Origin of the sequence: Pseudomonas sp. GZD-209 (assembly GCF_049310485.1) — a bacterium.
GTDB classification, from domain to species: domain Bacteria; phylum Pseudomonadota; class Gammaproteobacteria; order Pseudomonadales; family Pseudomonadaceae; genus Aquipseudomonas; species Aquipseudomonas sichuanensis.
On record NZ_JBMOWQ010000197.1, the window covers coordinates 1 to 56192 of the forward strand.

Here is a 56192-nt window from a genome sequence, read left to right on the forward strand (position 1 = left end):
GCATCCTGGCGTGGGAGCGGGCTTGCCCCGCGATGTTTTTCAGGCACAAAAAAACCCGGCCGAGGCCGGGTTTTTCGTGCTCATCGCAAGAAGGATTACTTCTTGGAACGGCCCTTGAAGCTGTTGTCGCGAGTGTCGATGTCGATCCACTCGTCGATCTGGATGAAGTCGGCAACCGAGATCTCGGTACCGTTCTTCAGCTTGGCAGGCTTCATGACCTTGCCCGAGGTGTCGCCACGTGCGGCGTTCTCGGTGTAGACAACCTGACGGCTGATGGTGGTCGGCAGTTCTACCGATACCAGGCGGCCTTCGAAGAACACGGCTTCGCAGATGTCTTCCATGCCTTCTTCGATGTACGGCAGAACGGCGTCGATGTCTTCGGCGTTCAGTTCGTACATGGTGTAGTCGGAAGTGTCCATGAAGGTGTACGAGTCACCGCTGATGAACGACAGGGTCGCTTCTTTGCGATCCAGGATCACGTCGTCCAGCTTGTCGTCCGCACCGTATACGGTTTCGGTCTTGTAGCCGGTCAGCAGGTTCTTCAGCTTGGTCTTCATGATCGCGCTGTTACGGCCCGACTTGGTGAACTCAGCTTTCTGAACCAGCCACGGGTCGTTATCGATCCGCAGTACGGTACCGGGTTTCAGCTCTTTACCAGTTTTCATTACGAAGTATCCGAATCTGGATGGATTTATAAAAATCGAGGCCGCGTATCATAGCGAATTTCGGTAAAACTGTACCAGTCTCGTGGCGAGGTCCGGCTGAGCGGCCTGCTCGGCGCGCCACTGGCGGGCATGGCTGCACACTTCAGCCCAGTGCGGCTGCAGCCTTTGCCAGGCCTGCCCCATCGGCTGATCCATGTTCCAGGCACGCCACATCGCGGTCAGCGCCAGGCCAGCGGCATCCGACAGCCCGCGACGGTAGATGGCCAGGAAGGCTTCGAGTTTTTCCCAGTGGGCGTTCTCTTCCTGGATATAGATGTGCCACAGCATCGGCGCGCCGGCCCATTGCGCGCGCACGAACGAATCCTCGCCGCGCACGGCGTTGAAGTCGCAGCTCCACAGCAGCCTGTCGTAATCGTCCTGGCTGACGAACGGCAGCACCTGCACGGTCAAGGCGCCGCGCCGATGCAAGGCCCCCACGGGCAGCTCGGGCTCGCCCAGCCAGCGGCCCAGGTCACCCAGGATGCGCCCTTGCGGCACCAGCAGGTGAACCGGCTGCGCATCGGCCGCCAGCGCATCGAGCCAGTTGCACAACTGCGGGTTCTCGTAGGCGAACAGCGAAATCAGCCGCGCGCCGTCTGCGGGCACAACGCCTAACTCGGCGAGGAAGCTTGCGCGCTCGAACGCCTCGCGGCGCGGCAACAATGTGCGTTCGCGCAGCAGGCCACCGGTTTTTTCAGTGAAGCCCGGGAAGAAGAAGATCTTGCGCAGCCCGTTGGCCTGCGGCGAGGGCAGCCCATGGCAACCCTCGACCCAGTCCTCGGCACTGAGGTAGTCCAGGTTCAGCCACAAGGGCGGCTTGGGCTGCCGGGCCATGGCCTCGACGAACGCCGGCGGCAATTGGCAGGCAAAGGCCCCGATCACCACCTGTGCAGGCGCTGCGCCCTGCCATTCGGCGGCCCAGCGGCGCACCTCGACGCCCTCCTGCCATTGCTGGTCGGCATTGCAGTCCAGCGCCGGGCACAGGCGGGCGAAGGACTGCAGGTCATCCACCCACAGGCGCACGTCCAGCCCATGCTCGGCCACCAGTTGGCGGGCCAGGCGCCAGGTCACGCCGATGTCGCCATAGTTGTCGACGACCGTGCAGAAGATGTCCCAGGTGGTTTTCATCGCCACGTCCCGTTACCTGCAAAAAAGACCGCGGATTCTGCGCACAAATGCTCGCAGACAAAAGCGCCGCGCTAAAAAAACCTGCCACGCCATGCGACAATGCCGCCATCGATCCGCCCTGCCAGGAGGCCGCCATGCCCCGCTCCCGCGAACTGAAGATCACCCTCAAACCCGTGCAACTGATCCTGTGCGTCGCCTTCGGCCTGTGGCTGGGGGCCGTCGCCATCGCCCTGAGCCTGTGGCTGGCGCTGCGCCTGTGGCCGGAACAGGTGCAGCCGGTGGCCCAGGCGGTCGCCCCGGCCATCGTCCAGCCGGCGCCCGCCAGCGCGCCCGCGCAACCGGAAGATGCCCAGGCGCAGATGTTCGAACGCTACAAGGACATCCTGCACCAGCAGCAATTGCAACAGGCGGCCGAAACCGCCCAGGGCAGCCCGCGCAACCTGAACAACCCCAAGTGCCAGTTCTGGCTGCAACAGAACCGCACCGCGCCGACCGACAAGAGCCAGGCCAACGTGCTGGAGTTCTGCTACTGAGATGAACAAGACCAGCCTGCTGCCGCGCATCATCGCCACCCTCGAGCACGACATGGAAGTGCTGCGCCAGGCGGCCCAGACTGCCTACGAAACGGCCACCGCCGAAGAGAACATCGCCGAGAACAAGTACGACACCCTGGGGCTGGAGGCGTCCTATCTGGCCACTGGCCAGGCCCGGCGCACCGCCGAGATCCGCCAGGCGCTGCTGACCTACCAACAACTGGTGCTGCGCGACTATGACCCGGCGCGGGGCATCCAGATCGGCTGCCTGGTAACGCTGGAGGACGAAGACGGCCGCCAGCGCCTGCTGTTCCTCGGGCCGGAAGGGGCCGGGCTGAAGATTGGCGAAGGTGATGGCCTGGTGACGGTGATCACCCCGCGTGCGCCGCTGGGGCAGCAACTGCTGGGCAAGAGGCTGGATGACGAGGTGAGCCTGGTGGTGAATGGCGTCGTGCAGGTGCAATTCATTATCGCCGTTGCCTGATCCATCGCCATCGCGGGGCAAGCCCTGTTCGGCAAACTGCTCCACCACAAAATCGATGAACGCCCGGGTCTTGCCCGGCAACAGCTTGTGTTCGGCGTAATACAGGCTGATGTTGCCATCGTCCACGTACCAGTCCGGCAGCACGCGCTGCAGCTTGCCCTCGGTCAGGTACGGCAAGGCAAACGGCAAACTCACCAGGGCAATCCCCAGCCCCTGCCCGGCCACGGCGCAGGCGGCATCGGAGTCGCTCATGGTCATGCTCTGCGGCAATTGCAGCGGGCATTGCTCCTGCCAACGGCTGGTCAGCGGCCAGGCACGCACGCGGCCGGTCTGCGGCGAACGGATCAGGATGCCTTCATGCTGCGCCAACGCACTGGGATGCTCGATCGGCGGGCGCCGCTGCAGGTACGCCGGCGCCGCCACCAGCACCCGGTGCGCCGGGGTCAGCTTGCGCGCCACCACTCCCAGCGGCAACTCGAAACCACCACCGATGGCGGCATCGAAGCCCTGCCCGATCAGGTCGACCTGGCGGTTGTCGAAATGCCAGTCCGGGGTGATCGCCGGGTAACGCCGCAAGAACGCCCCCAGCAACGGCAGCACATACAGCCGCCCGAACACCGTGCCCATGCTCACCCGCAGCACACCCGCCGGCTGGCCCTCGGCACTGGCCAGGTTGGCCATGGCGTACTGGATGGTGCGCAAGCTGTCGCTGACTTCCCCCAGAAAGCGTTGCCCCGCCTCGGTCAGGGTCAGCTTGCGGGTACTACGCTGGAACAACCGCACGCCCAGGCGCGCTTCCAGCTGGGCGACGTTCTTGCCGACCGCCGCCGGGGTCAGCGACAGGCGCCGGGCGGCTTCGGCAAAGCTGCCCACTTCAGCGCTGCGAACAAAGCATTCAAGGTGACTGAACGATTCCATGGCTCGGATTCTAAACCAACGGTTTACTCAGATGATCGTGATTACCATCTTATCAGTGGGTAATCATCGGTCGATACTGCGCCCATCCAAGGCAACCTGCCTTGCTTGAATACTGGAGATCAGCATGTCCCAAGCACTTCCCCTGAGCGGCAAAGTGGCCCTGGTCCAGGGCGGTTCCCGTGGTATCGGCGCGGCCATCGTCCGCCGCCTGGCCCGCGACGGCGCCAAGGTAGCCTTCACCTATGTCAGCTCCGCCGCCACCGCCGAAGCCCTGGCCGGCGAGATCACTAACGCCGGCGGCCAGGCCCTGGCCCTGCGCGCCGACAGCGCCGAGGCAGCCGCCGTGCAGCAGGCCGTGGCCGACACGGTCAAGGCCTTCGGTGGGCTCGATATCCTGGTCAACAATGCCGGCGTGCTGGCGGTGGCGCCGGTGGCCGAGTTCGACCTGGCCGATTTCGACCGCATCCTGGCGGTAAACGTGCGCAGCGTGTTCGTCGCCACCCAGGCCGCCGCGAAACACATGGGCCAGGGTGGGCGGGTCATCAACATCGGCAGCACCAATGCCGAGCGCATGCCGTTTGCCGGCGGCGCGCCGTATGCCATGAGCAAGTCGGCGCTGGTCGGCCTGACCAAAGGCCTGGCCCGTGACCTGGGGCCCCAGGGCATCACCGTGAACAACGTGCAGCCAGGGCCGGTGGACACCGACATGAACCCGGCCAGCGGCGAGTTCGCCGACAGCCTGATCCCGCTGATGGCCATCGGGCGGTATGGGCATGTGGAGGAGATCGCCAGCTTCGTGGCCTATCTGGCCGGGCCGGAGGCGGGCTATATCACCGGCGCCAGCTTGACCGCCGATGGTGGGTTCTCGGCCTGAGGATACAAAGCAGGCTGAAGGGGCAGCGTAATTTGTGTGGGAGCGGGTTTACCCGCGAAGCAGGCGGCGCGGTGGATGGCACCGGCTCTGCCGGTGTTCGCGGGTAAACCCGCTCCCACAGGATACGCGCCGCGTTGACGCCCAGCGTTGTAACTGTGAGAGCGCATTCTGCGATGAGTTAAACGCAGGCAGTACAAGACAGTTGCTCCTACAGTGGACGTGCAAGCCCGTTTAGTCTGACCCCAGACTCTGCTCCATCACCTCAAGAAACGCCCGCGCCGCCGGCGTCGGGCTGGGCGACCACACTGCATACAAATGCCGTACCGGCGCATCCAGCAACGGCACCACCGCCACCCCGGCAAAACCCCGGGCGATCCGCTCCGGCACCAGCCCCACGGCCATGCCGCGCTGGACGAACTTTTCCACCAGGCGAATATGGCCGATCTCGAACTGCACCCGATGCACCAACCCCGCGGCCTGGAATGCTTCGTCGGTCTGCCGGCGCGCGCCAGTGCCTTCGGGGAAGTCCACCAGCACCTCGGCGGCCAGGTCCGCCAGGGCCAGCTGCGCCCTGCCCGCCAGGGCATGGGTGGGCGGCAGCACCGCCACCAGTTCCTCACGCGCCAGCAGGCGATGCTGCACGCCCTGCAACACTTCGCCCTGCCACAAACCAACAAACCCCACATCCAGGCGCCGCTCGCACACGTCGGCCATCAGCAGCTCGCTCTTGGCGGTCAGCCAGCGCACGTCCACGTCCGGGTGGCGGCGATGGAACACCGCCAGCAGGTCGACCAGGTCGAGCGCGGTGAGCGAACTGATTTCGCCGATCGACAGGCGCCCGCGCACCTGGCCACAGGCGGCGGCCACGTCATCGGCAATGCGCCTGGCGGCCTCCAGCGCCGGCCGCGCACTGAGCACGAAAGCTTCGCCGGCATGGGTCAGGCGTACCCGCCGCGAGCTGCGCTCGAACAGGCTGACCCCCAGCTGCGCCTCCAGCCGCGCCACCTGGTGGCTGAGCGCCGACTGCACCACATGGCAGCGCTCGGCAGCACGGGTGAAACTGCCGGTGTCGGCCACCGCCAGGGCGTATTCGAGCTGCTTGAGATTCATCGATCTATCTGCTTTTTAGATGGACACGCTGAAAACTATACATTGGCGTCATGCCAGACACTTCCTGATACTTGTCGCCATTCCACCTTGCCTGCCACGAGACAACCATGAACGCCCCCACTCTCAGCCGCGCCCTGATCCTGCTGATGGCCACCGCCACCGGGCTGGCCGTGGCCAGCAACTACTACGCCCAACCGCTGTTGCATAGCATCGCCGAGCAGTTCGGCCTGAGCACCGCCGGTGCCGGCACCATCGTCATCGCCGCCCAGCTCAGCTATGGCGCCGGCCTGTTGTTGCTGGCACCGCTGGGTGACCTGTTCGAACAGCGCCGGTTGATCGTGACCATGGTGCTGATCGCCACCGCCGGCCTGGTCATCAGCGCCTGCGCCCCCAGCCTGCCCTGGCTGATCCTCGGCACCGCGCTGACCGGGCTGTTCTCGGTGGTGGCGCAGATCCTCGTGCCGATGGCCGCCGCCCTCAGCGCCCCGGACCAGCGCGGCCGCGCCGTGGGCACGCTGATGAGCGGCCTGCTGCTGGGCATTCTGCTGGCGCGCACCGCCGCCGGCTTCATGGCCGAACTGGGCGGCTGGCGCAGCATCTACGTACTGGCCGCAGTGCTGATGGCGCTCACCGCCCTCGCCCTCTACCGCAGCCTGCCGCAACACCACAGCCATGCCGGGCTGAAGTACCCGGCGCTGATCGGCTCGGTGTTCCGCCTGTTCATCGAAGAGCCGGTACTGCGCCTGCGTTCGCTGCTGGGGCTGCTGGCGTTCAGCCTGTTCGCGCTGTTCTGGACGCCGCTGGCGTTCCTGCTGAGCAGCCCGCCGTACCACTATTCCGACGCAGTGATCGGCCTGTTCGGCCTGGCCGGTGCGGCCGGGGCGCTGGCAGCCAACTGGGCCGGGCGCCTGGCCGACCGCGGCAAGGGCTCGCTGGGCACCACGGTAGGCCTGGTGGCGCTGCTGCTGTCGTGGCTGCCGCTGGCCTTTGCGCAAAGCTCGCTGGCGGCGCTGCTGCTGGGCGTGCTGCTGCTGGACCTGGCGGTGCAGCTGGTGCACGTGAGCAACCAGAATGCGGTGATCGTGCTGCGCCCTGAAGCGCGTACACGGCTCAATGCCGGCTACATCACCTGCTATTTCATCGGTGGCGCGCTGGGCTCGCTGCTGGGGACGCAGTTGTTCCAGCTGCATGGCTGGAACGGGATTGTCGTCGCCGGGGTGGTGATCGGCGCCGTGGCGCTGGCGGTGTGGGGGTTGGCGGAGCGCAAACGGGTGAAGTTGCAGCCTGAGGTGGCCTGACTTCCAGGACCGGCAATGGCTTTCATCGCCGACTGACACGGGCACCGCAGTGTGTCTTTCGCGGGTAAATCGCAGCGGCGAACCCCAGCTCCCACAGGGGTCACAGCTTGCTGACGATGAACGCCTCATCCACCCGCGCCAGCTGCGTCTCGCTCAACACCCCCGCCTGGTAGTGCAGCTTGATCCAGGCCAGCAGGTAGTCATACCGCGCCTGGGCCAGGTCGCGGCGGGTGGTGGCCAGCTGCTGCTCGGCATTGAGCACATCCAGGTTGACCCGCTCACCGCCCTGCACGCTCTTGCGCGTCGACACCACCAACGCCTCGGCCGCCACCTGGGCACGCTCGTAGGCACGCAGGCGGCTGGCCCCGGACTGGCAGGCGTTGTACTGCCTGCGCAGCTCGATCAAGGCGCTGCGGGTAGTGCCGTCCATGGCGTACTCGGCCTGCTCCAGCTGCCGGCTGGCCTGGCGGGTCGAGGCCGTGACAGCGCCACCGGCGAAGATCGGCACGCTGACCTCGATGCCGACGGTGTTGGTGTCGTAGCGCTGGTTGTAGGTGTTACCGCTGTCCGACTCCTGGCGCCGCGAGGTGGCGTACGCAGTGACCCTGGGCAGGTGCCCGGCGCGGTTGCGTTCCACTTCCTGACGCGCCACTTCCACCGCCTGACGCGACGATGCCAGCTGTGGATTGTTGGCCACGGCCCGTTCCTGCCAGGCGTCATAGCCGCTGGGCTCGACCGGCGGCAGGACGAAGCCGGCGGAAAGCGGCGCCAAGTCCTCGACCCGCACCGCAGGCTCGCCGATCAACGCGCCCAGCTCGCGCAGCGCGGCATCCTGCTCGTTGCGCGCCTGGATCTCCTCGGCATCGGCCAACTCGAACCGGGCCTGGGCTTCGAGGATGTCGGTGCGGGTGCCTTCGCCGGCATCGAACAGCCGTTGGTTCTGCTGGAACTGCTGGCGGTAGGCCTGTTTGCTGGCCACGCTGATGGCGATCTGGTCCTGGGCGAACAGTGCCTTGGTGTAGCTGGTCATCACCCGCACCAGCAGTTGCTGGCTCTGATCGCGGAAGTTTTCGTCGGCGAACAGCGCCTGGGCCACGCCCTTGCGGTAGCTCGAATAGGCTTGGTAATCGAACAAGGGCTGCTGCAGGGTGAAGCTCGAGCCCATGCTGTTGTAGGTGCGGTCCTCGGTCTGGCGCCGCGAATCCCCCAGGTAGGACACCTCGGAATCGTTGCGCCCGCGGTTGTAGTTGTACGACAGGCTCGGCAGCAGCCCGGCGCGGCCGATGTCACGGTAGGCCTGGCCGGCCTCGTGTTCCTTGAAGGCGGCCAGGTAGGTCGGGTCGCGGCGCAGCGCCTGCTCGTAAACCTGGAACGGCCCCATGGCCGCCTGCGCGGCCGTCGGCAGCCAGGCGCAGGCCGCCAGCAGCCCGATCAATTGCAGCTTGTTCACACGCAGTCCTTATTGTTCGGTCAAGGCGCTGCCTGCACGGTCGAGCAGGGGCTTGAACAGGTAGTTGAGCAGTGAGCGTTCGCCGGTACGTACGAACAGTTCGGCGGGCATGCCCGGGCGGATCGACAGCCCTTGCAGGCGTGCCAGCGCCGCATCGCTGACGCTGCTGCGCAGTACGTAATACGGCTGGCCGGTGCGTTCGTCGATCAGCTGGTCGGCCGACACCAGCGCCACTTCGCCGGTCACCCTGGGCGTGCGGTTCTGGTTGAACGCGGTGAACAGGATGTCCACCGGCAGCTGTGGCGCCACCTTGTCCACCAGGTTGACCGGCAGGCGCCCTTCCACCTCCAGCGCGGTGCCCTGGGGGACGATTTCCAGCAAGGTGTCACCGGCGCGCACCACCGCGCCCTCGGTGTGCACGCCCAGGTTCACCGCGATGCCGTCGGCCGGAGCGAGGATCTCGCTGTGCTGCAGGTCGAAACGCGCGGAATTGAGCTGCTGTTCGAGCGTCGCCGCTTTCACCTGGGCCTCGGCCAGCTGGCTGCGCACTTCTTTCTGGTACTCCTCGCGGCGCTGCTGCAGGTTGAGCCGCGCCTCGACGATCACCTGTTCAAGCCGTGCGCTTTCGCCAGCGTTCTGCGCCAGGTCGCGCTGCACCTGCGACAGCTGGCGCTGGTACTCCAGCACCCGGTTGCGCGGAATGTAACCCTCGCCGGCCAGCGGGCGCAGGCTGTCCAGCTGCTCGCGCAACGAATCGGCCTGGGCCTGCAGGTCGCCGCGGGCGCGGCGCATGCCGGCCAGTTGGGCCTGAGAGCCATCGATGCTGGCAGCCAGTGCGCCCTGCTCGCGGGCCAGGGCCTGGCGCCGGCTGTCGAACAACTGGCGCTGGCCTTCGAGGATCAGCCCCAGCCTGGGGTCGGCATCGGTGCTGAGCTCGGCGGGAAACTGCAACTGGCCAAGGTTGTCGCGCTCGCTCTGCCAGCGCGCCAGGCTGGCGCGGCTCATGCGGTACTGGGCCTGCAGCGCGTCGACATCGGCCTGCACCTGGGTGCGGTCGAGGCGAAACAGCGGCTCGCCCTGGCGCACCTGCTGGCCCTCGCTGACCAGGATCCGGCTGACCACGCCGGCAGCCATGGACTGCACCGCCTTGCGCTTGCCCGACACCACCACCGTGCCTTGCACCGGCACGCCCTGATCGAGCGGCGCCAGACTTGCCCAGGCCATGAACCCGCCAAAGCCGACCAGGGTCAGCAGCCACCCCAGACGTACATGGAAACGCGCATCGCGCTCATGCCGGCTCATGCGCCACCTCCGGCCTGCAATGGGCGTTGCGCCGAGCCCTGGCCAAGGGCGTGGAGAATGTCGCGGGCCGGGCCGAAGCCCTGCATGCGCCCTTCGTTGAGCACCAGCAGTTTGTCGGCCTGGGCCAGTGCCGCGCTGCGGTGCGTCACCAGCACCACGGTGCGGCCCTGGGCCTTGAGCTGCATCAGGGCGCTGGCCAGGGCGGCTTCGCCGGGGCTGTCGAGGTTGGAGTTGGGCTCGTCGAGCACGATCAGGCAGGGGTTGCCGTACAGCGCGCGGGCCAGGGCAATGCGTTGCTTCTGCCCGCCGGACAGGTCGGCGCCCGCCTCGCCCAGGCGGGTGTCGTAGCCCTGGGGCAGGCGCAGGATCAGCTCATGCACCCCGGCCAGGCGCGCGGCTTCGACCACTTTCTGGCCATCCAGCTCGCCGAAGCGGGCGATGTTCTCGGCAATGCTGCCGCGCAGCAGCTCGATGTTCTGCGGCAGGTAGCCGAGGTGCGGGCCAAGGGCTTCACGGTCCCATTGTTTGAGCTCGGCGCCATCCAGGCGCACATGCCCGGCCAGGCTCGGCCACACGCCGACCAGCACCTTGGCCAGGGTCGACTTGCCCGAGCCCGAGGCCCCCAGCACGCCCAGCAGTTCACCCGGCGCCAGGCTGAAGCTCACCTGCGCCAGCGTGGCCAGGTTGCGCCCGGGCGGGCCGGCGCTGAGCTGCTCCACCGCCAGGGCACCGCTGGGTGCCGGCAACGGCATGGGCGCAGGCGGCTCGGGGTGATCGTGCAACAAGCTGCCCAGGCGCTGGTAGGCCAGCTGGGCGCCGCTCCACTGCTTCCACACCGCGATCAGCTGGTCTATCGGGCTGAGCACCCGGCCCATGAGGATGGAGCCGGCGATCATCATGCCGGGGGTCATCTGCCCCTCGATCACCAGCAGTGCGCCCAGGCCCAGTACCAGCGATTGCAGGCACAGGCGCAGGCCTTTGCTGCTGGCGGTGATCACCGCCGAGGTGTCGCTGGCGCGGTTCTGCAGGTCGAGGAAGCGCCCGTGCAGGGCGAACCAGCGCTGGCGCAGGGCGCCGAGCATGCCCATGGCCTGGATGCTTTCGGCGCTCTGCAGCTGGCTGGCGGCGAGCATGGTCGATTGCTGCTGGACGTTGCTGGCCTCGGCCAGGGTGGCATGGGTCAGCCGCTCGTTGAGCAAGGCCAGGCCGATCAACAGCAGAGCGCCGACCGTGGCCATCACCCCGAGCCACACATTGAACAGGAAGATCACCGCCAGGTAGAGGGGGAACCAGGGGGCATCGAAGAAGGCGAACAACGCAGGCCCGGTGACGAACTGGCGCAGTTGGGTGAGGTCGTTCAACGCTTGCCCGGCAGCGCCGTCACGCTGGCGCAAGTTACGCTCGAAGGCCGCGCGATACACACTCAGGTTGAAACTTTTCTCCAACTGGTTACCCACGCGAATAACAATGAAACTGCGCACCGCCTCGAGTGCGCCGATATATACGAAGAAACCAACGACCATCAAGGTCAGCATCCACAACGTTGTAGTGTTCTGCGAACTCAGTACACGGTCGTACACTTGCAACATATAAATGGAAGGTACCAGCATCAATACATTGATCAGTGCGGTAAAACAGCCAACGCTGATCAAGGTCGACTTGTAGTTGCCGAGCGCCGCCCACAAGGGTGCCCCGGGCTTTTGGCTCGGTTGTTTCATGTTTCGCCCTTATTGGCCCGGCACTGCAAAGTGCCGGGCGGGGGTTATGGGTGCTGGCGTTCTAGTATCAGCGGCGTGCCGTCTGGAGCAGTCCAGGCATAGCGCAGGGCGCCTTCGCGGCTGAAGTGCACCACGCTGCTGCCGTCCCCGCCCACCAGAGCCAGGGTGTCCGGGGTTACCAGCCAACTGCCGGGGCGCAGGCCGATCAGCTGCGCGACACAATCCAGGTCGCCTTCCAGCTTGCCTTCGCTGGCTTTAAGGCGCAGCTGACAGGCCTGCGCTTGCTGGCTTTCAGGGTAAAGCTGCCAACGCCCGGCCAGTTGCGCGGGGTTGGGGAGTAACAGGCTGCTGGCCATACTGACCTCGGTCATCACCATCAGGAGGATCGCCCACACGGCGATCATTGGTTTGCAAAAAGGCATGCGTCAACCTCAGCTCAAAAGGGGCGGCGCACACACGCCGCCCCCTCGTGCATCAGACCACGATGTCGCTGACAGCGGCCTGGCCAACGGTGGTCACCAGGAAATCGCCGAGGCCGTTTCCGATGAAATCGATGGTCAGGCTACCCAGGTTGGTGGCCTGGTCGTAGCTGAGGATCGCCTCGCCGGCATGGCCGGTGAAGGCGTTGACGAACTGCAGCGGCAGCTTGTCCACGGCGAAGGCGGCCATGCCCGACAGGTCGATCTTGTCCTGGCCGCTGGTGAAGTCCATGATCCGGTCCGGTGCCGCCTTGGCCGAATCACTGACCGCGCCGAACACGAAGGTGTCCGCGCCGGCGCCGCCCCACAGGGTATCGGCACCGCCACCGCCGTAGATGATGTCGTTGCCGGCCCCGCCCTTGAGCAGGTTGGCCACGGCATTGCCGATCAGCAGGTCGTTGCCCGAACCGCCGAAGGCATTCTCCACGGTGACGCCCTTGGCGATGGACACGTTGCCGACCATGCCGCCCACGTCGGAGAACGACGCCTCGTTGAGGTTGATCTTCTGGTTCTGGGTGAAACCGGAGAAGTCCAGGGTGTCGTTGCCGCCGCCGTCCCACACCGCGAACACCACCTTCGACGCCGCCGAGGTGGCCGAGTAGAAGTCGCGATCGGCGGTGGCGTTGAAGCCATACACCGTGTCGCCCGAGCGGGTCGCGTAGTTGGCGCCGTAGAGCTTCTGGATCGCCGCGATATCGTCCAGCAGTGGCGCCGAGGCGTAGTACTGCCCGCCGCCCTTGACGAAGTTCTGCGAGGTGTTGCTCTCGCTCCAGTAGCTCATGACGCTGTAGCCGCGGGTGTCCTGGGCGTAGCTGGCGTCGCGGTAGGTCGGGTTGCCATTGCCAGCGTTGTAGTCGCCGGGGTGGGACAGCCCGAGCACGTGGCCGATTTCGTGGGTGAGGGTCTGGCGCCCGTAGTTGCCGGTGCCCGGGGTGGTGTTGACCTGGTAGCCGCTGTTGATCAGGTACCAGGATTCACCCTTGTGCGAGCCCGGCTCGTCGAACGGCAGGTAGGCAAAGGCCGCGCCGCCGTCGTTGGCGCTGTAGTTGCCGAAGGTCATGTGACCGTCGCCGCCCGACGCCGCCTCGGTGAAGGTCACCTTGGCCACGTCCGCCCAGGACTGCATGGCGAGCTTGGCCTGGTCCTTCTGCAGGCTGCTGAACTGGCTGAAGCTGCCCAGTTCACGGCTGTAGAAGTCCGACGGTGCGCGGTTGAGGAAGGTGTAGGTGAGGCTGATGGTGCCGTCCTTGTTCAGGTCTTTCCAGGCCGCGCCATCGCGCAGGATGAAATCGGCCGCCTGGTCGACGGTGTAGGACGCTTTGCCGTTGATGTTGGCGCCGCCGCGATCGTACTGATGGGCGAAACGGTCGATCAAACCGGCGGAGGTACTCGGCCCGTGCGGTTGTAACGCAGAAGTGGCCGAAACACTGGCATTAACTTGGACTTTCGACATGCAGGTTACTTCCTTGTTTACGAACAAGCAGTTGATGTCAGACAGGAATCTCCCACTTGGCGAGTTCATCCTGTCACTCGCCCTTATGAGGCGCAAAAAAACTGACACAAAGTGAAACTTTCTGTCCAGCATTTTCTGACAGACTTTTTTCGTTTGTGAACACCGGCACTGCGATGTCGTTATTTGCGCAAACTGTTATTACCCCGGCAAACCTGGATAAAACCATGAGCCCAATTAATGACTCAGTGGTTTTTATTCATCCGCTCGAAGTTTACTTATGAAAATGCGACCACTTGATGTTCATTCGAAGCATCATTTCGTTTAGGCGCTTTACTGCGCGACAACCGGCCGCACGACCCTCCGTCGCCTGGCCGTTGACTTGCCCGCGCCCACGGCGCTCATTAGGCGTTGGTCAAAAGCCCTTTCCCGACAGGACGACACGATGACAAGACTCACGGTGCAATCCGGCGATTTCTTGCAAGGTGAAGGCGAGTATCGCAACGGAGCGCTCACACTCAAGACCCCGCGCAGCCCCTCGCCTGGCGAGCGCATTTCTCTCACACGCATCCAGGAGCTGAAACTGGCCAACCTGGAATCGACCCGCAGCCTCGGCGGCGCCCTGGGTTGGGGCATGGCCGGGGCACTGGTGGCTGGGCCGGTCGGCCTGCTCGCCGGCCTGCTGCTGGGTGGCAAGGAGGACGAAGTGACCTTCATCGCCACCTTCAAGGATGGGCGCAAGCTGCTGGCCATCACCGATGGCAAGACCTGGTCGAAGATCGACGACAACTGGCGCCGGCAGCAACGGCCAGTCGCCGCCTGAATTCACCCGGGGCCCATACGTTTTCTCCCTGAGTGCCTGCGTTTGCAGGCACTTGCCCGTGCGCGCCTGTTAACATGGCGCCCTTTTGCATCCGCCTGACCGGCGCAACGCCGGCGGGCTACCCCTGCCCGACACCTGCCCTGCCGACCGCCGCCGACCGATAACGGCGGCGTCGGTATTTTCAAGGAGCCCCGCATGACCCCGCTTCGCCCCCGCCTGCCCCTTGGCCTGCTCGGCCTTGGCCTTGCCCTGCACAGCGCCCATGCCCTGGCAGCAGACAGCGTGACCCTGGCGCCGGTAAAGGTCACCGAGGTGTACGGCAGTGATGGCTACCAGGCCCGCGAGGCGCAGGTCGGCGGGCTGCACAATGCGCCACTGCTCGATACCCCGGCGGCGGTCAGCGTGTTCAGCCGCCAGCTGCTCGACGACCGCCAGGTGCGCAAATTGAGCGAAGTGCTGCAGAGCGACGCCTCGGTGGGTGAAAGCTATGCGCCGGTCGGTTACTACGAGAACTTCAACGTGCGCGGTTTCGAGCTCAATGCCGCCAGCAGTTACCGGATCAACGGCCAGACCATCGCCGGTGAGCAGAACGTGGCACTGGAAAACAAGCAGCAGGTCGAGCTGCTCAAGGGGCTGTCGGGGTTGCAAAGCGGCGTATCGGAGCCTGGCGGGCTGGTCAACTACGTGACCAAGCGCACCGAAGACGTGCGCACCCTCAGCGTTTCCAGCAACGAACAGGGCGAACGCTACCTGGCCACCGACCTGGGCGGCTGGTTCGGCGCCGAGCGCCAGTTCGGCCTGCGCGTCAACCTGGCCCATGAGGACATCCGCAGCTATGTCGACCATGCCGACGGCAAACGCGACTTCGCCTCGCTGGCCGCCGACTGGCAGATCAACCCCGACGCCGTGCTGGAACTGGACGCTGAATACCAGCACCGCGAGCAGTACTCGGTGCCGGGCTACCAACTGCTGGGCGGCAGCCAACTGCCACACAATATCGACCCCAAGGACCACCTGGCCTGGCAGCAGTGGGCCAAGCCGGTGCAGAACGACTCGCTGAACCTGGGCGGGCGCTTCAAGTACCGCTTCAACGATGACTGGAACGGTACCTTGAGCGCGTCGCGCAGCAAGGTGGTGATCGATGACTACAGCGCGTTTGCCTGGGGCTCCAGTGAAGGCGCGTTCTTTGCCAGCAACGGCGACTACGACATCTATGACTTCCGCAGCCCCGACGACACCCGGCGCACCGACGAGGCCCAGGCCATGCTCGATGGCCGCTTCGAGGCGTTCGGCGTAGGCCACGAACTGACGGTTGGTGCCAGCGCCCAGCGTCGCACCCTCGACCAGCGCTCGTACTACAACGAGTGGCTGGGCACGGGCAACATCTACACCGGTGCACCGGCGCTGGCGCCGTCCGACAAGCCCATCGGCAACAGCGAACGCCGCCTGGACAGCCGCCAGTACGGCCTGTTCGTCAGTGACCGCATCACCTTCAACGAAAACTGGCAGACCGTCATCGGCGCTCGCGAAGTGCGCCTGGACGAGAAGACCTGGGATGAAAACGGTATCGCTGGCCGGCATACCCGGCAGTACCAGTTGCTGCCCAATGCCGCGCTGATCTACAAGCCGCAGGCGGATACCACGCTGTACGCCAGCTACTCCAAAGGCCTTTCCAGTGGCGGCACCGCGCCCTGGTTCGCCAGCAACGCCGCCGAGATCCTCGCCCCCACCCTGTCGCGCCAGCTGGAAGTGGGTATCAAGCGCGACTGGCAGGGCATGAGCTTCAGTGCCGCGCTGTTCCAGATCCGCCAGGCCTACCAGTACGCGCAGCCGCAGGACGACGGCAGCTTCGCCTATGTGCAGCAGGGCCAGCAAAAGAACACCGGCCTGGAACTGGGCGCCAGCGGCTGGGTGACCTCGAAACTGCAGCTTCAGGCCAGTGCCGCGGCGATCCGCGCCCGGGTGCAGGACAGCGGCACCGACGCCTACGAAGGCCACCAGGCGATCAACGTGCCACGCCTGCGCGCCGCGCTGCACGCCGACTACGCCCTGCCCGTGCCGGGCCTGGCGCTGCTCGGCGGCGCGCGCTACAGCGCCAGCAAATACGCCAGCCAAGCCGGCAACGTCGAAGTCGGCGGCTACACCGTGTTTGACCTCGGCAGCCGTTACAGCACCCGCATCGGCGGCTACGACACGGTGCTGCGCCTGACCGTGGACAACGTGTTCGACAAGCGCTACTGGCGCGACGTGGGCGACTACCTGGGGGACAACTACCTGTTCCAGGGCGCACCGCGCACTGCGCGACTGTCGGCGTCGGTGAGCTTCTGACTCGAAGCGCCTCCTGTGCAAGCGGCGGTTCGCCGCTGCGATCAACCCGCGAAGCATGGCACCGGCGCTGCCGGTTTTCGCGGGTGAACCCGCTCCCACATGGACCGCGCTAACCTCGGGGCAAGCATCGTACCTGTGGGAGCTGGCTTGCCAGCGATGAGACCAGCACTGACAACATAAGACAGTTGCTCCCACAGGGTTTCATGGGGCTGACGGATCAGCCAAAACAAAAAGCCCCCGAACCTTTCGATTCGGGGGCTTCTCGTAGAATGTGGCGGTGAAGAAGGGATTTGAACCCTTGATACGATTTCTCGTATACACACTTTCCAGGCGTGCTCCTTCGACCACTCGGACACTTCACCGTTTCTCTTCAAGCTGTTTAGCCTGTCGAGGCGCGCTAATTTAGTAGAAGAGTCTTTCTTTGGCAAGCATTTTTTTCAGAATTTTCATGCGCTTAAGCCAATTGGCCGAATTCTCTCGGTTATCAAGGCAAAGCTGCCATTGTGGCCTGCGCTTTTACCTGCAGCAGATGCGCCGGCCCGATGGCGCGAGGGGTAGCGGCCTGGCGCTGACCAACCGGTCAGCCTTGGTGCTTTACCTGGCAGGCGACGCTGGGTAACGTCGTCGCCACGCCCCCCTAAGGACTCTGCCATGAGCGAGCTGATTACCTACCACGCCGAAGACGGCATCGCCACCCTGACCCTGAACAACGGCAAGGTCAACGCGATCTCGCCGGAGGTCATCAAGGCGTTCAACGCCGCGCTCGACCGCGCCGTCGAGGAACGTGCAATCGTGATCATCACCGGCCAGCCGGGCATTCTCTCCGGCGGTTACGACCTCAAGGTAATGACCGCCGGCCCTAAAGAAGCCGTCGGGCTGGTCACCGCTGGCTCCACCCTGGCCCGCCGCCTGCTCTCGCACCCCTTCCCGGTGATCGTCGCCTGCCCTGGCAACGCCGTGGCCAAGGGCGCCTTCCTGCTGCTGTCGGGCGACTACCGCATCGGTGTCGAAGGCCCCTACAAGATCTGCCTGAACGAAGTGCAGATCGGCATGACCATGCACCATGCCGGTATCGAACTGGCCCGTGACCGCCTGAGCCGTGCAGCCTTCCAGCGTTCGGTGAACAATGCCGAGGTGTTCGACCCGCAGGGCGCGGTGGACGCTGGCTTCCTCGACAAGGTGGTGCCGGCCGAGCAACTGCTGGAAACCGCCACCGCGGTCGCCCGCGAAATGAAGAAGCTGAACATGCTGGCGCACAAGAACACCAAGCTGAAGGTGCGCAAAGGCCTGCTGGAGCTGCTGGACGAGGCCATCCTGGCGGACCAGAACCACCTGGGCTGATTGGCTGCCCAGAACGCCTGTGGGATCGGCCTTGTCGGGCCGTTCCTACAGACAAGACATCAAGCCTCCCACAGCATTTGCCGCCAACAGTGCACGTCCGTACACTGCGCCGCGATCGTTCTGTGTGAGTCGTACCATGCTTTATCTGCTTCGCATGCTCCTGCTGGGGCTGCATTTCCTGCTGGTGGGAGTGCTTGGCCTGGTCATCGGCCTGCTGCGCCCGTTCAACCCCGACAACAGCCGCCTGTTCGCCCGCCTCTACAGCGTGCCCGCCGCCTGGTTCATGGGCATCAAGGTCAAGGCCGAGGTCGGCCCGTTGTGGGACCAGCCCCCGGGCTGCGTAATCATTGCCAACCATCAGTCCAACTACGACCTGTTCATCATTGGCCAGGTGGTGCCGCGGCGCACCGTGGCCATCGGCAAGAAAAGCCTGGGCTGGGTACCGCTGTTCGGCCAGCTGTTCTGGCTGGGCGGCAACGTGCTGATAGACCGTAAAAACAGCTTTCAGGCACGCCAGGCCCTGCAGGCGACTACCCGCACCTTGCACCACGACACCTCGATCTGGGTCTTCCCCGAGGGCACGCGCAACCCGGGCGAACAGCTGTTGCCGTTCAAGAAAGGCGCGTTCCACATGGCCCTCGAAGCCGGCGTGCCGATCGTGCCGGTGTGCGTCAGCCGTTACACGCGGCGCATGGGCCTGAACAGCTGGCGCCGGCGCACGGTGATCATTCGCTCGCTGGCGCCGATCGCCACCGCAGGCCTGACCCAGCAGGACCTGCCCGACTTGATCAAGCAGTGCCAGGCGCAGATGCAGCATTGCATCGACCATATGGAAAACGAGCTGCCAGGCAACTGAGCCTGGCTCTCGGGCCCATCGCCGGCAAGCCGGCTCCCACCTCGACCGCGTGCGCCACCATATAGGAGCTGCGGCTTGTCGGCGTTAAGGCCTGCGCAAATCTTCATGTCTACGGGTTGCCCCAAGCGCCCACACAGCCCAAGCTGTTCGTCGTGTTCAACCGAATAAGCGGACAACCATGGGTCGAGTCGTCGCGTCTGCGGTGTACAGCGCGGGCAGGAAAGTCACCAACATCAGCCTCGATGAAGGCGCCGAGTGGGCACGCAAGCCCGGGCATTTCGTCTGGATCGGCCTTGAAGAGCCCAATGCCGAGGAGCTGGCCAACCTGCAGCGTCAGTTCGGCCTGCATGAGCTGGCGATCGAAGACGCCCTGGAAAAACACAGCCGGCCGAAACTCGAAACCTTCGGCGACGCGCTGTTTATCGTCACCTACTCCCCGGTACGCCACGAGGGTCGGCTGGAGTTCATCGAGACCCACATCTTTGCCGGCAACGGCTACATCATCACCTGCCGCAACGGCCATTCGAAATCCTATGCCCTGGTGCGCCAGCGTTGCGAGGCGCGCCCGCTGCTGCTCGAACACGGTGAAGATTTCGTGCTGTACGCCTTGCTCGACTTCGTCACCGAGAACTACCAGCCCGTCAGCGAAGCCATCCACGGCGAGATCGAAGAGCTGGAACAGAGCGTGCTGAGCAACTCGCTCAAGGAAGAGGATATCCAGCGCCTGCACAGCCTGCGCCGCGACATCCTGCGCCTGCGCCGCTACGTGGCGCCGATGGTCGAGGTGAGCGAGGAGCTGCAGCGCCTGAACTTTCCGTTCATCGACAAGAACATGCGCCCGTACTTTCGCGACGTGCAGATCCACGTCACGCGGCAGATGGAGGATTTGGCCGGCATCCGCGACATCGCCAGCCAGACCATCGAGATCGGTATGCTGCTGGAGTCATCGCGCCAGAGCATCACCCAGCGCAAGTTCGCGGCCTGGGCGGCAATCCTGGCGTTCCCCACGGCGATTGCCGGGATCTACGGGATGAACTTCCAGAACATGCCGGAGCTGGGCTGGCATTACGGCTATTTTGCCGTGCTCAGTGTGATCGGGCTGGGGTGTGCGGGGTTGTTCTACAGTTTCAAGCGTTCGGGCTGGCTGTAGAACGCATCGCGGGGCAAGCCCGCTCCCACGCCCATGGGAGTGGGCTTGCCCCGCGATCGATCACGCAGCGTCAGGCTTGGACTTGGCCGGCTGCTGGATGAAGCGCAGCATCCACTCGCCCACCAGGTCACCCTGGTGCTCGGTGGCCAGGCTGGCCACGGCTTTCTGATAGACCTCTTCACCCAGGTAGTCCTGGCGCGCATCGAGCAATGCGCGGGAATAGTCGTGGACAAACTCCGGGTGGCCCTGGAAGCACAGCACCTGATCGCGAATGTGATAGGCGGCGTTCGGGCAGAAATCGCTGGAGGCGATCACCGTTGCATCCTTGGGCAGCTGGGTGACCTGGTCCTGGTGGCTGATCAGCAGGGTCAGCTCGGACACTTGCGGGTCCATCCACGGGGCATGGGCCGCCAGGCTGTAGCGATGAATACCCACACCCCAGCCCTTGTCGGCGCGCTCGGCCTTGCCGCCGAGGGTCAAGGCCAGCAGTTGATGGCCGAAGCACACGCCCAGCAGCTTTTCGCCGCGCTCATACAGTTTGAGCAGGTAGGCCTTGAGGGTCTGGATCCACGGGTCGTCGCCGAACGAGTCGGCTTTGCTGCCTGTGACCAGGTAAGCATCGAAGGCTACGCCGTCCGGGGGGTAGTCGCCGTTCATGACGTTGTAAACGTCAAACTCGGCAGCAATCGGCTGACGCGAAAACAGCTGCTCGAACATCCTTCCGTAGCCCTGGTACTGCGTGAGCAGCTCCGGTCGCAAGACATCGGTTTCAAGGATGCAGATGCGTAACGACATAGCGGTAGTCCTGAACGACATGTGGGTGGGATTTGCTGTAAAGACTGACGCGAAATATCAGCACAAGCAAGTAGGATGTCCGGACGAACGGTAGGCCCTGTAACCCTCGGTAACCCCCTGCGCGCACTCGTCTAGCCAGAGCGTGCCAGCGAGGTGGCCAGTGGCCTTAAAACGCTCGGATATCAATGGCAAGCCCAATAGAACAAAGGGTTCTGAAACATCCCTGACGCGCGCCCTACTGTTGGTTGTATATCGACAAAACACGAGGCAAGCAGCGACGGCGTCTTACCACGCCACTGCGATCGACCCGACGCGTGACAGGGAAGCCAAGGGTTATTCAGGAATAACAACAAGAAGGCGGTCCGCCATGTTCAGACAATCGAAAGTACGCCAAGCCGGGCTCATTCTGTTCGCTACCACACTGCTGCTCATTCTGCCGAACCTCACCCGGCTGTTTGGCTGACGGTGGCTGTGGCCTTTGCGGGCAGTGCACGGGTAATCTGCCGACCTTGATGGTTGGAGACCCCCATGCGCCTGTACCTCGCCCTGCTCTGCCTGTTGCTCACACCGCTGCTTTCGGCGGCGCAGTTGAACCTGGAGCTGGGTGAAAAGCACCAGCAATGGCAGAGCGAGCAACTGCTCCACCACCCACAAGCCCGCGACATCACCATTGAACAGGATGTGGCCTACAAACGCGCAGTGCATTACCGCGCAGTGCCCCTTGCGGCGCTGCTCGAAGGGGTGAGCGCGGCCGATCACCTGCAAGCCGTGGCCCTGGATGGTTTCGCCGCCGAAATGCCGGCTGCTGCGCTGCTGCAAAGCGGCCCGGCCCAGGCCTGGCTGGCCATCGAAGACCCCGCCCATGGCTGGCCGCCGCTCGCCGCCGGCAAGCCGAGCGCCGGGCCGTTCTACCTGGTTTGGACCAACCCGCAGGCCAGCGGTATCCGCCCCGAACAATGGCCGTTCCAGATCGCCACGATCCGCCGCCTGGCTGCGGTGGAGGTGCGCTTCCCTGCCCTGCTGCCCGCCCCCGCGTTGCCTGAGCACGACCCGGTGCGCCAGGGCTTCGCGCTGTTCCAGCAGAACTGCCTGGCCTGCCACCGCCTCAATGGCGCAGGCGACGCGCAATTCGGCCCGGACCTGAACCTGCCGCACAACCCCACCGAGTATTTCCAGCCGGCGTTCCTGCGCCAGTACATCCGCGACCCGCAGAGCCTGCGGCGGTGGCCGCAGGCAAGGATGCCGGGGTTTTCCACGCAGGTGCTGAACGAGCAGGAGCTCGATGCGTTGCTGGCGTATCTGAAACATATGGCGGGACGTAAACAGTGAAGCCTATCTTGCGCTGACTGCAGGAGCGGCCTTGTGCCGCTCCTGCAGGCCTCAGGCGATCGGCCGCTCCTGCTTGACGCCCCAGCCTTCGACCTCGCCGCCATAGGGCGAAACTACGCGTTCGAACGATGCCTCGAAAGCGCCAATCCCCCCGTAGGTGGCATACATGACCTTGCTCAGTTCCAGATGCCAGGCGCCATCGTCACGCTCGCTCACCTGGGCACTGAGCGACTCCCCACGGAACTGCCCCGCCGCCCGGCGCGCGCAGGCCTCGTCGGGGAAAACGGCATAGAACTCGATGGGGTGGATGCGGGTGAAGTCAAAACCGCCAGCTTTCATCTGGCTAAGGACACTGCTGCTGATATCGTCGTTCAGGCTGCTCATGAAACGTCCTCCTGCAATGCAATGGATAGACTTTCCGTGCACAACGCACTTGCCTGGCACTTGAGACTTGCCTGGCGTTTAGAGCTGATGCAAAACGAGAATGAAGACGACGCGGGTCCGCAGATTAGGCCCACGCCTTCATGCAGCGTAGTGCCTGAGCCGGCACCTCGCCAGAAACCCGTTGTTCAGGGGGCTTCCTGAATAGCAGTGATGGTGACGCCGCTCTGCTCCTTGAGCCAACGTGCAGTCGGGGAAAAGCTGCGGTCTTGAAAATCGTTGAGGTCCAGTTCATCCATCAGCGGAAACAAACGGGAGCGAATAGCCCGTGCGGCATCTTCCTCACTGGGGCGCTGCTCGGCGGTGAGCAACAGCGATTGCGGTTCGCCCTTCTGGTCAGCAAAGCGCACTTCCCACTCTTTCATCGATCAGCCCTCGCTACCACTACGGTGAGTGAAACTGCGTACTAACTTGACCGTGACAAGGGGGCAATTGTTCAGCCCCAAGCATGAAACCTGATAAAAAAAGCCCGCCGGGTCAGGGCGGGCTTTTTCGATGCAGCGACTTACTTACTTCGGCGTGCCATGGACCACACCAGCGGTGTTGTCCAGCAGGCTCTTGGTCGCGGTCTGGATGTACGCTTCCAGTTTTTTCTGCAACTGCGACTCGTCCGGGCTTTCGATCAGGTCGGCCTTGAACTCACGGCCCAGCTGGTAACGGTACATGCGCGGGCTCATGTCCTTGGACTCGATGAGGATGCGGTCACCCTGCACCAGGCCGACGATCTGTTCGCTGCCCGACGGCTTGATGATGCCCACGCCCTGGTCGCCTTCCGGCAGGTTGAGCAGGTCACGGCCCCAGCACTGGTGGCGGGTCTGCCCACCGAGGCGGCCCATGATGGTCGGCACGATGTCGACCTGGGTGCCCACGGTGTGGTTGACCGCGCCGAACTTGTCCTGGATACCCGGGGCAATCAGCAGCAGCGGCACGTTGAAGCGGCCCAGGTCCAGCTCGGTGACCTGCTGGTGGTTGCCGAAACCGTGGTCACCCACGATGACGAACAGGGTCTCCTTGAAGTACGGCTCCTTGCGCGCCTTCTCGAAGAACTGGCCCAGCGCCCAGTCGGAGTAGCGCATGGCGGTCAGGTGCTCGTCCAGGCGGCCTTGACCGGTGACCTTCTCGACCGGCAGGTCCTTGGGCAGCGCGTACGGGGTGTGGTTGGACAGCGTCTGCAGCAGGGCATAGATCGGCTTCTTGCCGTCATGCTTGGCCAGCTCTTCGTTGCCGCGGTCGAACATGTCCTGGTCGGAAACGCCCCAGGTCGGGTCGGAGAACACCGGATTGACGAAGTCGTTGCGGCCGATGAAGGTGGTCATGCCCTGGTTGCCGAAGAACCCGGACTGGTTGTCCCAGGCGAAGTCGCCGTTATAGACATAGACGTCGTCGTAGTCGCGGGCGCTGAGCAGCGCTGGCAGGCCGGACAGCTTGTGGCCGCCTTCCGGGGTCTGCATCAGGTATTCGAAGCCCGGCAGGTTGGGGAAGCAGGCCATGGTGGCGAACATACCCTGGTGGGTATGGGTGCCGTTGGAGAAGAAGCGATCGAACAGCAGCCCTTCTTTGGCCAGCTTGTCGAAATACGGGGTGATGTTGGTCTCGCTGCCCAGGGCGCCCACCGAATGCCCGGCGAAGCTCTCCATCAGGATGACCACCACGTTCTTGATCGGCAGGGTGCGCTCCTGGGGCGGCACGAAGTCGCGACGGATCGCCGCTTCGTCGGCATCGACCAGGGTGTCATGCGGGGTCAGCAGCTGGTCGCGCACGCTCTGGGTGGCCAGGTTCTGGTCCAAGGTCGCTTTCCAGATGTTGGCGCGGTCTTCACCGAAGCGGCTCTTGGCGGCATCGATCAGGGTCAGGGTGCCGTTCAGGCCAAGCTGGTTGACGAAGTTCGAGTCAGTGGTGAATGCATCGCCCCAACGCATGGGCGGGCCCTGGCGCAGGGTGCCACGGGCGGCAACCACGGCGATCAGCAGGATCACCACGAACACCACCAGGCGACCATACCAGGGCGCCACGGTGCGCGTGCCAGCGCCTTGCAGGCTGGCGCTACCGCCACGGGTCAGGCGGTCGATGCCCTTGAACAGCAGGCTCAAGAGCCAGGTGCCGACCAGCCAGGCCAGGATGTAGCGCACCACCGGGAAACCGTACCAGAGCATGCTCATGACGGTCTTGGGGTCTTCCTTGATGTACTGGAACACCAGGCCGTTCAGACGCTGGTGGAATTCGCGGTAGAAATCCATCTCCATCAGGCCGAGGAACATCACCACGCTCGACGCGATGGTCAGCCACAGGCGGAACAGGCCACGCCGGGCCATCAGCCAGGGGCTGAGCAGGGCCAGCAGCAGCGGAATGCTGATGTACACCACCACCCGCAGGTCGAAGCGCAGGCCGTTGAGGAAACCTTCGGCCACGGTCGAGTAAGGGGTGTCGCCGATCATGTCGCTGTTGTAGACCAGCAGCGCCAGACGCACGAGGCTGAGCATCAGCATGATCACCAGGCCGCTGAGCAGCGTATAGGCCAGGTGGGATTTCAGGGTCGGCGAGAACGAGCCTCGCGCGCCCCCTTGCTTCAGGGCGTCCGTGATAGCCATGAATGGAGAGGTCCTAGGATTGCGGGTTTGCGAAAAGGGCGAAATCGCCGACAGCCAGGCCTTGCCATCGATCATGGCGCCGGACCAGGGCGGTATTGTGCGGCGCGGATTCTCGAAAATCGAGTGTGAAAATTTTGTCGATAGCGCCTGTTACAGGCTATGGCAGGATAGGCCTTGTAGTCAGCAAATTGTAACTGCTGATGCCAGCTTTTCGCGGGAGCAGGCGATCAGATCCGCAGGTTGCCCCGCGGGCCGGCAATGGCCCAGATGATCAGCCCCAGCACCGGCAGCAGCACGATCAGCAGGATCCACAGCACCTTGATGCCGACTTCGGCGCTGCTTTTGAGTACGTTCAGCACCGCCCAGATGTCCAGGGCGAGGATGATCAGGCCGACCAGCCCGTTGAAAGTAGAGCCCATGCTGCCGCTCCCGTAAGGTGAATGTGAGCCAGAGCATAGCTGGCTATGGCCTCGATAGAGGGGAATCCTTGGTCCCACGGGCCAGTCAGTGGATAGACTGGCAGCATTCATCGCTTCGAGGTCCGCATGCCCCCAGCCCAAACCCACAACGCCGCCCCCTTCTCGCCACTCGGCGCCTGGCGGCAACAGGTCCGCACCACGCCCTGGCTCAGCGCCGGCCTGGGCTTGAGCCTGCTGGCCATCGTCGCCCTGCTGCTGGCGAGCATCTGGAATGCGCTCAATGGCGATCATGCCGACCACCTCCCCCTGGCCACCCTCGGCGGCCTGTCCGGCTTTGCGGCCACCGCGCTGGGCGCGGTGCTGGCGGTGGTGCTGCGCGACGTCAGCGCGCGCAGCCAGGACGTAATGCTCGGCTTTGCCGCCGGCATGATGCTCGCCGCCAGTTCCTTCTCACTGATTCTTCCCGGCCTCGACGCTGCCCGCGAGATCACCGGCAACGGCCCGGCCGCAGCCTTCACCGTGGTGCTGGGCATGGGCCTGGGCGTGCTGCTGATGCTCGGCCTCGACCGTTTCACCCCGCACGAGCACGAAAGCACGGGCCCCTGTGGCCCGCAAGCCGAGCGGGTGAGCCGGGTGTGGCTGTTCGTGCTGGCCATCACCCTGCACAACCTGCCTGAAGGCATGGCCATCGGTGTGAGTTTCGCCAACGGCGACATGAGCATCGGCCTGCCACTGACCAGCGCCATCGCCATCCAGGACATTCCGGAAGGTCTGGCTGTCGCCCTGGCCCTGCGCGCCACGGGGCTGTCCAACTTCAAGGCGGCGCTGGTGGCGATCGGTTCCGGCCTGATGGAGCCGTTGGGTGCGGTGATCGGCCTGGGCATCTCCACCGGCTTCGCCCTGGCCTACCCGATCAGCATGGGCCTGGCGGCGGGGGCGATGATCTTCGTGGTATCCCACGAGGTCATTCCGGAGACCCACCGCAACGGCCACCAGACCGCGGCGACACTGGGGTTGATGGGCGGGTTTGCGGTGATGATGTTTCTCGATACCGCGTTGGGTTGAGGCCGTCGACAAACTGCACCGACCTCTTCGCGGGTAAACCCGCTCCCACAGGTTTTGTACAGGGCCTGAGGCCAGCTCAGTACCTGTGGGAGCGGGTTTACCCGCGAAAAGAGCGGCGCAGATTTCAGACGTGCACAGCCACCTTCAATGCTTCCAGCGCCGGCTCGACCTTGATCCCCACCGCAGCGCCCAGCTCCAGCACCCGCGCCAGGTCGTTCTGCCCCACCATCACCACCTGCAGCTCGTCGTCGAGCAACTGGCTGAAGTTCAGCAGCACATAACCGCCAGCTTCCTTGTTCAGCGCCCCCATCTGCACCTGGATCCGGTTGAGCGCGGTCAACGGCTCGGTACGCGCCAGTTGCTTGGGCTTGAGGGTGAACGGCACGCTCTTGTCGAACGAATCGCTGATCTGCTGGAACAGGTCCTGGTAGCTGTCGGCCTGGAACAGCACGGTGTCGGGCAGGCTGCCGACCACCACCCATTCGCCCAGTGGGAACGGGAAGGTATCGTCGTAATTGATGTCCGGGTTGGCGGCAAGGAAGGCGGCGGGGTCGGCGTAGGCCTGGGCGGCCTCGTCGGCGATGCGCTCGATATCTTCATCGCGCATGCAGCCGGCAGCGATGAGGCGGATGAGTTCGAGCAACTGGTCTTTCATGGGGGGGCCCTGCGGGTTGGCGTGAAAAGGCGCCAAGGATAGCCGCAAACGCCCCCGGGCCGTTAGCCGGCGAGTGCTTCGAGGCGTGCTTGGGCGTGCGTCGCGCCCATGGTGCGCGCCGCCATCAGTGCGGTGGCGCCCCCGGCATCGCGGCGCGTCGGGTCGGCGCCCTGGGCCAGCAGGTAGTCGATGATCTCCAGGCGATTGAACATCGCCGCCAGCATCAGTGCGGTGCGGCCGTCCGCTGCGGCGGCGTCCACGGGCACGCCCTGCTCCAGCAACAGGCGAATCATCGCCAGGTCGCCCTTGAATGCCGCGCCGGCGATGGGCAACTGACCGTTGTCGTTGGCGATCAGTGGGTCGGCACCGTGGCCGAGCAACACCTGCACCGCTTCATGGTGGCCGTGGTAGCTGGCCAGCATCAGCAGGGTATCGCCCTTGTGGTTGCGTAGATCGACCGGCAAGCCGCTGTCGAGCAGGCGCCCGAGCATCGGCGCATCGCCGCGGCGGGCACGCTCGAAGACTTCTTCGGCGAATGCGGCGGTTTCTTCGGCGGTCATGGGCGCGGGCTGTTGGTCGGACATCTGGAACCTCCTGGCAATTGAATGAGCCCAAGTGTTGGTCAGGCACCGCCAGCGGGTCAAAGGTTCAGATTCTATGGGGGGCAAAGACAGAAGCTATGACCGTGCAAATTGCACTGTGCAAATTGCACGACCTTGCAGAATGCAATGCCAGGCACTCTGCAATCACATCTATGTCATTGTTTTTAAATGATTTTTTACAGCAAAAAGAGTGGCACGATCACTGCAAAACCCAACTCATGTCTGCCCACACATCAGTCAGGAGTTGATATGGACCTCATCCAGCAAAAGTTCGTCTCTGTGTTTTCCGCTTATCAGGTGGACACCAAGGCCCGCCCGGACGGCGGTGTACTGCTGACCCTGCGCGCCGCCGACGGCGTGGTCACCCGCCGAGTGCTGAGCTACGCGCAACTGCACAGTGCCGAACAGCTGTCGTGGGCGATCAGTGCGCTGCGCCGTGACCTCGCCGAACAGGCCAGTGAACTGCCAGTGATCTCCAGGCTGCAGAGCCAGCAGCGCTTCGCGCTGCCAACCTACCGCTAAGCGGCTTTTTCAGAGCTCGCCAAACCCCGGGAACTGCCGGGCACCGGCATCACCGGTGAACCGCGGCTGCACGCCCTGCTCGCTGGCGTGTAGCCGCAACGCCAGGCAGAACGGCGTGTCCCCCAGGTCAAGCCAGCGCCGGGTGCCAGCCGGAACCACCAGCACATCATCTTTTTCACACAGCACGGCATAGACGAAATCACCCAGGCGCAGGCTCAGCTGTGCACGCCCGCTGATCAGCGCGAACACTTGCTCGTCGTCATGCACATGCTCGTCGCGCAAGTCCACCTCGGCGGGGTCGACGCCATCGCGGCTGAGCAGGCTGAAGGTTGCACTGCCATGCTCGCTCATCAGACGGTCGAGCGGTGCGCGGCACGCGTCCAGCACCTCCGCCAGGCTGCTGCCCGGACGCAGGCGCGCGCCGGACGCCCAGCGCGCCAGGCGTACACCCTGCTCGGCCAGGGTGGCGACGATATCGTCGTGGTGGGTCAGTACCTTGTTCGCAAGCTCGGGGCTGCTGCGGTGGAAAACGCTGAGGATGCTCATCAGGGGTCGTTCCTGCTGTCTTTCAAACGGAGGGCAATGATAACGGCTGCCGCCAGTGCCGCGACGCTGGCCATACCAAAGGTGAAGTGCGGGCCCAGCAGTTTCCAGCTGTAACCCGAATACAGCGCGCCCAGCGCACCGCCGGTGCCGGACAGGGCAGCGTACAACGCCTGGCCCTGGCCCTGCTGGCGGGCACCGAAGCTGGACTGCACGAAGGCGATGCTAGCGGCGTGGAAGCAACCGAAGGTGGCGGCGTGCAACACCTGGGCAAGCACCAGCACTGCCGGGATATCCGCCAGGTTGCCCAGCAGCAGCCAGCGCACGGCGGCCAGCAGGAAGCTCGCCAGCAGCACCCGGCGTACCGAAAAACGCGCAAAGATGCGGCTCATGGCCATGAACACCAGCACCTCGGCCACCACCCCCAGCGCCCACAGCAGGCCGATCGCACCGCGGCTGTAGCCCAGCGACTCCAGGTGCAGGGTGAGGAAGGTGTAGTACGGGCCGTGGCTGAGTTGCATCAACCCCACGCACAGGTAGAACGCCAGCACGCCCGGGGCCAGCACCTGCTTGAGAAAGCCCCCTGCCCCGCGCCGCTCGGCATGCTCCGGCGGCTGGGCGTTGGGCACCCACAGGCTGGCGGCGACGATGCCGGCCATGATGGTCACCAGGGCGACCGGGTAGATGTCCAGGCTCAACTGTTCGAACAGGCGCCCCAGGCCGACCACGGTGAGGATGAAGCCGATCGAGCCCCACAGCCGCACCTGGCTGTAGCGCGCGGTCTGGCCGTGCAGATGAGCCAGGGTGATCACCTCGAACTGCGGCAGTACCGCGTGCCAGAAGAACGCGTGCAGGGCCATCACCAACGCCAGCCAGGCGTAGCTCTTGCCGAAGAAGATCAGCGAGAAGGTCGCCAGGGTCGACAAAGCCCCCAATCGCACGATCAACAGGCGCTGGCCGCTGCGGTCACCCAGCCAGCCCCACAGATTGGGGGCGATGCACCGCATCAGCATGGGGATGGCCACCAGCTCGCCGATGCGTGCCGGGGAAAAGCCCAGGTGATCGAAGTACAGGGCCAGGAACGGCGCCGTGGAGCCGAGCAAGGCGAAGTAGAAAAGGTAGAAGCTGGACAGGCGCCAGTAGGGGATGGGGGGCATGGGAAGTCCGTTCAGAGGCTACCGGCCCTATCGCGGGGCAAGCCCGCTCCCACGGGGATTGGTGGGAGCGGGCTTGCCCCGCGATCTGCGCGCAACGCGGCAGCAAAACCTGGATTCGCGGCGTCTTTGACACTATTTGATATCGGGTATAGGAGCGCTTCGCACTCCATCGCGGGGCAAGCCCGCTCCCACAAAACTTTTCGTACAGAGCCTAGGGCGTCGAGCCATGCAGATGGGCAGGTAAGTGGGGAGTGATCAGGCCGTTGGCAATGGCACTGGCTTCAAGCTTCGCATGCTCCGCGCTCAGCAGGACATAAGCAGCTTGCAGCGTGGTGATCTTCGCTTGAATTTCAGCCATCTTGCTGGCAACCAAGGCTGCGCCTTGCGCGCAATCGATCTTGTTGCCTCGCTGGGCTGCAAGAATTTCTCCAATTTCAGCCAGGGAAAAACCGCCACTCTGGGCGCTCTGAATAAAGGCCAGGTCAACAACCGTCTGATCGCTGTAGCTGCGGTAATTGTTGGCTTGTCGTTGTGCCACGATAAGCCCGAGCTGTTCGTAATAGCGCAATGCATGCCGGCCGACGCCACTGCGGCGCTCCAACTCTCCAACGTTCACACTAAAAACTCCTTGACTGTAGAGCGTGCTCTACACCTTAGCCTGCACCCATTATCCAAACAAGGGATCAGGCATGAGCGTGGAATGCTTCGTCACAGGCGGCAGTGGGTTTGTGGGGCAACATTTACTGGCCCGTCTTACTGCGAAAGGGTACAAGACCCGGGTGCTTATGCGCACCCCAGGGAACATTGAGCGTCTCAGAAAACAGGTCAGTCAACTTGGCGGTAATCCTGCGTATATCCATGCCGTTGAGGGCGATATCAGCAGAGAAGGGCTTGGGCTCAGTGAGGCGGACAAGCAGTGCGTGTCTTCGGTCTCTGTGATCTTCCACCTCGCGGCGGAGTTTTCCTGGGGGCTGTCCATGGAGCGCGCCCGAGCAGTCAATGTGCAAGGGGCGCTGAGGGTCGCCAAGCTTGCGGCGGGTCAGCGCATTCGATTGCTGATGGTGGGCGGCTTCATGCTGCAAAACCTTAATCACCTGGCCAGTATCGGTGTTGATCATGAGTGCCCTGAAAACACAAACTGGCCCGCAGTCTACCGCCGTGTAGGTGGCTACGAAGGCAGCAAGATCGAGTCCCATTTTGCCGTCATCCGTTATATGCAGGATGCGGGCGCGGACTACACGATCGTTCACCCTGCTACGGTGTGTGGCCACAGCGAGAGTGGGCACATCCTGGAAGGGCAGCCTCTGGCCGAACTCATTCGAAATCTGGCTCAAGGTCGGTTCAAAGCGGTCCCCGGTTCCTCCAGGCACTGGTTGCCATTAGTCAGCGTCGACTACCTGGTGGCGATGATGACCTGTGTGGCGTTCGATCCTTCAATGGCCAACCGGCAGGCCCTGGCGCTCTATGAGCACACATCGAGCCTGCAGGGCATGCTTGAGCAGATCGCAAAACCGCTGGAGGTCAAGGCGCCCCGCCAGCATGTACCGATAGGGTTGCTCAGGTGGCTTTTGATGATTCCCGGGCTGGCAGCGCGATTTGCGATCAGCGCCGAGTCATTGGATTTCATCCAGACGCAGCGCTTCGATATGAGTAATAGCGAGCAATTAGAGCTGAAGTATCAGTTAACTCATCCCGATATGGCGCGCGCTTTGGAAAAGACGGTGCGCTACGTCAAGGATCACTTTCTCCACTAAGGCAGGCCGGTCGTGATGGCTCAAGGCATGCGTGTGACAGCGAGCGCTTGCGACCCATAGCTGCCATTGCGATGGTGCTGCTCTTGCTCATTTTCCGAGGCTGGCGCGCCCCCTGTGGGAGCGGGTTTACCCGCGAAGCAGGCAACTCGGAGGGTGGCACGGGCTTCGCCCGTGTTCGCGGCGGTTCGACGCCTCGATAAACCCGCTCCCACAGAGATCACCTCTGGCATGACTGGCCGCTTTGGGTCGATTGCGGCCATCCAAACTCCGCACATACCCGAACCTTCAGATAGAACACTCATCGCCGCCTCGGGTAAGGTGTGCGTTTATGAAATGGATTTCGCCATGAACGACACACGAGCGTCGGTAACTGATTTTCCCCAGATCGCAGCACGGCTGAACAACCGTCGATTCTCGGTAGCCAGCAACACCCAAGGGTTATCGGGGGCTGGCACGGTCTTCCACTATTCAATCGACGATGGTGCCATCAACAGCACCTACCAAGGCGGACGGATCCGTACTGGTAACCAGGTAGGCCGCGTGACAGGCCCCGATACCATCGAGCTGCTGTTCCAGTGCTTGACCACCGAGGGCGAGCTTCTTGCCGGCTGGTCCCGGGGTACGGTGGGCGTTGATCAAGCAGGCCGCACGACCCTGCACTTTGTCTGGGGTTGGTTATCTGGCGCCACTGGAGGGGGTGAGTCCAATTACGTCGAGCTGGTCGAGTAGTTCAGACCGAGCATTTTCACTTGTCCCAGGTCAGCGCAATTTCACTGCCGCAGAAATTCCATCACAGTCTCAGCAAACACCACCGGCTGATCCAGCATGACGAAGTGAAAGCTCCCGTCAATACGCCTGAAGCTGGCAGTCGGCGCCGAGGCGTAGGCGGTATCGAACAGCGCATCAACGTTGGAAGCAGGCACGCCGTAAAGGGGGTCATAGGCATAGACGACCTGCACCGGCGCCTGGATGCGCCCAAGCTCAGGTCGCAAATCGGTGGTCATCAGCTCGTACATGGCATCGGCCACCATCGAGCGATCCGAGCGGATCCCCGCCGCGATCAATGCGGGCCTGGCCGCTTCGGTTTTGACCAGGCGGGCGACGGCGGCGCTTTGCATGGCTTCGGCCTGCTCCGCCGGCGCCGCCAACATCGCGTCACGCAGCGCGGCGGCATGTGGCCTGGCCGTATCAATGGTCGCGCTGGGGTCGATCAGCAAGGTGTAGAAGGGCAGTGCATCGACAATCATCAACCGCGCGACATGAGCAGGGTGCCGTGCGCCGAGCATCAGCGCGACTTCGCCACCCAGCGAATGGCCGATGATGGCCGGCGCCTCGATGCGTTCGCTGCGGATGTAGTCGGCGACTGCATCGGCTATGGGGGCGACCACCTGGCCGTCCACGCTGGGCACGGCGGGTGAACCGGCGAAGCCTGCAACTTGCACAAGATGCAGGCGATAGTGCTGGCGCAATTTGGCGGCAAGGTCTGCCCAGACTTCGCGGGACGAAGCCAGGCCTGGAATCAATAGGACGTCCGGCCCTGCGCCTTCGACGGTCACCGAGATGCGCTGCTGGGCTCCGGGCGCTGGTGGCGTGAAGGCTGGCGGCATGGGGGATGCCGATGCAGCCGACAGTGATAGCGTTGTGCCGATGGCCGCGAGGAGGGTTCGTGCGCGCATGTCATTTCCCTATGCTGTGGCCAGAGCTCGCGCAGGATCATCCATGCTGCGGCGGTGGCTTGTGGCAGGGAGTGAACAATATACGCAGGTACGCTGCAACACCGAACTTGGCGGTATCGACGCTGGGTGTCGTTGACCAGAAGTTGCAGCAAAAGCCATTTTCTGTAGTACACGTTTGAAAGGCAGCCTATCGACGTTCCATTGGCAACTCGCGGTTCCCCCTCACAGCCAAGCGGCCACGCAGTGAGTGTGCTTGGCCAGTTCTACTGGTTAAACATCCGCACGAACGTCTGCGCAGGCCACTCCTTGCGGTCAGATACTTGCCCATCTCCCAACTCGACCACCCGCAGCACACCGTCTTCCCGGCGTGCAACGTCAATCGAGAAAAAGGGACTGTCGATCGACTGTGCGCATTCGCTCACCAGCTCTGGTACTTCGCCGTCAGCACCATAGGCTTGTCCGTGGAACACGAAGTAGCGCCGTTCGGTGCCTTGCAGATAGTTTTCGCGCTGCCTGACGCATACACCGCCTTCTATGCTGCCGCGGTACTGGAGCATCAATGCCAGCAGAGGCTCGATATCCTCGGGACGGTCCACCAGGCTGCCACGCCCCGTATTCAATGACTTCACGTAGTCCTTGATGAAGTAGCCTGACCAGTGCAGACCGGCGAGGGCCTGTTTGAAGTCCGTATCCGCAGCCAGCACCAGCGTTTCGCTTGTCTTGCCAACCAATAACGGATACCACTGCGGCAAGTGATGGCAGAGTCGGTACTGCGCGGGGCTGGTCACGGCGGTGGCGCCCCGGTCGTGCAAATGGTTGACCCAGTCGGCATAGGTTTTCGGTGTCAGCATCCAGCCGCGGTACAAGACGAGGTCGCCGGGGGTAAAGGGTAGTGAGGCCCTGAGTGCACCTGATTCAAAGTCTTCGAACGAAAATATCAGGGGCTGCAGCCCAGCCGCCGTCGCGGCTTCGTATTCTTCGACGAACTGTTCGTCAGGGCGATTCTTGTTGAAAGGTTCGCTGGGGTAGAGAAGGCGCATTGCATGTTCTGCCATGAGCTGGGGGAGGGCTCTATGCTATCCGCGGCGTATTCCCTCACGCAGTAGGACGCGGCTGAACCACGGTTCACTCAGATGAGTGGCCGTCATAGGACCTGGGACGCAAGCCTACTGAAGCAGGCTCATGGCAACTATGACGACGGCCAGGATGACGACTAAAACGACCAGGGTGGCAATAACGACCTTGACCAGACTATGGCTTTTCTCCCTGACGGAAAGTGCCCCGAAAGCAATGGCCGCAACCATCGCCACCATGGCGCCAATGTAGAGGAACATCCAGATGGTTTGCCAGCGTTCCACTGTCGCAGTGGGCATGCCCCCACCGAGACGGTGAAAAATCTGCAGGCACAGTGCGATAAGTACAAGGGTGAGCACAAAGCACGCTATCGCGCGCTTACGCAGTGCAGGGATAGGCGTGTCACCGCAGGTCAGGCATATGAGGACAATGGTGACCGTGCCGATCGCCAGCGCCAGGCCTTGTGCCTCTTCCCGCCACGCGGGCAGCACCAGCAGGGTGTCCGAAAACAATCCAAGCCATTGACTCACCAACGCCAGCGCTGGCGCAGGCACCACGCTGGCGATGGACTTCCAGGCGCTGTTCATTGGCGCTTCGCAGCCAAGGAAGCAGAGGATGAAACGTAAACCGGCAATTCAACCGCGCCAATCAGTTCATTCTGCTGGCTGAAGATTTCATAGCGCGCATAGGTCAGTGCGGGTTGTTTGATGCCGCTTACCTCAAAGGTGATGGTGCCCTTTTGTTGAAGCCTGATCGGCTCTGGATTGTGTTTCATGAAGGCTGAGTAAAGGCTGTCGTCGACCCCCTTGAAGAAGGGCCTGATCGAGATGCTTTCAAGCGTGCCGGGTTTACTGTCCTTGTAAGGGCGCACTTCATAGTTGAAGACGCTGCGGTAGTGGTTTTCCTTGTCAGCGTCGATGCCTACTTCGCCATCAAGCTGAATCAGGGTAGCGCCCGGTGATTTGACGTCTGAGGGGAAAAATATCTGGATCCTGAAACGGAATTTCTCCATGACCCCTTTGCTGGGGGCTGAATGGGTGGCGATCGCTGCTCTGCACCCTTGCTCGCCTTCCGATTCAACGATGGATTTGCTGAAACCGTCACCGAAGGAAAATGCATGCGTGGTGTCGCCTCGATTGCCGTATTCCAGGCACCCCTCGAGTTGTCGCGCATCATTGCTGACCTGGAGAATGGGGGCAGACTCGACTTTCTTTCCGGCGGGTACCCAGCTGGTGATGTGCGCCACCGGCCAGTTCACACGAACTGGATATACCTGATCGTGATTGCCGACACAGGAGACAATTGCAAACTTGTATTGGCTGACACTGGCATGTTCCTCAAGGCGTGAATTTGTTTCGAAATCGAAATTCCCGACCTTGTGGGGCTGCGCCATCTCTCCTGAGCAAAGTGGATTGGTTTCGGCGAGGGCGGGTGCGTCTAGCCAGAGGTTCACCAGCGTCAAGCTCGCCAACAGAACGATAGGTGCGGCAGGAACCGTCAAGCGCATGAGCGACCTCCGGCTGAGGTTCTTTCCTATTGGCGGGAACGGCATATGGATCAAAGTAGTTCATGTTGGGCCAGGCAACACGCTTGGCGCTTGTGCGCAGATTCATCTGCCCGCGTGGACGGCGGTCTTCACCTCCCGCATCCACCGCCGATACTGCCGCGTGCGCAGCGCATTGGCCAATTGCTGCAACACCAGCGCCCGCAACGGCGACACCTGCGGATCCGGCGCTCGCCCAAGGCTCAGCCGACGCAGCTGGAACTTGACCGCCGCCATGTTGGCCAGCGAGGCCAGCGCCTTGTTCTTCCAGGTGATCGGCCGCAGTTGCGGCGCCGGGTCGACGCCACGCTGCCAGTCGTTGGGCAGGCTTGGGGCGATGGCCAGGGCCGAGCCGATGCCGACCATTTCCACGCCACTGGCCACTACCTGTTCGGCGACCGGCAGGCGGCGTATGCCGCCGGTGACCATCAGCGGCATCTGCGCGACCTGGCGGATGTCGCGGGCGAAGTCGAGGAAGTAGGCCTCGCGGGCGAGGGTGCGGCCGTCGCGGGCGTCGCCTTGCATGGCCGGGGCTTCGTAGCTGCCGCCGGACAGTTCGATCAGGTCGACGCCCTGGCCGTTGAGCAGCGCTACCACCTGGCGGGCATCGTCGGCGCTGAAGCCGCCGCGCTGGAAGTCGGCGGAGTTGAGCTTGACCGCTACCGCAAAGCCGGGCGAAACCACCTTGCGCACTGCTTTCACCACCTCCAGCAACAGGCGAGCGCGGTTTTCCAGCGGGCCGCCCCATTCATCGGTGCGGGTGTTGCTCAGCGGGGAGAGGAACTGGCTGAGCAGATAGCCGTGGGCGGCGTGGATTTCGACGCCGGTGAAACCGGCCTGTTCTGCCAGTTGGGCGGTCCGGGCGAAGCGGGCGATCACCTCGTCGATGATAGGGGCGGTCATCGCCCGTGGGGTGCCGAAGTGCTTGGACATGCTGCCCAGCTCCAACGGCACGGCCGAGGGGGCCCAGGTTTGCTGGCCGAGGTTGGCCTGCATCTGGCGGCCGGGGTGGTTGATCTGCATCCAGAACTGCGCGCCCCGCGAGCGGCCGATCCGCGCCCAGCGTTTGAACGGCTCCAGTTGCGCATCGTGCTCCAGCACTACACCGCCGGGGCCGGTCATGGCGCGACCGTCGATCATCACGTTGCCGGTGATCAGCAGGCCGGCGCCACCGTTGGCCCAGGCCTGGTACAGGCGCATCAGGCGCTCGGAGGGGGCCTGGTCGGTCTGCGCCATGTTCTCTTCCATGGCGGCCTTGGCGATACGGTTTGGCACAAGCGAACCATTGGGCAGGGTGAGCGCAGCGAACACATTCATGGCAAGGGCCTCGAGGGGGAGAGGCTCGACCTTAAGCTTAAAGGCAACTTTAAGGTCAACAGTTTTTGTGGGATAACGCGTCTTGGGCGATGCCATCGTCCGGTGAACGCATTCAGCGAGGTGAGTGATGAAAATCGGTGAACTGGCCAAGCGCAGCGGCCTGGCGGCGTCGCGTATCCGCTTCTACGAGGCCAGCGGGCTGATCAAGGCGGTCGAGCGCCGGGCCAATGGCTACCGCGACTATGGGCCAGAGGCGGTGTGGATCCTGGAGATCATCACCGGTGCCCAGCGCGCGGGCTTTTCACTGGACGAGATTCGCCACCTGCTGCCGGTGGGGCCCAATGCCTGGCGCAAGGACGGCCTGCTCGACGGCCTCAAGCGCAAGGTGGCCGAGATCGAAGCCATGCAGCAGCGCCTGGCGCAGAGCAGGGCGCAGCTGCTGATTGCCATTGACAGCATCGAGAACCGGCCCGAGGGCATGCCCTGCGACGACAACACCCAGCGGGTGCTGGAGCGCCTGCGCGAGGAGAGCGCTGGGGCGGCCCGTTGAGCCAGTTGCTCGACGGGCTGGGGGCATCGATGCAGGTGCGGTTGGATGTGGTCAAGGAGGCGCAGGTGGTGTTGCACCTGCCCGCGCCTTTGGATGGGCTGGGGCAGGCCGGTCAGCGGCGATAGTAGCGACGGTCATCGTAGTAGCGATCCTGCCGGGCGCGGTCGTGATAACGCTCCCAGTTGTGCCGCCGTTCCATTTCGCGGCGGTATTGCTCACGGCGCCACTGCTCTTTGCGCCATTGCTCGCGGCGCCAGTCTTCGCGGCGGTCATGCCAGCGGTCATCACGGTAGTAGCGGTCGTCATGGGCCAGCAGCGTTGCCGGCTGCTCGGCGACCGTGCTGGCCAGGCTCGGCCAGGGGTTGGCGGGAGCCGGGGCCTGGAGCGCCGCCGGTTCGGCAGCGTGCACGGGGCTTGGCGTCTTCATCGGCGAAGCGCTCGCCGAGCCCACTGCCACAAGGGCGAACAGGCCAAGCAGCAGCATGCGTGGGGTAGGTAGTTTCATGGGTGAAGACAGCCTCTGAAAGACAGTTGAAGGTGTGGCCAGCCGCCCGCGTCAGCGTTTCGCTTCGGGCTTGTGCAGATAGACCGGCAAAAAGGAAAAAGTTCTGGGGCCGGCCGCTTTTATAGCCATGGCAGGAAACCCTTGGCACACTGGACCGCACTCTGCAGCCAATAGAATTCCTGCCACCATGCCAGCCGCATTCCCCTCGTTGCCTTCACTCAACGCCCTGCGCATGTTCGAGGTGGTCGCCCGCCACCTGAACTTCCGCCTCGCCGCCGAGGAACTGGGTGTCACCCAGGCGGCAGTAGCCCAGCAGATTCGTGGCCTGGAGGCCAGCCTGAACATCCGCCTGTTCGAGCGCCTGCCCCGGGGCCTGGGCCTGACCGACGCCGGGCGCGGCTACAGCACCAGTGTGCGCGGCGCATTGGCGATGATCGACGAGGCGACCCGGCTGCTGCGCCCTCAGCCCTCGCAGCTCACGGTCAGCGTGACACCGAGTTTTGCGGCGAAATGGCTGATCCCCAGGCTCGGCGATTTCGCCGAAAGCAATCCGGACATCGACCTGCGCCTGCTCGCCGGCGACCGGCTGTCGCACTTCCAGACTGATGGCGTCGACCTGGCCGTGCGCTATGGCCAGCCACCGTTCGGCGCGGGGCTCAATGCCGAGCTGTTGATGGAGCAGAGGCTGGTGGCGGTGGCCAGCCCGCAGTTGCTGGCGGAAAAAGGCGTACCGGCAACCTTTGCGGCGCTGCAGGGGTTTGTCGCGCTGCACGACGCCCATGACTTCTGGCCCGCGTTCACGGCGGCGCTGTTCCCCGGGCAGGGGCCGGGGACCGCGCGCAACCTGCGCTTCAACCAGACCTCACTGGCGATCGACGCGGCCGCGGGCGGGCAGGGCATCGCGCTGGCCAGCCACGCCTTCGTCAAGGACGATATTGCCGCCGGCAGGCTGGCCCAGGTGTTCCCCCAGCAGCTGCAGCTGGACAAGGCGTTCTACCTGGTGTGGCCGCGCAAGGCGCAGCAGCCTGCTGCTCTGGCAGTGGTCAAGGCTTGGCTGAAAGAACAGGCAGGCGATAGCTGAACTACTGGCTTGTGAAAGCCTGGCTGTCTCCCTTGACGGCGCTATGGCTGCTAGGGTGAGTGAACCTGCAAGGCAGGGTTCATCTTCCCCAGGAGGCAGCATGTCAGTACAGAAAGTGGCAATCATCACCGCCGGCGGCAGCGGCATGGGCGCAGCCGCGGCCCGGCGCCTGGCCGCCGACGGCTTCAAGGTCGGCATCCTGTCGTCGTCGGGCAAGGGCGAGGCGCTGGCCAATGAGCTGGGCGGTATCGGCGTGACCGGCAGCAACCAGTCCGTCGAACACCTGCAACGCCTGGTCGACGCGGTCATGGCCAAGTGGGGCCGGGTGGATGTGCTGGTCAACAGCGCCGGCCACGGCCCGCGCGCGCCGATCCTGGAAATCAGCGACGAAGACTGGCACAAGGGCATGGAAGTGTACCTGCTCAACGTGATCCGCCCGGCGCGGCTGGTAACGCCGATCATGCAGCGCCAGCAGGGCGGGGTGATCATCAATATCTCCACCGCCTGGGCCTTCGAGCCCAGCGACATGTTCCCCACCTCGGCGGTGTTCCGCTCGGGGCTGGCGGCGTTCAGCAAGGTCTTCGCCGACACCTACGCAGCCGACAACGTGCGCATCAACAACGTGCTGCCTGGCTGGATCGACAGCCTGCCGAAAACCGAGCAGCGCCGCGACATGGTGCCGATGAAGCGCTATGGCACCAGCGAGGAAATCGCCGCCACCATCGCTTTCCTGGCCAGTGACGGCGCGGCTTACATCACCGGGCAGAACATCAAGGTCGATGGTGGTTTGACCCGCAGCGTGTGAAACACGCGTCTGGATGCAAATGAATGATAAGTATTACCATGTGCGACTTTCATTCATTTGCTGCCGGAGATCCGCGCCATGAACCCAGCCAACCGCCATGTCGTCGGCGATCTCTACCTGCGGCACCACAGCTGGGTAGTGAGCATGCTGCGCAACCGGTTGGGTAACCGCGAGCAGGCGCTGGACCTGGCCCAGGACACCTTCGTCAGGTTGTTGCGCAGCGAGCTGCCGACGCAGTTGCGTGAGCCACGCGCCTACCTGGCAACCATCGCCGGGCGCCTGTGCCTGCAGCACTTTCGCCGCCAGGCGCTGGAGCGCGCCTACCTGGACAGCCTGGCGCTGCTGGAACCGCAGCATCAGCCCTCGGAAGAAACCCGCCTGCTGGTGCTCGAAGCGCTGGATGCGGTGGGGCAGGTGCTCGATGGCCTGGGCAGCCGGGTGCGCGAGGTGTTCCTGCTGTCGCAACTCGACGGCCTGACCTACGCGCAGATCGCCGAGCGCCAAGGGTTGACAGTCAATGTGGTGCAGAAAGCCATGCTCAAGGCCTATCGGCACTGCTACGCGTCGGTCTACGGCGAATGAGGCCGCAACAGGCAGATGCGCAACGGCTGGATCCGGCCGTGGTCGAGCAGGCCATGCTGTGGATGGTGCGCCTGCAGTCGGGGGCCAGCAGCGAGGCCGAGCGGCTGGCCTGCCAGCGCTGGCGCCAGGCGAGCGCGGCCCACGAACTGGCCTGGCAGCGCCTGGATGGCCTGGGCCAGGGCCTGCGTAACGGTACTCATGGCGTGCCGGCGGCACGCAGCCTGCTGCAGGCGCGCACCCGGGTGTCGCGGCGGGCCTTGCTCGGCGGGCTGGCTGGGGCCGGGGTGCTGCTTGCCAGCGGCTATGGCGTGCAGCAGCGCAGCGTGCTGCCAACCCTGCTCAGCGACTACGGCACCGCCACCGGCGAGCGGCGCAGCTGGCGCCTGGCCGCGGGGCTGACGGTACAGCTTGATACGGGTAGTGCACTGGATGGCGATCAGGTGGCCGGCCAGCAGGTGCTGACGCTCAACCGTGGGCGGGTGCTGGTGGAAACAGGGCAGGGTGCCGGCATCAGTGTGCGTGCGGGGCAGGCGCGGATCCTGCCGGGCGTGGGGGCACGGCTGGTGGTTCAGCAGCAGGTGGCCGCCACCCTGGTGCAGGTGCTCGACGGCAGGGTGCTGGTGGAAGACGGGCAGGGTCTGCGTGTTGGGCTGGAGAGCGGCTGGCAGCAGCTGTTCGCGGCAACGGGCGCTGGCAGCGTGACGCCATTGCCGGTGGGCGCAGCGGCCTGGACCCAGGGGCAACTGGTGGCCGAGCGCATGGCGCTGGGCAGTGTGTTGGCCGACCTGGACCGCTATCGCAAAGGGGTATTGCGCTGCGATCCGCGGGTGGCCGGGTTGCAAGTCAGCGGCACCTTCTCGCTGGACCAGCCGGAGGCCAGCCTGGACCTGCTGGCCGAGGTGTTGCCGGTGCGGGTGCAGCGGGTGCTGGGCTATTGGGCCACGGTAGTGCCGGCCTGAATTGCACCGCGCAAAAAATCTCGCCCATACCCGGCAGGTTTTCATTTCTCGCGCATCAGTACAGGCAAACGCGCTGAATCTGCAGCGCCTCGCCCACGCCTGTCTGCCAAGGATTGTCTCGATGCTGTGTCGCCTTACCCCTCTCGCAAGCCCGCTGTTGCTCGGCCTGGCCGTGGCCGCATGGCACCTTCCCGCCCAGGCCGATGTGCGCCGTTTCGATATCGCCCCTGGCACCCTCGACAGTGTGCTCGGGCAGTTCGGCCAGCAGGCCGGGGTGATGGTCGCCGTCGATTCCCAGGCCTCCCGGGGCGTGCACAGCCCCGGCCTGCGCGGTCAGTTCGCGGTCGAGCAGGGCCTGGCTATGCTGCTGGTCGGCACCGGGCTGCAGCCGGTGCAGGTCAGCAGCGACCGTTACCGGCTGATCCCCCAGGCAGCCGACAACGGCGTCATGGAACTGGGCGCCACCAGCGTCAACGCCACCGGGCTCGGCGCGACCACCGAGGGCACCGGTTCCTACACCACCGGGGTGACCAGCACCGCCACCAAGATGAACCTGTCGATCCGCGAGACCCCGCAGAGCATCAGCGTGATCACCCGCCAGTTCATGGACGACCAGCAGCTCACCAGCATGTCCGACGTGCTCAAGCAGACCCCGGGCATCACCATGTCCCAGGATGGCGGCGAGCGCTTCAACATCTATTCGCGCGGCAGTGGCCTGAACACCTACCAGTTCGACGGCATCACCACCTACCAGGAAAACCAGACCCGCACCATGCCCAGTACCCTGCTGGACATGGCGATCTACGACCGGGTCGAGGTGGTGCGCGGCGCCACTGGCCTAATGACCGGCGCCGGCGACCCCAGCGGTGTGGTCAACGTGGTGCGCAAGCGCCCGACCCGGGACTTCCAGGCCTATGTGCAGGGTGGCCTGGGCTCGTGGAACTATCGACGCCTGGAGGCCGATGTGTCCGGCCCGCTGACCCCTGAAGGCAACCTGCGCGGGCGCCTGGTAGCGGCCAAGCAGACCAACCACACCTTCATGGACTGGTATAAGCAGGACAAGGACATCGCCTACGGCGCGCTGGAAGCCGACCTCACCGACACCACCCTGCTGCGGGTCAGCATCGACCACCAACGCTATCGGCCCACCGGCGGCCAGGGTGTGCCGCTGATCTACAACAACGGCACGCCGACCGACTTCTCCCGCTCCACCAGCTCCGGGGCGCGGTGGAACCTGGACCGCTTCGAGACCACCAACTACACCATCGGCCTCGAGCAGCAACTGGCCGGCGATTGGCAGCTGAAAGTCGGCACCACCTACATGGATGTCGACCGCTACGCGTTGTCGGGTGCCTATTACAGCTCATCGAACAACTCCAACATCAGCCCTGACGGCAGCGCCAAGATCGACCAGAGCGACGCCACCGCCACCCAGCGCCAGCGCGCGATCGATGCCACCTTGCAAGGGCCGTTCGAACTGTTCGGGCAGACCCACGAACTGATCTTCGGCGCCAACTACTTCGACTACGTCAATCGCCATCACTCCGAGGGCACCGATGACGCGATCGTCAACTTCGACACCTGGGGCAACGAACTGCCCAAGCCGAACGCCGACACGTTCACGCCGGTGCTGGACTACGATGTCGACACCCGCCAGAGCGGCTACTTCACTGCCGCGCGTTTCAACCTGAGCGACAGCCTGCACCTGATCCTCGGCGCCCGGGCCAGCAACTACCGCTATCACTACTACCTGCGCAGCCTGCCCGACGGCACCCCGAGTGCCTACGGCATGACCGAGCGCGGCGTGGTCACGCCCTACGCCGGGTTGGTCTACGACCTCACCCCCGAGCAGTCGGTGTACGTCAGCTACACCGACATCTTCAAGCCGCAGTCGGCCCGTGACCGCGACGGCAAGTACCTGGACCCGATAGTGGGGAAAAACTACGAGACAGGTTGGAAGGGCGAGTTCTACGATGGGCGCCTGAACAGCAGCGTGTCGCTTTACCTGGTCGAGCGCGACAACGTCGCCGAGCTCGATGGCGGCGCCAAGGTGCCGGGCACTCGCGACCAGGAAGACGCCTACCGCGCCGTCAGCGGCGCCAAGACCAAGGGCATCGACATGGAGCTGGCCGGCGAATTGGCCACGGGCTGGAACGTGCAGGCCGGCTACAGCCATTCGCGCACCGAGGATGCCGATGGTCAGCGGCTGACCGCCCAGTTGCCGATGGACACCTTCCGGCTGTGGAACACCTACCAGCTACAGGGCGACTGGCAGCGCCTGACCGTGGGCGGCGGGGTCAACTGGAACTCCAGCAACTCGGTGTATTTCTCCCGTTACCGCACCCGCATCACCCAGGACGACTACGCCGTGGTCAACCTGATGGCTCGCTACCGCTTCAACGAGCACCTGAGCAGCACTCTGAACCTCAACAACCTGTTCGACGAGAAGTACTACACCGGCTTCTCCGGCAGCTGGGGGCACTACGGTGCGCCGCGCAACGTGATGATGAACCTGCGCTACGACTTCTGACCCTCAACCCGCCGCGCGACGCCGCCGTTTCTGCAGGTACATGTCGTCGTCGGCGCGGCTGAGCAGGGTGTCGGCGTCCTCACCGTCATCGGGGTAGCAGGCTACGCCGATGCTGCAGCTGGGCATGCCGATATCGCCGAACTCAGGGCCCAGTGGCTCGGCCATGACGGCGAGGATCTGGGCGATCTGCTCGGCAACTGCAGCAGGTGACGAGCTATCCGGCAGCAATACGGTGAACTCGTCACCGCCCATGCGCGCCACCGTGTCGGTGGCCGCCACGCAGGCTTCCAGGCGCCGGGCAATGGTGCACAGCACGCGGTCGCCCGCCGCATGCCCATGCACATCGTTGATGCCCTTGAAGTCGTTGATATCCAGGAACAGCAACGCCAGTGGACGCTGCTGGTGCCGTGCGCTGTGCAGCGCCGCAACCAGGCGGTCGTTGAACAGCGAGCGGTTGCACAGTCGGGTCAGCGGGTCGTGATGGGCGAGGAAGCGCAACTCCTGCTCGGCCTGGGTCAGGGCGGTCACGTTGCGCGCCACGCCGATCCGCGCACCCACCTCGTCGGACCAGAACGCCGCCCACAAGATGTGCACCACCGCACCATCCTTGCGGATGTAACGGTTACGGAAATCGAAATGGGCTTGGCCGTTCATGATGCGGATGATCGAGGCGCGGGTTGCCTCCAGGTCGTCCGGGTGCATGTAGCGGGTGATCGGGGTGCCGGTGAGTTCGTCGGCGCGGTAGCCCAGCAAGGCTTCGCAGGCATTGCTGACGAACACGATGGTGTTGTCCCGGTCGACCACGAACACGGTGTCCAGCATCAGGTGGATCAGCTTGGGGTACAGCGCTTGCAGGTCAACGGGCATGGGGCTGGGAGTCCGCTACGGTGGGCTCGATCGTGGCCTGATCGCGAAGGGCGGCGGCGAGTGGCCCGGTCGGCAGCGGGGCAGGGCCAGGCAACGGTTCGCGGCGCCGGCCAGCATACACAGTGGCGGGCGGCTGTCACCAGTGGTGGCGGACGAAATGGACGGGCGCGCAGCGGCACCTGTCGTTCATGGGCAGGCCAGGGCGCCGAGCGGTGCCCTGGCCGGGATCATCAGGCCGGTACGCCGAGGATGATGTGCGAGGCCTTGATGACGGCGGTCGCATTGACGCCTGGGGCCAGGCCCAGCTCCTGCACGGCATCGCGGGTGACGATGGCGTGGACCTGGGTGCCGCCAGCGAGTTGGAGGGTCACTTCGGCGTTGACCGAACCGTCGGTGACCTTCACCACCTTGCCATTCAGGCAGTTGCGGGCGGACAGGCGAATGTCGCTGGCCTCGGTCATCAGCATCACCCAGGGTGCCTTGATCAGGGCGATGGCTTCGGCGCCTGGCTTGAGCCCCAGGCTGTTGACGCTCTCGACGGTGACCACCGCCACCAGGGTTTCACCGCCGGCCAGCTCGAGGGTGACCTCGCTGTTGACGGCGCCGGGGCGCACGTCACGGACCTTTCCTTTGAACACGTTGCGGGCACTGACTTTCATGACATTCTCCTTGAAGATGAAAAATCTGACTTCAGTGTCAGGATTTCGTTATGTAGTTTCCAGCATAGCGGCGGCAGCGAGAGCTTTTTGTATACAGAAACCGTCAGTTCTGCTTACATTGGCCGGCGCCTACGACAGCGGCAATCGCCGCTGCGTATTGCGACGGTTACCCATCATGCAACACCCAACGCTGCTCGAACCCTACGAGCCTCTTGCGCGAATCCCGTTCAACGCTGATGCATGCTTCAGCGCTCCCACGAGCGACGGACTCGCTGCCATACCCTTCACGCCTGAAACCCGTCCATGCCTGTCAGGGCCCTTGGCTCATGCCTTGGCACGTGCGGACTCAGTCGCGGCACGGTATCGCCTGCCGTTCATCTCGACACTGCCTGCGCAGTTGCACTGAACGCTCCATACGGGTCGCCCGACGGCGGCCTGTGCAAACATCCTGTTGAATGCGACCCCTTGCGGGAGAGGAACCCCCATGCCCAAGACAATGCTGGTCAAGAACGCCGAACTGCTGGTGACGATGGACGGCGAACGCCGGGAAATCAAGCGCGGCGGCCTGTATATCGAAGACAACATCATCAAGCAGGTCGGCCCTAGCGACAGCCTGCCGCAAACCGCCGATGTGGTGCTGGACATGGCCGGCAAGGTGGTCATCCCCGGCCTGGTCAACACCCACCACCACATGTACCAGAGCCTCACCCGCGTGGTGCCGGCCGCCCAGGACGGCGAGCTGTTCAACTGGCTGACCAACCTGTACCCGATCTGGGCGCGGCTGACACCGGAAATGATCGCGGTGTCGACCCAGACCGCCATGGCCGAGCTGATCCTGTCGGGCTGCACCACCTCCAGCGATCACCTCTACATCTACCCCAACGGCTGCAAGCTCGACGACAGCATCCACGCCGCCGAGGAAATCGGCATGCGCTTCCACGCCGCGCGCGGCAGCATGAGCGTTGGCCGCAGCCAGGGCGGCCTGCCGCCGGATTCGGTGGTGGAGAAGGAGAGCGACATCCTCAAGGAGTCCCAGCGCCTGATCGAGGACTACCACGACGCCAGCCACGGTGCCATGCGCCGGGTGGTGGTGGCGCCGTGCTCGCCGTTCTCGGTGAGCCGCGACCTGATGCGCGAAGCCGCGGTGCTGGCGCGTGAGTACGGTGTGTCGCTGCACACCCACCTGGCGGAAAACGTAAACGACATCGCCTACAGCCGCGAGAAGTTCGGCATGACCCCTGCCGAGTACGCCGAAGACCTCGGCTGGGTCGGCCACGATGTCTGGCACGCCCACTGTGTACAGCTCGACCAGCACGGCATCGAACTGTTCGCCCGCACCGGCACCGGTGTGGCCCACTGCCCTTGCTCGAACATGCGCCTGGCCTCGGGCATCGCGCCGATCCGCAAGATGCGCGACCACGGCGTGCCGGTGGGCCTGGGGGTGGACGGCTCGGCCTCCAACGATGGCGCGAGCATGATCGGCGAAGTGCGCCAGGCGCTGCTGCTGCAGCGGGTCGGTTTCGGCCCCGATGCCATGACCGCGCGCGAGGCCCTGGAAATCGCCACCCTGGGCGGCGCCAAGGTGCTCAATCGTAATGACATCGGCGCCCTGGCCCCCGGCATGGTCGCCGACTTCGTCGCCTTCAGCCTGGGCCACGTGGCCTACGCAGGCGCCTTGCACGACCCGCTGGCAGCCCTGGTGTTCTGCACCCCGACCCACGTCGATACCAGCGTGATCAATGGCCGGGTGGTGGTGAAGGACGGGCATATCACCACTGTTGATCTGCCTCAGGTACTGGAGCGTCATAACCAGCTGGCGTGGCAATTGGTCAGCGGTGAGTGACCTGAGGGGCCGTTGCGCTCCACTGGGGTGCGACGGCCCAGGAGTCATCCGCTAACAGGTGGTTCAGCTGTCGGTTGCACTCGAAGCGGGACCGCCCGGGCACCTGGCGCTCATTGAAACCCATGCGCCGCAACGACAGGGCTGAAACACCAACTCAACAGAGATGCTGGGCAAGCCCGCATGCGTTGCGGCCAGAGGGAAGCAGGGGCATCACTCGGGGTTCAGCAGTCCGTTACGCTGGATATGTGAGAGCCAACGTTTAGGGTGGTAACCATCAAGCAGAGCGGTTGTCTTTTCACCCTTGGCAAGATCAATTGCACCGACCGCTGCACCCGCTGCAGCGCCCAGGGGGCCTGCCAGACACATACCGATCGCGGTACTGACACCTGTCGCGGCGCCGAATCTCATCCATTGGGTCCATTTCTTCTTCGAGGGGAGAAGCTTCTCAGATGCGGAGTAACTCGCTCGTACGTCCAGGTCGGGGGCGAGGTGTTTTGAGAGCCACATCCTCAAATCCTGTGCCTCGTCACTCACAAGGGTAGTGATGATCTTGTTGATGTCTTCGCGGTCACGAAAGACCAGCGGAAATCCTGTTTTCTCGAAGCTTGGAAGATTTTCAATTTTATGCAGGTCATTAATTATCTTTCTGGCGTGAAAGACTTCGGCGCCAGGCGTGGCGCCTTCTGCCCTTCGAATCGGGAAACAGAGCTCAAGCAATTGTGGCAACTCGTGGTCCATCTCCATCTCTGACACGCCGGCGGCCAGAAGATCATTCATGCGGGCGATGCCCATGACGGCGCCAGTTTGATAGTAGTAACGTTCAGAGGGAAACAGGAACTCGTAACCTGGGCGTCCTGCGTAATAGCCAAACGCGTCATCAACCTCGCCTTTGGCGGGTAACCAGGCTGTGTAGTCAGGTGCGATGAGGTCGATGAACGTCTCTTCTATTTCAGCGAACAGTGCGTTGCGATCACTCGCATGCTGATGCATGTCTTGTTTACGAACACGTTCAATGAATCGATCACGCGCGTAGGCTTCCGGCGTGGTGCTGTTTGCGTGCTCCAAGGAATAGGCGGGGCAGAAGCGGATTCTTTTTTCTCGCAAGAGAAGCCGGAGTTGCTTTGTTTCAAATGCAGCCTCCAGTCGGTTCAGAACGGTTGCTTCCAGTGGAATCACAACCTCTTCGTGTACCAGCAAGCAGTCCGCCAGGTAGCCAACGTTGTCAGGCGTGGAAAAACAAAGGTCTGCGGCGATGCCTAGGCGTGCGGGCAATTTGGGCGTATCGGTAGGAGTGGCCATGCTTCCAAGTCCTATGTTCACATTGAGCGCTAATGGATTTTTGTATTGCAGTGTCCTGGTTCAGCTGTGCGTTGGCTGACAAGGCATCTGCTATTCAGCGTTTGCTTGGTCAAGATACTCGGACAGCAAGTCAATCATGTCCTGCTGATGTTGCCTCGCCTGTGCGTCGCCCCATCGCTTGTGCGCATAGATCAGTTTCATCTTCAGCGAGTCGATGCGTTCCCTGTTGCGGTTCTCGAAATGCTTGCGCTTCTCGTTGAACGGCTTGTTGCCGTACTCCGAGTTGATGCCTCGCGATACCAGTGCCAGGTTGCCGAAAGTATCCAGCACCTCGCTTGAAACGGTATCAAGGTCGACGTCCTGCGCCGTCTGCGGCGAAATATGCTCGATCGAGTTCTTTGCGGTCATCCGGAACTGGGCACGTTGTTGGGCATTCAACCGAGCGGCGTTGGTGCTCCAGAGCACGTACTCCAGCTTGTAGAACCAGTAATGCGCGAAACTCAGGCCTGAAGCCTTGCTCAACGCCTCGGCGGGGTTTATCAACGGCAATACGGCCGAGGCATCTTTCAGGAACACATGGCTGCGTTCGATCAGGGGCCTGGGGTCGTTGTTGCACAGCAGGTGGTTATCGAAATGTTTGAGCTGTCGAAGGTAGCTGGCCCGGTCGGTTCGATTGGCGCGGATGTACGCCAGCAATGGAGTAAGCCAGTACTGGGTGGTGATCTGCTGTGAGTGGTAAAGCATGCTCTGCAGCAGTGCGAATGCGTGATCGCTGGCTTCTTCGCGGACCAGGGTTGTGTACGTCCTGCCGGAGGCAGCCTCGCTTGGACGCTTTCGCAGGTCGTGGATGAGGTGGTGTTCCTCGCCATCGACTTCCACCCACTTGATGACATGCTTGTCGAAGCAGTAGCGCACTTCCCACAGCAAGGCGATGAACTTTTTCGCCTTGGCGCCACCGCAAGGCGCTTTCAGGAAATGCGTGTCGAACAGCGACAGCAGGTCCTTGTCGTTGATCCTGGGAATGTCCGGCTCACCTTGTTCATTCAACCAGATGCGCAATGCATGCTGCAGCAGCATCGAAAAGGTGATGATGCTGCGTACCTTGCGCGTGCCCTGGAATACTTCCGGCGGTTCGCTGCCCTGCTCGGGGAGTGCTCTCGTCCTGCCAGCGAGGATATCGCCCAGGGACAGCGAGCTTGAATTGCGGTTGGCCGAATATTTGTCACTCAGCGCTTCCAGAACACAGTCTGACCAGGCCAGTTGCTCGTTATCGCGCAGCGCCGCTGGATTCGAGAACAGCGGATGTACATCGAACCTGGCGATGCTGCGCAGATTGCGTTCAACATAGTCGTCCATATAGGCGCAGGACTCCCACAGCGCGGCATAGCGCTCTCGCTCGGCGCTATTGTTGATGTGCTGGAGCAGCCTGGCCTTGAGAATTTCGTGCTGCTGAAGCTGCACGCCCCGGTTATTGATCACCTCGAAGATCTTGTTGAGGTCCATGGTTGCCGGGAAGTGGGTCATGACCACGGTTACTTTGTTCAGCACGTACTCGGTGAAAGCGGTCAGCCTGGCTTCCTCGCGCTCGTGCTTGAAGCGCTGGATGATCCCAAGCGCGGTGTCGATCTTGTCATGCTCGATGGACGGCGCCTTGCCGGAGGCACAGCTGGCCTTGAACGCTTTTTCTATATCCGGCCGGATGGGGAAGCCCAGGCGCGGACGAAGCCCATCGTCGTGTTCGCCGGCGAGGAATGGCTTGAGTTCCTGCCCCAGGGACAGTGCCAGCAGCCACAAGGTGGTGAAGCGCTGTTGGCCATCGATCAAGTCGTACTCGACCGTCGAGCGATCCTGATGCCGGGTCACCACCAGGATGCCGCCCAGGTAGGCGATGGAGCGTTGGTCTTCGAATGCGGCCCACAAGTCGTCCAGCAGGGTGCGCACCTGCTCATCGCTCCACACATACAGGCGCTGATAGACCGGAATCCGGAAGAACATGCCTTGTTTGACGATCTGCTGCAGGGTGATGTCGTACGATTGAATGGTCATGCGCATTGCTCCTCGATCCAGGCTTCACGCCCGTCCAGCGTGCCTTCCTTGCCATAGAACGCCAGCACTGCGGCTTTGTAGCGCCCTCGCACGGTCGAGTCGGGCTCGATGTCTTCCGCTGCATAGATGGCCGCAGAGCGTGAATCGGACAACAGGAACGCCATCACTTCGTCCGGGGTGTAGGCCTGAGCTATGACATCCAGCAGGTTCAGCGATGCGTCGCGCAGGTAGACAGTGATAGCGGCGGCAAAGATGTAGCTCTTTTCAATGCGGATCGCGCCGATGACGTAATCCAGGCTGAGCGCAAAGCGCAGCAGGTCGCGGGTGCCGAAACGGTCGACGAACATCAGCACCGCCAGGCAGAACAACTCGCGCAGGTAAGGTGAGAGGCGCAGGGTCACCTCGGTGTAGAACTGCCGGAAGGCCCGCTCCTGCGTCTTTGCACCGAACAGCTGATTGACCAGCGCTGCGTACTTTTCGACATACAGGAAAAAGCCCAGCCCGCGCTGGATGGGTTGGCGTAGCGAGAAGGGCAGGGTTGCGATGTCGTCCGGCTCGGGCAAGGCCCCGCGGCTCAACTTGACGTTGCCTATCTGGGAAACCAGCAATTGTGCCGAGGCATAGGCGACCGGCGCAGGTGATATGCCCAGTCGGTGCCCCTGCTCGGGGCGCAGGGTGCGTGCCTGGAATTCGTCGATGATGCCGTCCCGGCACTCCTCGCCAAGCGTCTTCTGGCCACGCCAGCGCCGCCCGCGCCAGAGCAGTTTGCCGAACAGCAGCGCGTCGAAGTCACCTGCGATGCCTTGGCATTGGTTATGTTCCTGCCAATTTTCCCAGCGCTCGGCAAACCGGGCACGCAGCTTGTCCCGGTGCCCGCCCTCGATGGCGCGCAGGTGGAAGGCCTTGAGCAGGTCGGCGGCACCCAGCGGCACGCCGCGGCTGTTCTGGTTATCGAAGAAGGTGAACGCCAAGTCTTCGTTGGGCACCGTGATCACGGTGAAAACGATGTGCTGGAACAGGGCTTTGAAGTCATCCGGCAAGCCTTCGGCTTCGATGATCCGCTGGGCCTGCTGGATGTTGTTGACCGACACTGGTGATCGGTAGGCAAAGTCGGCTCCGCTGGGCAGCGTGCCATGGAGCACATGGTACAGAATGCACAGCGTGGTCAGCCGCTGCTGGCCGTCAATGACGAATTGCCTGCGTTGTGCGCTGTCTTTGTGGATCAGCAGCGCGCCCATGTAGTAGTCGAGCCCGGCGTGCCGCTCCAACTGGAACTCGCGAAGGTCCTTGAGCAACTGCTGAACCTTGTCTTTGTCCCAGACATAGGGACGCTGGTAGGTATCCAGGGCCAGTGGCATCCGTTGCGAGGCAAGCAATGCCTCGAAAGGGATGACCCTGACCGCTACGGCGTTGTTCTTGCTCATCGCTGGCGAATCCTTACGCTGGGCGGCTGTTCAAAGGCGGCCAATCCTACAGCGATTGGTAAATGATGGCCATGGACCGCCTTTTGCAGGTGCTTGCCCTTCAGAAACAGCGTCTGGCGTTACCCAGCCGGCCGGCCGGGCGAGCGCCTGCGGCGCAGCAAGGTGTTCGAACTGGATCAGCGTGGGGTGCCGACGACGTTGTGAAGAATTGCTCGGAGCGCCGACCCTTCAGTGATCACAGAGTGTTTATGCCCGCCATGGGCGTGTAGCCGTTTTTCCACGCCCGAACAGGAATGCTCCTTCCTGCGTGCGAGACACCTTCCGACTTCTTCCTGAATACCGCCTCGGTATGGTTTCCCTCCTGCATTTTCAGGTCGCCCGACCGAGGCCATTGCACTGCACCGCCCACCTCGTGGGAGCGGGCTTGCCCCGCGATGCGTAGCCACCAGGCGACCTCCTTTCCAGCAAGGAGCGCCAAACCAAATGGCAACCAACCCCGGCAAGGCCAGCCCTTCAGGCAAGGGCATTTTACAAGTAGCGATCACACCACTCGCCGAAATCCAGGCCGAGGACGTCGGCCGCGGCGCCGCAGTGTTCGACGCCTGGCTACGTGAAGTCAGTGCCGGCCATGCCACCCTCGAGCGCCTCAAAGCCGTCGCCGGCAATGTGCCGGTGGCGGGCAACAGCATCGCCCTGATCGAAGTACTGGGCGCTATCGCTACCCTGGCCCGCAGCAAGCTGCCCGATCCGCTCGACTGCGCCACCTTTGCCCTCAACCTGATCGGCCTGGTCACCTTGCCCGCTGGTGAGGCGCCGGCGCGTATGAGCTTGCGGCCGATGCTGTTGTTCGTGCGCCAGGAGGGTAAGCAGGTGCTCGACGATGCGTCGGTCGAACTGCTGGCCGGCCACCTCAACGCCGATATCGTCGGCAGCCTTGATAATTTCGTCAGCCAGGCCGCCGGCAAACTCACGGGCATCCTGGCCGAGGCCGCCACCCTCGGCGAGCAGATCATCCTCGACATTGCCAGTGGCCTGGCCACCCTGGCCGAAGGCGCCGGCCCAAAACACGCCCGCCCGACATCCGCCACGAGCAGTGCGCTGATGCACAACCCGCTGGCCACGCTCGACAACTACCTGGCCGGTGCCTTCAGCGCCTACAAGCACGCTGGCAAGGGCATGACCAGCGCCGACGTCAGCCCCGCGCTCAGCGCCGCCGGCAAGACCGAGCTGCTGGCCCACAGCGCCCGCCTGCGCCTGCTGGCTCCACTGATACGCGGCATGATCCTCAAGCTGGGCGATGCCGGCAGCCCCGGCTCCATCGAGGCCCTGAGTCAGATCCTGGCCAGCAGCGTCAAACAGTGGCGCCAGCGTAACCCGCAGCAGGTGGTGGCCAACATCAAGCCCGGCGGCACCAGCAAGGCCCGCCACCAGCTGGCCGAAGGCAAGCTGGAAACCCAGAAAGAGCAGGCGCCCGCGTTCCAGGCCGCCAACCCGTGCAAGAACGGCGCCCCGGCCAACACCTGCAACAGCATCAACTTTGCCCTGGGCAGCGAGACCCTGCAGCACACCGATTTCAGCCTGCCCGGCCCGTTCCCGATCACCTGGACCCGCACCTACCACTCGCGCCTGGCCGCCCTCGACAGCGGCAGCCTCGGCGCCCGCTGGATCACCGCCTTCACCACCTGCATCGATGTGCAGGACGATGGCTTGCTGCTGCACGATATCGACGGCCGCAGCCACGCCTACCCGCTGCCCAAGGTCGGCAAAACCCATTACGACGCGATGGAGTACCGTGGCCTGACCCGCACCACCGACACCCAGCTCATCCTGTCGCGCGGCCAGGAGCGCCACGAGACCTACGAGCGTGTTGGTGAGCGCTTCCACCTGGTGCATATCGTCATGCGCAACGGCGTCGGCGCGATGCTGCACTACGAGCACAGCCACAACGGCCGCCCGGTGCTGTCGGACATCAACACCTACGCCGACAACGACCCGTCCAAGGTGCACCTGCAACTGGGCACGCTGCTCGATGACCACGGCCATATCCAGGGCCTGTGGCAAGTGGTCGACGGCAAGCCGCTGCGCCAGCTGTGCGCCTACCACTATGACGACCAGGGCGACCTGATCGCCGCCCAGGACGAGCACGGCGCCGCCTGGCGCTACCAGTACCAGCACCACCTGATCACCCGCTACACCGACCGCACCGACCGAGGCCTCAACCTGGAATGGGACGGCAGCGGCCCGCACGCCCGGGCGATCCGCGAATGGGCCGACGACGGCAGCTTCGAAACCCGCCTGGCGTGGGATGAGCACATCCGCCTGACCACTGTGACCGACGCCTACGGCGGCCAGACTCGCCACTACTACGACGCCGAGGGCTACACCTACCGCATCCAGCACGCCGACGAGCGCTCGGAGTGGCTGTTCCGCGACGCCCGCAAGAACGTGATCCGCCACCTGCACGCCGACGGCAGCCAGGATCGCTACACCTACGATGAACGCAGCAACCGCCTGCAGCACATCCGCGCCGACCATACCGTGGTGCACTACGCCTATGACAACAAGGACCAGTTGATCAAGATCAGCGATGCCGAAGGCGGCCTGTGGCTGCGCGACTACGACGCTGCCGGCAACCTGGTCGGATGCGCTGGGCAACGAAAAGACACTCGCCTACAACGATGCTGGGCAGTTGCTTGAGTACACCGACTGCTCGGGCAAGAGCAGTGCCTGGGCCTACAACACCCTTGGCCAGCTGACCGACTTCACCGATGCGGCGGGCTACACGACCGCCTACGAATACCAGGCCGGGCAACTGGCCAAGGTCACCCATCCCGACAAGACCGAAGAGCGCTTCAACTACGATGCCGAAGGCCGTCTGTTGGCCCATGTCGATGCCCTCGAGCGCTGCACCACCTGGGCGTACAGCGCCGCAGGCCTGCTGAGCGAACGCGTCGACGCCAACGAACATACCCTGCGTTATCGCTGGGACAAGCTTGGCCGCTTGATCGGCCTGGAAAACGAGAACGCGAGCAAGGCCACTTTCCTCTACGACCCGGTGGGCCGGCTGCTGCAAGAGACCGGCTTTGATGGCCTGGTCACCCGTTACCAGTACGACTCGCACAGCGGTCGCCTCGCCTCGACCCAGGTTGGCCAGCGCCGTATCGAACTGACCTTCGACCTCATGGGCCGATTGAGTGAGCGTACGGCCCGCCTGGGCAACCAGAGCCAGAGCGAAACCTTCGCCTACGACGGCAACGGCCAGCTGATCCAGGCAGTGAACGCTGCCAGCAAACTGCAATGGTTCTTTGATGCAGCCGGCAACCTGACCCGCGAGCATCAGTACTACCTGGCCACCGGCACGCCGATGGTTGCGGTGTGGCAGCATCAGTACGACGCACTCAACCAGCGCACCGCGACGATTCGCCCGGACGGCCACAAGGTCAGCTGGCTGACCTACGGCAGCGGCCACCTGCTCGGCATGACCCTCGACCAGCACGAGATGCTGGCCTACGAGCGCGATGACCTGCACCGCGAAATCGTGCGGCATCAGGGCAATAAGTTGATGCAGACCCAGGCCTGGGACCCGGCCGGGCGTTTGCAAGAGCAACTGCTGGGC

At 63.7% G+C, this 56192-nt stretch carries 51 protein-coding genes, 1 tRNA gene and 2 pseudogenes (1 of these 54 running past the window's edge); 23 read left to right on the top strand and 31 right to left on the bottom strand.

All coding sequences use genetic code 11. The annotated features are described in order from the left end of the window. Positions 1–95 precede the first annotated feature (95 nt). Both efp and earP read right to left on the bottom strand, forming a co-directional pair. Positions 96–665 carry an elongation factor P gene (efp, locus tag ACO6VM_RS20670; protein WP_125463185.1) on the bottom strand — a complete coding sequence of 190 codons (570 nt, stop codon included), beginning with the start codon at positions 663–665 and terminating at the stop codon, positions 96–98. 48 nt (positions 666–713) lie between these two features. Then, positions 714–1832 (bottom strand): elongation factor P maturation arginine rhamnosyltransferase EarP, encoded by a 1119-nt coding sequence (gene earP / locus ACO6VM_RS20675; protein WP_422403745.1) that lies wholly within the window; start codon positions 1830–1832, stop codon positions 714–716. Between the two features lie 134 nt (positions 1833–1966). Here earP and ACO6VM_RS20680 point away from each other — a divergent pair, with 134 nt between their 5' ends. Continuing rightward, positions 1967–2365, top strand: coding sequence for a hypothetical protein (locus ACO6VM_RS20680; RefSeq protein WP_401057812.1), 399 nt, complete (start codon positions 1967–1969; stop codon positions 2363–2365). A 1-nt stretch (position 2366) separates the two neighbouring features. Beyond that, a complete protein-coding gene (locus ACO6VM_RS20685; RefSeq protein ID WP_401057810.1) occupies positions 2367–2849 on the top strand; it encodes a GreA/GreB family elongation factor in 483 nt (160 codons plus the stop codon). 18 nt (positions 2850–2867) lie between these two features. On the opposite strand, the pseudogene ACO6VM_RS20690 reads toward ACO6VM_RS20685, so the two are convergent. Further along, a pseudogene (locus tag ACO6VM_RS20690) lies at positions 2868–3767 on the bottom strand (LysR family transcriptional regulator); the annotation flags it as partial. Positions 3768–3885: 118 nt separating this feature from the next. On the opposite strand from ACO6VM_RS20690, the gene ACO6VM_RS20695 reads away from it, so the two are divergent. Beyond that, complete coding sequence (locus tag ACO6VM_RS20695; RefSeq protein ID WP_401057889.1) at positions 3886–4641, top strand: 3-oxoacyl-ACP reductase family protein; 756 nt, start codon at positions 3886–3888, stop codon at positions 4639–4641. A 231-nt stretch (positions 4642–4872) separates the two neighbouring features. Here the strand turns inward: ACO6VM_RS20695 and ACO6VM_RS20700 are convergent, their stop codons facing one another. Continuing rightward, positions 4873–5751, bottom strand: coding sequence for a LysR substrate-binding domain-containing protein (locus tag ACO6VM_RS20700; RefSeq protein WP_422403746.1), 879 nt, complete (start codon positions 5749–5751; stop codon positions 4873–4875). Between the two features lie 107 nt (positions 5752–5858). On the opposite strand from ACO6VM_RS20700, the gene ACO6VM_RS20705 reads away from it, so the two are divergent. Then, a complete protein-coding gene (locus tag ACO6VM_RS20705) occupies positions 5859–7049 on the top strand; it encodes an MFS transporter (protein WP_401057805.1) in 1191 nt (396 codons plus the stop codon). A 100-nt stretch (positions 7050–7149) separates the two neighbouring features. Here ACO6VM_RS20705 and ACO6VM_RS20710 read toward each other — a convergent pair whose 3' ends face one another. From ACO6VM_RS20710 to ACO6VM_RS20730, 5 genes are read right to left on the bottom strand one after another with little or no spacing between them, the layout of a single operon-like run. After that, positions 7150–8499: a TolC family outer membrane protein gene (locus ACO6VM_RS20710; RefSeq protein ID WP_401057803.1), complete on the bottom strand. Its 1350-nt coding sequence runs from the start codon at positions 8497–8499 to the stop codon at positions 7150–7152. Positions 8500–8508: 9 nt separating this feature from the next. Beyond that, positions 8509–9801: an HlyD family type I secretion periplasmic adaptor subunit gene (locus ACO6VM_RS20715; RefSeq protein WP_422403747.1), complete on the bottom strand. Its 1293-nt coding sequence runs from the start codon at positions 9799–9801 to the stop codon at positions 8509–8511. Continuing rightward, entirely contained in the window at positions 9798–11519 is a 1722-nt protein-coding gene (locus ACO6VM_RS20720) for a type I secretion system permease/ATPase (RefSeq protein ID WP_422403748.1), read from the bottom strand. Before ACO6VM_RS20720 ends, ACO6VM_RS20715 begins: the two co-directional genes overlap by 4 nt. 44 nt (positions 11520–11563) lie before the next feature. Next, complete coding sequence (locus ACO6VM_RS20725; protein WP_422403749.1) at positions 11564–11941, bottom strand: AprI/Inh family metalloprotease inhibitor; 378 nt, start codon at positions 11939–11941, stop codon at positions 11564–11566. A 52-nt stretch (positions 11942–11993) separates the two neighbouring features. Next, on the bottom strand, positions 11994–13451 hold the full coding sequence (locus ACO6VM_RS20730; RefSeq protein ID WP_401057795.1) for a serralysin family metalloprotease: 1458 nt from the start codon (positions 13449–13451) through the stop codon (positions 11994–11996). A 442-nt stretch (positions 13452–13893) separates the two neighbouring features. On the opposite strand from ACO6VM_RS20730, the gene ACO6VM_RS20735 reads away from it, so the two are divergent. Next, positions 13894–14271 (top strand): hypothetical protein, encoded by a 378-nt coding sequence (locus tag ACO6VM_RS20735; RefSeq protein ID WP_347149142.1) that lies wholly within the window; start codon positions 13894–13896, stop codon positions 14269–14271. A 195-nt stretch (positions 14272–14466) separates the two neighbouring features. Continuing rightward, the gene (locus ACO6VM_RS20740) at positions 14467–16599 is read left to right on the top strand and encodes a TonB-dependent siderophore receptor (RefSeq protein ID WP_401057793.1); all 2133 of its coding nucleotides are present in this window, start codon (positions 14467–14469) and stop codon (positions 16597–16599) included. 272 nt (positions 16600–16871) lie between these two features. On the opposite strand, the gene ACO6VM_RS20745 is transcribed toward ACO6VM_RS20740, so the two are convergent. Continuing rightward, positions 16872–16961, bottom strand: a tRNA-Ser gene (locus tag ACO6VM_RS20745). A 289-nt stretch (positions 16962–17250) separates the two neighbouring features. Here ACO6VM_RS20745 and ACO6VM_RS20750 point away from each other — a divergent pair. The 3 genes from ACO6VM_RS20750 (at position 17251) to ACO6VM_RS20760 (ending at position 19946) form a co-directional block, all read left to right on the top strand. After that, entirely contained in the window at positions 17251–17940 is a 690-nt protein-coding gene (locus ACO6VM_RS20750) for a crotonase/enoyl-CoA hydratase family protein (protein WP_323830886.1), read from the top strand. Between the two features lie 136 nt (positions 17941–18076). Next, the gene (locus tag ACO6VM_RS20755; RefSeq protein ID WP_401057791.1) at positions 18077–18796 is read left to right on the top strand and encodes a lysophospholipid acyltransferase family protein; all 720 of its coding nucleotides are present in this window, start codon (positions 18077–18079) and stop codon (positions 18794–18796) included. A gap of 178 nt (positions 18797–18974) precedes the next feature. After that, positions 18975–19946 (top strand): magnesium and cobalt transport protein CorA, encoded by a 972-nt coding sequence (locus tag ACO6VM_RS20760; protein WP_347149138.1) that lies wholly within the window; start codon positions 18975–18977, stop codon positions 19944–19946. Positions 19947–20006: 60 nt separating this feature from the next. On the opposite strand, the gene ACO6VM_RS20765 is transcribed toward ACO6VM_RS20760, so the two are convergent. Beyond that, entirely contained in the window at positions 20007–20741 is a 735-nt protein-coding gene (locus ACO6VM_RS20765) for an amidotransferase (protein ID WP_401057789.1), read from the bottom strand. A gap of 528 nt (positions 20742–21269) precedes the next feature. Between ACO6VM_RS20765 and ACO6VM_RS20770 the strand changes: the two genes are divergently transcribed. Next, positions 21270–22070: a cytochrome c gene (locus ACO6VM_RS20770; protein WP_401057787.1), complete on the top strand. Its 801-nt coding sequence runs from the start codon at positions 21270–21272 to the stop codon at positions 22068–22070. Positions 22071–22121: 51 nt separating this feature from the next. Here ACO6VM_RS20770 and ACO6VM_RS20775 read toward each other — a convergent pair whose 3' ends face one another. From ACO6VM_RS20775 to ACO6VM_RS20790, 4 genes are all read right to left on the bottom strand, one after another. Beyond that, positions 22122–22454: a ribonuclease E inhibitor RraB gene (locus ACO6VM_RS20775; protein ID WP_110992570.1), complete on the bottom strand. Its 333-nt coding sequence runs from the start codon at positions 22452–22454 to the stop codon at positions 22122–22124. A 185-nt stretch (positions 22455–22639) separates the two neighbouring features. After that, on the bottom strand, positions 22640–22876 hold the full coding sequence (locus ACO6VM_RS20780; RefSeq protein ID WP_401057785.1) for a hypothetical protein: 237 nt from the start codon (positions 22874–22876) through the stop codon (positions 22640–22642). Positions 22877–23020: 144 nt separating this feature from the next. Continuing rightward, positions 23021–25099, bottom strand: coding sequence for an LTA synthase family protein (locus tag ACO6VM_RS20785; RefSeq protein WP_401057783.1), 2079 nt, complete (start codon positions 25097–25099; stop codon positions 23021–23023). A gap of 227 nt (positions 25100–25326) precedes the next feature. Continuing rightward, a complete protein-coding gene (locus tag ACO6VM_RS20790; RefSeq protein WP_232885000.1) occupies positions 25327–25518 on the bottom strand; it encodes a PLDc N-terminal domain-containing protein in 192 nt (63 codons plus the stop codon). Positions 25519–25644: 126 nt separating this feature from the next. On the opposite strand from ACO6VM_RS20790, the gene ACO6VM_RS20795 reads away from it, so the two are divergent. After that, positions 25645–26583 carry a ZIP family metal transporter gene (locus ACO6VM_RS20795; RefSeq protein WP_401057780.1) on the top strand — a complete coding sequence of 313 codons (939 nt, stop codon included), beginning with the start codon at positions 25645–25647 and terminating at the stop codon, positions 26581–26583. Positions 26584–26707: 124 nt separating this feature from the next. Here ACO6VM_RS20795 and ACO6VM_RS20800 read toward each other — a convergent pair whose 3' ends face one another. Both ACO6VM_RS20800 and ACO6VM_RS20805 read right to left on the bottom strand, forming a co-directional pair. Next, entirely contained in the window at positions 26708–27238 is a 531-nt protein-coding gene (locus ACO6VM_RS20800) for a hypothetical protein (RefSeq protein WP_110992565.1), read from the bottom strand. 62 nt (positions 27239–27300) lie between these two features. Continuing rightward, entirely contained in the window at positions 27301–27822 is a 522-nt protein-coding gene (locus ACO6VM_RS20805; protein WP_401057778.1) for an ankyrin repeat domain-containing protein, read from the bottom strand. Between the two features lie 267 nt (positions 27823–28089). On the opposite strand from ACO6VM_RS20805, the gene ACO6VM_RS20810 reads away from it, so the two are divergent. Continuing rightward, a complete protein-coding gene (locus tag ACO6VM_RS20810; protein ID WP_125463159.1) occupies positions 28090–28362 on the top strand; it encodes a DUF3509 domain-containing protein in 273 nt (90 codons plus the stop codon). A 9-nt stretch (positions 28363–28371) separates the two neighbouring features. Here ACO6VM_RS20810 and ACO6VM_RS20815 read toward each other — a convergent pair whose 3' ends face one another. From ACO6VM_RS20815 to ACO6VM_RS20825, 3 genes are all read right to left on the bottom strand, one after another. Beyond that, the gene (locus tag ACO6VM_RS20815; protein WP_401057776.1) at positions 28372–28908 is read right to left on the bottom strand and encodes an oxidase; all 537 of its coding nucleotides are present in this window, start codon (positions 28906–28908) and stop codon (positions 28372–28374) included. Continuing rightward, positions 28908–30062, bottom strand: coding sequence for an MFS transporter (locus tag ACO6VM_RS20820; RefSeq protein ID WP_422403750.1), 1155 nt, complete (start codon positions 30060–30062; stop codon positions 28908–28910). Before ACO6VM_RS20820 ends, ACO6VM_RS20815 begins: the two co-directional genes overlap by 1 nt. A gap of 211 nt (positions 30063–30273) precedes the next feature. Next, positions 30274–30678, bottom strand: coding sequence for a MerR family transcriptional regulator (locus ACO6VM_RS20825; protein ID WP_422403751.1), 405 nt, complete (start codon positions 30676–30678; stop codon positions 30274–30276). 73 nt (positions 30679–30751) lie between these two features. On the opposite strand from ACO6VM_RS20825, the gene ACO6VM_RS20830 reads away from it, so the two are divergent. Then, a complete protein-coding gene (locus tag ACO6VM_RS20830; protein WP_422403752.1) occupies positions 30752–31816 on the top strand; it encodes an SDR family oxidoreductase in 1065 nt (354 codons plus the stop codon). A gap of 345 nt (positions 31817–32161) precedes the next feature. After that, positions 32162–32545, top strand: a complete 384-nt coding sequence (locus tag ACO6VM_RS20835) for a hypothetical protein (RefSeq protein WP_401057151.1) — start codon at positions 32162–32164, stop codon at positions 32543–32545. 41 nt (positions 32546–32586) lie between these two features. On the opposite strand, the gene ACO6VM_RS20840 is transcribed toward ACO6VM_RS20835, so the two are convergent. The 5 genes from ACO6VM_RS20840 to ACO6VM_RS20860 all read right to left on the bottom strand — a co-directional run bounded on the left by ACO6VM_RS20840 (position 32587) and on the right by ACO6VM_RS20860 (position 37426). Next, a complete protein-coding gene (locus ACO6VM_RS20840; RefSeq protein ID WP_401057090.1) occupies positions 32587–33492 on the bottom strand; it encodes an alpha/beta fold hydrolase in 906 nt (301 codons plus the stop codon). A 263-nt stretch (positions 33493–33755) separates the two neighbouring features. Continuing rightward, positions 33756–34532 carry an ATP-grasp domain-containing protein gene (locus tag ACO6VM_RS20845; RefSeq protein WP_401057091.1) on the bottom strand — a complete coding sequence of 259 codons (777 nt, stop codon included), beginning with the start codon at positions 34530–34532 and terminating at the stop codon, positions 33756–33758. 126 nt (positions 34533–34658) lie between these two features. Then, complete coding sequence (locus ACO6VM_RS20850) at positions 34659–35153, bottom strand: hypothetical protein (protein WP_422403753.1); 495 nt, start codon at positions 35151–35153, stop codon at positions 34659–34661. Beyond that, a complete protein-coding gene (locus ACO6VM_RS20855; RefSeq protein WP_422403754.1) occupies positions 35150–36073 on the bottom strand; it encodes a hypothetical protein in 924 nt (307 codons plus the stop codon). Before ACO6VM_RS20855 ends, ACO6VM_RS20850 begins: the two co-directional genes overlap by 4 nt. A gap of 102 nt (positions 36074–36175) precedes the next feature. Continuing rightward, a complete protein-coding gene (locus tag ACO6VM_RS20860; RefSeq protein WP_422403755.1) occupies positions 36176–37426 on the bottom strand; it encodes an NADH:flavin oxidoreductase/NADH oxidase family protein in 1251 nt (416 codons plus the stop codon). A 127-nt stretch (positions 37427–37553) separates the two neighbouring features. Between ACO6VM_RS20860 and ACO6VM_RS20865 the strand changes: the two genes are divergently transcribed. Both ACO6VM_RS20865 and ACO6VM_RS20870 read left to right on the top strand, forming a co-directional pair. Beyond that, complete coding sequence (locus ACO6VM_RS20865; protein WP_422403756.1) at positions 37554–37976, top strand: MerR family transcriptional regulator; 423 nt, start codon at positions 37554–37556, stop codon at positions 37974–37976. Next, positions 37973–38101 carry a hypothetical protein gene (locus ACO6VM_RS20870; RefSeq protein WP_422403757.1) on the top strand — a complete coding sequence of 43 codons (129 nt, stop codon included), beginning with the start codon at positions 37973–37975 and terminating at the stop codon, positions 38099–38101. Before ACO6VM_RS20865 ends, ACO6VM_RS20870 begins: the two co-directional genes overlap by 4 nt. Here ACO6VM_RS20870 and ACO6VM_RS20875 read toward each other — a convergent pair. Further along, complete coding sequence (locus ACO6VM_RS20875; RefSeq protein WP_422403758.1) at positions 38089–38481, bottom strand: hypothetical protein; 393 nt, start codon at positions 38479–38481, stop codon at positions 38089–38091. The two genes, ACO6VM_RS20870 and ACO6VM_RS20875, sit on opposite strands and share 13 nt — an antisense overlap. Positions 38482–38668: 187 nt before the next feature. Between ACO6VM_RS20875 and ACO6VM_RS20880 the strand changes: the two genes are divergently transcribed. From ACO6VM_RS20880 to ACO6VM_RS20900, 5 genes are all read left to right on the top strand, one after another. Continuing rightward, positions 38669–39562 carry a LysR substrate-binding domain-containing protein gene (locus tag ACO6VM_RS20880; RefSeq protein ID WP_422403759.1) on the top strand — a complete coding sequence of 298 codons (894 nt, stop codon included), beginning with the start codon at positions 38669–38671 and terminating at the stop codon, positions 39560–39562. Between the two features lie 100 nt (positions 39563–39662). Then, positions 39663–40367, top strand: coding sequence for an SDR family oxidoreductase (locus tag ACO6VM_RS20885; protein WP_422403760.1), 705 nt, complete (start codon positions 39663–39665; stop codon positions 40365–40367). Between the two features lie 78 nt (positions 40368–40445). Beyond that, positions 40446–40949 carry a sigma-70 family RNA polymerase sigma factor gene (locus tag ACO6VM_RS20890; protein ID WP_125858253.1) on the top strand — a complete coding sequence of 168 codons (504 nt, stop codon included), beginning with the start codon at positions 40446–40448 and terminating at the stop codon, positions 40947–40949. Next, a complete protein-coding gene (locus ACO6VM_RS20895; RefSeq protein WP_401057099.1) occupies positions 40946–41908 on the top strand; it encodes a DUF4880 domain-containing protein in 963 nt (320 codons plus the stop codon). The genes ACO6VM_RS20890 and ACO6VM_RS20895 overlap by 4 nt, the downstream gene beginning before the upstream one ends. 121 nt (positions 41909–42029) lie before the next feature. Beyond that, the gene (locus ACO6VM_RS20900; protein ID WP_422403761.1) at positions 42030–44438 is read left to right on the top strand and encodes a TonB-dependent siderophore receptor; all 2409 of its coding nucleotides are present in this window, start codon (positions 42030–42032) and stop codon (positions 44436–44438) included. A gap of 3 nt (positions 44439–44441) precedes the next feature. Here the strand turns inward: ACO6VM_RS20900 and ACO6VM_RS20905 are convergent, their stop codons facing one another. Continuing rightward, positions 44442–45305, bottom strand: a complete 864-nt coding sequence (locus tag ACO6VM_RS20905; RefSeq protein WP_401057101.1) for a diguanylate cyclase domain-containing protein — start codon at positions 45303–45305, stop codon at positions 44442–44444. Positions 45306–45535: 230 nt separating this feature from the next. Then, positions 45536–45964 (bottom strand): TOBE domain-containing protein, encoded by a 429-nt coding sequence (locus tag ACO6VM_RS20910; protein ID WP_401057102.1) that lies wholly within the window; start codon positions 45962–45964, stop codon positions 45536–45538. Between the two features lie 484 nt (positions 45965–46448). Between ACO6VM_RS20910 and ACO6VM_RS20915 the strand changes: the two genes are divergently transcribed. Beyond that, on the top strand, positions 46449–47807 hold the full coding sequence (locus tag ACO6VM_RS20915) for an 8-oxoguanine deaminase (protein ID WP_401057103.1): 1359 nt from the start codon (positions 46449–46451) through the stop codon (positions 47805–47807). Between the two features lie 210 nt (positions 47808–48017). Here ACO6VM_RS20915 and ACO6VM_RS20920 read toward each other — a convergent pair whose 3' ends face one another. The 3 genes from ACO6VM_RS20920 to ACO6VM_RS20930 all read right to left on the bottom strand — a co-directional run bounded on the left by ACO6VM_RS20920 (position 48018) and on the right by ACO6VM_RS20930 (position 52576). After that, the gene (locus tag ACO6VM_RS20920) at positions 48018–49106 is read right to left on the bottom strand and encodes a hypothetical protein (RefSeq protein ID WP_401057104.1); all 1089 of its coding nucleotides are present in this window, start codon (positions 49104–49106) and stop codon (positions 48018–48020) included. A gap of 90 nt (positions 49107–49196) precedes the next feature. Next, positions 49197–51158, bottom strand: coding sequence for a DUF262 domain-containing protein (locus tag ACO6VM_RS20925; protein ID WP_422403762.1), 1962 nt, complete (start codon positions 51156–51158; stop codon positions 49197–49199). Next, entirely contained in the window at positions 51149–52576 is a 1428-nt protein-coding gene (locus tag ACO6VM_RS20930; RefSeq protein ID WP_422403763.1) for a DUF262 domain-containing protein, read from the bottom strand. The genes ACO6VM_RS20925 and ACO6VM_RS20930 overlap by 10 nt, the downstream gene beginning before the upstream one ends. 483 nt (positions 52577–53059) lie before the next feature. Here ACO6VM_RS20930 and ACO6VM_RS20935 point away from each other — a divergent pair. After that, positions 53060–56192: pseudogene (locus ACO6VM_RS20935) on the top strand (DUF6531 domain-containing protein); its annotated part runs 407 nt beyond the window's last position; the annotation flags it as partial.

Coding starts and splice junctions, on each gene's coding strand:
- ACO6VM_RS20875 (WP_422403758.1), bottom strand. CDS start 38,481: ATGAAACTACCTACCCCACGCATGCTGCTGCTTGGCCTGTTCGCCCTT.
- ACO6VM_RS20895 (WP_401057099.1), top strand. CDS start 40,946: ATGAGGCCGCAACAGGCAGATGCGCAACGGCTGGATCCGGCCGTGGTC.
- ACO6VM_RS20845 (WP_401057091.1), bottom strand. CDS start 34,532: ATGCGCCTTCTCTACCCCAGCGAACCTTTCAACAAGAATCGCCCTGAC.
- ACO6VM_RS20720 (WP_422403748.1), bottom strand. CDS start 11,519: ATGAAACAACCGAGCCAAAAGCCCGGGGCACCCTTGTGGGCGGCGCTC.
- ACO6VM_RS20680 (WP_401057812.1), top strand. CDS start 1,967: ATGCCCCGCTCCCGCGAACTGAAGATCACCCTCAAACCCGTGCAACTG.
- ACO6VM_RS20860 (WP_422403755.1), bottom strand. CDS start 37,426: ATGAATGTGTTCGCTGCGCTCACCCTGCCCAATGGTTCGCTTGTGCCA.
- ACO6VM_RS20820 (WP_422403750.1), bottom strand. CDS start 30,062: ATGCCCCCCATCCCCTACTGGCGCCTGTCCAGCTTCTACCTTTTCTAC.
- ACO6VM_RS20700 (WP_422403746.1), bottom strand. CDS start 5,751: ATGAATCTCAAGCAGCTCGAATACGCCCTGGCGGTGGCCGACACCGGC.
- ACO6VM_RS20855 (WP_422403754.1), bottom strand. CDS start 36,073: ATGCGCTTGACGGTTCCTGCCGCACCTATCGTTCTGTTGGCGAGCTTG.
- ACO6VM_RS20930 (WP_422403763.1), bottom strand. CDS start 52,576: ATGAGCAAGAACAACGCCGTAGCGGTCAGGGTCATCCCTTTCGAGGCA.
- ACO6VM_RS20795 (WP_401057780.1), top strand. CDS start 25,645: ATGCCCCCAGCCCAAACCCACAACGCCGCCCCCTTCTCGCCACTCGGC.
- earP (WP_422403745.1), bottom strand. CDS start 1,832: ATGAAAACCACCTGGGACATCTTCTGCACGGTCGTCGACAACTATGGC.
- ACO6VM_RS20900 (WP_422403761.1), top strand. CDS start 42,030: ATGCTGTGTCGCCTTACCCCTCTCGCAAGCCCGCTGTTGCTCGGCCTG.
- ACO6VM_RS20890 (WP_125858253.1), top strand. CDS start 40,446: ATGAACCCAGCCAACCGCCATGTCGTCGGCGATCTCTACCTGCGGCAC.
- ACO6VM_RS20925 (WP_422403762.1), bottom strand. CDS start 51,158: ATGCGCATGACCATTCAATCGTACGACATCACCCTGCAGCAGATCGTC.
- ACO6VM_RS20750 (WP_323830886.1), top strand. CDS start 17,251: ATGAGCGAGCTGATTACCTACCACGCCGAAGACGGCATCGCCACCCTG.
- ACO6VM_RS20770 (WP_401057787.1), top strand. CDS start 21,270: ATGCGCCTGTACCTCGCCCTGCTCTGCCTGTTGCTCACACCGCTGCTT.
- ACO6VM_RS20785 (WP_401057783.1), bottom strand. CDS start 25,099: ATGGCTATCACGGACGCCCTGAAGCAAGGGGGCGCGCGAGGCTCGTTC.
- ACO6VM_RS20715 (WP_422403747.1), bottom strand. CDS start 9,801: ATGAGCCGGCATGAGCGCGATGCGCGTTTCCATGTACGTCTGGGGTGG.
- ACO6VM_RS20805 (WP_401057778.1), bottom strand. CDS start 27,822: ATGTCCGACCAACAGCCCGCGCCCATGACCGCCGAAGAAACCGCCGCA.
- ACO6VM_RS20705 (WP_401057805.1), top strand. CDS start 5,859: ATGAACGCCCCCACTCTCAGCCGCGCCCTGATCCTGCTGATGGCCACC.
- ACO6VM_RS20765 (WP_401057789.1), bottom strand. CDS start 20,741: ATGTCGTTACGCATCTGCATCCTTGAAACCGATGTCTTGCGACCGGAG.
- ACO6VM_RS20780 (WP_401057785.1), bottom strand. CDS start 22,876: ATGAAAGAGTGGGAAGTGCGCTTTGCTGACCAGAAGGGCGAACCGCAA.
- ACO6VM_RS20740 (WP_401057793.1), top strand. CDS start 14,467: ATGACCCCGCTTCGCCCCCGCCTGCCCCTTGGCCTGCTCGGCCTTGGC.
- ACO6VM_RS20730 (WP_401057795.1), bottom strand. CDS start 13,451: ATGTCGAAAGTCCAAGTTAATGCCAGTGTTTCGGCCACTTCTGCGTTA.
- ACO6VM_RS20905 (WP_401057101.1), bottom strand. CDS start 45,305: ATGCCCGTTGACCTGCAAGCGCTGTACCCCAAGCTGATCCACCTGATG.
- ACO6VM_RS20775 (WP_110992570.1), bottom strand. CDS start 22,454: ATGAGCAGCCTGAACGACGATATCAGCAGCAGTGTCCTTAGCCAGATG.
- ACO6VM_RS20800 (WP_110992565.1), bottom strand. CDS start 27,238: ATGAAAGACCAGTTGCTCGAACTCATCCGCCTCATCGCTGCCGGCTGC.
- ACO6VM_RS20760 (WP_347149138.1), top strand. CDS start 18,975: ATGGGTCGAGTCGTCGCGTCTGCGGTGTACAGCGCGGGCAGGAAAGTC.
- ACO6VM_RS20790 (WP_232885000.1), bottom strand. CDS start 25,518: ATGGGCTCTACTTTCAACGGGCTGGTCGGCCTGATCATCCTCGCCCTG.
- ACO6VM_RS20835 (WP_401057151.1), top strand. CDS start 32,162: ATGAACGACACACGAGCGTCGGTAACTGATTTTCCCCAGATCGCAGCA.
- ACO6VM_RS20880 (WP_422403759.1), top strand. CDS start 38,669: ATGCCAGCCGCATTCCCCTCGTTGCCTTCACTCAACGCCCTGCGCATG.
- ACO6VM_RS20910 (WP_401057102.1), bottom strand. CDS start 45,964: ATGAAAGTCAGTGCCCGCAACGTGTTCAAAGGAAAGGTCCGTGACGTG.
- ACO6VM_RS20830 (WP_422403752.1), top strand. CDS start 30,752: ATGAGCGTGGAATGCTTCGTCACAGGCGGCAGTGGGTTTGTGGGGCAA.
- ACO6VM_RS20815 (WP_401057776.1), bottom strand. CDS start 28,908: ATGAGCATCCTCAGCGTTTTCCACCGCAGCAGCCCCGAGCTTGCGAAC.
- ACO6VM_RS20915 (WP_401057103.1), top strand. CDS start 46,449: ATGCCCAAGACAATGCTGGTCAAGAACGCCGAACTGCTGGTGACGATG.
- ACO6VM_RS20735 (WP_347149142.1), top strand. CDS start 13,894: ATGACAAGACTCACGGTGCAATCCGGCGATTTCTTGCAAGGTGAAGGC.
- ACO6VM_RS20685 (WP_401057810.1), top strand. CDS start 2,367: ATGAACAAGACCAGCCTGCTGCCGCGCATCATCGCCACCCTCGAGCAC.
- ACO6VM_RS20725 (WP_422403749.1), bottom strand. CDS start 11,941: ATGCCTTTTTGCAAACCAATGATCGCCGTGTGGGCGATCCTCCTGATG.
- ACO6VM_RS20850 (WP_422403753.1), bottom strand. CDS start 35,153: ATGAACAGCGCCTGGAAGTCCATCGCCAGCGTGGTGCCTGCGCCAGCG.
- ACO6VM_RS20865 (WP_422403756.1), top strand. CDS start 37,554: ATGAAAATCGGTGAACTGGCCAAGCGCAGCGGCCTGGCGGCGTCGCGT.
- ACO6VM_RS20885 (WP_422403760.1), top strand. CDS start 39,663: ATGTCAGTACAGAAAGTGGCAATCATCACCGCCGGCGGCAGCGGCATG.
- ACO6VM_RS20840 (WP_401057090.1), bottom strand. CDS start 33,492: ATGCGCGCACGAACCCTCCTCGCGGCCATCGGCACAACGCTATCACTG.
- ACO6VM_RS20920 (WP_401057104.1), bottom strand. CDS start 49,106: ATGGCCACTCCTACCGATACGCCCAAATTGCCCGCACGCCTAGGCATC.
- efp (WP_125463185.1), bottom strand. CDS start 665: ATGAAAACTGGTAAAGAGCTGAAACCCGGTACCGTACTGCGGATCGAT.
- ACO6VM_RS20755 (WP_401057791.1), top strand. CDS start 18,077: ATGCTTTATCTGCTTCGCATGCTCCTGCTGGGGCTGCATTTCCTGCTG.
- ACO6VM_RS20810 (WP_125463159.1), top strand. CDS start 28,090: ATGGACCTCATCCAGCAAAAGTTCGTCTCTGTGTTTTCCGCTTATCAG.